Origin of the sequence: Flavobacterium limnosediminis JC2902, from assembly GCF_000498535.1 — a bacterium.
Taxonomy (GTDB): Bacteria; Bacteroidota; Bacteroidia; order Flavobacteriales; family Flavobacteriaceae; genus Flavobacterium; species Flavobacterium limnosediminis.
This window is the reverse complement of sequence record NZ_AVGG01000005.1, coordinates 173,015-230,685: the sequence shown is the minus strand read 5'-3', so window position 1 is coordinate 230,685 and position 57,671 is coordinate 173,015. Positions and strand designations below refer to the sequence as shown.

The following is a 57,671-nucleotide window of genomic DNA, read 5'->3' as shown; positions in this document are numbered from 1 at the left end:
TCAGTGCCGGTGCAAACGAAACAAGTGGTACAATACACGGATCACACAGTGCAACCAAAAGAAACATTGTACAGTTTAACAAAAGCATCCGGTTTAAGTCAGGAACAGTTGTTGGCTGCTAATCCGGAATTGGCGAATGGTGTTAAAACAGGAATGACGATTAAGGTGCCTTCGGATGCGAAATTCAATCAGATTGTACTGAATAAAGAACAGGTAGATATTACTAAAACGATCAATAAACAAGAGGGTAAGGAATTGGTGCTGATGTTGCCGTTCCATATCGATAAGATCGAATCGGATTCCCTGAATTCGGTTACGGAAAGACTTAAAAAAGACAAATTCCTGAACATGACGCTTGATTTTTATGCCGGAGCCTTAATTGCTATCGATTCGGCTAAAACGTTGGGATTGCCTTTGACGGTTAAGATTTTCGATTCTGAAGAGTCTAAAAATTCCTCGGCTGTGGCTTCGTTAATCAGTAAAAATGATTTTTCTAAAAGCGACGCCGTTATTGGTCCGTTCTTCCAAAATCATGTGGAAACAACTGCTGCTTTGCTTGAAAAATACAATACTCCGGTTATTTCACCATTGTCAAACGAAAGAGGAAAACCGTATTCTAATTTGTTTCAGGCCATGCCGAATACATTGGATGTGAAACGCAAGATGTTTGATTATATGACGGAGAAAAACGGTAATATTATTGCGGTCATAGATCCTAAAAAAGGAAGTGCGAAGCAGTATATTGCGGAAAATTATCCTTCCGTTAAAATTGCGGAAATCAATGAGAAAGGTCTTCCGACATTGGATAATATTAAGAGCCTGATGGTTAAAGATAAGGTCAATTTTGTTATTCTGGAATCGGAAAAAACGGGAATGGTGTTGAGTACATGTAATATCCTTGTGAGTGCATCTTCAGAATATCAGGTACAGTTGGTGACTTTGGAGAAAAATGAAACACTTGATTTTGAGGAAATTCCGCTAAATAAATTAACGAAATTGAAATTATTGTATCCGTCGGTTTCCAGAGATAATGAAGCGCCGCAGGCTGCTATTTTTGCAAAAGTTTTCAAAAAGAAAAATAATATTTTCCCGAACCGTTTCGCGACACGCGGATTTGATGTGACGTTTGACGTAATTCTGAGATTGTTCCAGGACGGCGGTTATAAGGAATCGGTAAACGAGAAAGCATCTGAGCAGATTGAAAGTAAATTTAACTACGTTAACCTTGACGGCGGTTACTACAATAAAGGGGTTTATCTGTTGTATTACGACGAAGATTTAACGTTAAAAGAAGCAAAATAATGGCAACTTCAAAAGTGACTTATTTGGGCGATTTGAGAACATCGTCCGTACATTTACAATCGGGAAATACTATTATTACCGATGCACCAACGGATAATCATGGTAAAGGAGAGGCTTTTTCTCCAACGGATTCTGTAGCAAATGCATTGGCAACCTGCATGCTTACCGTAATGGGAATTAAAGCTCGCGATTTGGAAGTAGATTTTTCCGGTTCGACTGCTGAAGTAACCAAAATGATGGGTACGGAGCCGAGAAGAATCACAGAAATTCATGTAACATTTGAAATGTCGATTTCCGTAGATGAGAAAACCAGAACCATTTTAGAAAAAACAGCCATGACCTGTCCGGTTTTGTACAGTTTGCATCCGGATATCAAAAAGGAAGTTGTTTTTAACTGGAAGTAAGCAAGAGAATAGAAACAAGAAAATAGAAACAAGAGGGGAAAGTGAAAAGGATTAAGATATCTTTTTGTCTTGACTCTTGGTTCTATTTTCTTTACTCTTTTTTAAAAATGAACAAACAACAGGAACTTTTAATAAAACTCGCACATACTAAAATGCCCTTCGGAAAATACGAAGGGTATTTTCTTATTGACCTGCCCGAATATTATGTGGTTTGGTATCATAATAAAGGCTTTCCGAAAGGACAACTGGGCGAACAATTGCAATTGGTTTATGAACTCAAGCTCAATGGACTCGAAGAACTCGTGAGAAACATCCGCAGAAACTTCCCAAAGCCTTAATTCTTTAACGAATAATTGTCAATTGTCAATTGCTAATTATCAATTTATAATCGTATTTTTGCCAAGTTTTTTAAACAACTACAACACAACAACACACAATAAACACAACACAATGAATCAAACGAAGTATATTTTTGTTACCGGAGGTGTGACTTCTTCTTTAGGAAAAGGAATTATTGCAGCTTCTTTAGCGAAATTATTGCAGGCAAGAGGGTACAGAACAACCATTCAGAAATTCGATCCGTATATTAATGTGGATCCGGGAACGTTGAACCCATATGAACACGGAGAGTGTTATGTAACAGATGATGGTGCCGAAACCGATTTGGATTTAGGTCACTACGAACGATTTTTGAATGTTCCGACATCGCAGGCGAATAACGTAACTACAGGAAGAGTGTATCTTTCGGTAATTGAAAAAGAACGTCGCGGCGAGTTTTTAGGGAAAACAGTTCAGGTTGTTCCTCACATCACCAACGAAATCAAGGAGCGTATGCAGTTGCTTGGAAGATCAGGTGATTATGATATTGTGATTACAGAAATTGGTGGAACAGTAGGTGATATCGAATCACTTCCTTATATCGAATCCGTGCGTCAATTGGTTTGGGAATTGGGCGAAAACAACGGAATCGTAATTCACTTAACCTTGGTGCCTTATTTGGCTGCAGCCGGTGAATTAAAAACAAAACCGACACAACACTCGGTAAAAACCCTGATGGAAAGCGGAATCAAAGCTGATATCCTGGTTTGCCGTACAGAACATGAATTGTCGCAGGATTTGCGTCAGAAATTAGCATTGTTCTGTAATGTGAAAAAAGAAGCGGTAATCCAGTCCATCGATGCATCGACGATTTATGATGTTCCGAATTTAATGTTGGAAGAAGGGTTGGATAAAGTAGCTTTGAAGAAATTGGATTTACCGGAAAAAAATACACCGGATTTATCGCAATGGAATGAGTTCTTGCACAAACTGAAAAACCCGAAACACGAAGTTAATATCGGTTTGGTTGGGAAATATGTGGAATTACAGGATTCATACAAATCCATTTTGGAAGCATTCATCCACGCAGGTGCAGCGAATGAAACCAAAGTGAACGTAATCAGTATTCATTCGGAATATTTAGATGCTAAATCGGCAGAAAGTCAACTGAAAGGATTAGACGGTATATTGGTTGCTCCGGGATTTGGAGGTCGCGGAATCGAAGGTAAAATCGAAACCGTTCGTTATGCAAGAGAAAATAAAATTCCGTTTTTCGGAATCTGTTTGGGAATGCAAATGGCGGTAATTGAATATTCAAGAAATGTTTTAGGGTACGCCGATGCGAATTCAACAGAGATGAACGAAAGTACAGCTCATCCTGTAATCAGCATCATGGAAGAACAGAAAAATATCACCGATAAAGGCGGAACCATGCGTTTAGGTGCCTGGAAATGTCATTTAAAAGCGGATTCACTGGCGTTTGAAATTTATGGTAAAACCGATATTTTAGAGCGTCACCGTCACCGTTATGAATTCAATGGTGAATATTTGGAAGCACTTGAAAATGCAGGTCTTAAAGCAACTGGTGTCAATCCGGATACCGGTTTAGTGGAAATTGTTGAGTTGGAAAACCATCCGTTTTTCATCGGAGTACAATACCATCCGGAATATAAAAGTACGGTAGCCAATCCGCATCCGTTGTTTGTCAGCTTTGTGGCTGCTGCGGTTAAAAATAAAGTTTGTTGCTAAAAACAAAGAATCAAGCCTTTGTTTGAAAGTTTTCAGTAACAAATTGTGAGAATTATAGACTAACGAATCGCTTATTGCTTAAAGCCTAACGCTTAAAGCTAAATTTAAAATGGAAGAAAGAAAATTAGATGCTAAAACCATCTTAGGATTTGTATTAATTGCCGGGATAATGATTTGGATGATGTACAACAACATCTCCGAAGAAAAAAAATCGATCGCAGAAGATGCTAAAAAAGCAACCACTGAAAAAGTGGAAAAAGCAAAAGAGCAAACTGTAGCTGCCGTAATCAGTGATTCGACACAAACCGATTCGCTTAAAGTAAAAGCATTACAGGGAACTTTAGGTGCTTTCGCTTATTCGGCTTCATTGCCATCTGCGACTGAAAATGTTACCGAAATTAAAAACGAAGTATTGACTTTGAAAATCGCCAATAAAGGTGGTTATATCGTGGATGCTAAGGTGAATGGTTTTGAACAGTTTGAAAAAGGTTCCAATAAACCGGTTGAGATTATCAAAAACAATAATGCTAATCTGAACATTCAACTTCAAACGAAAGACAATCGTGTTTTAAATACAAAAGATTTATATTTCGAACCTACTCTTACAAAAGAAGGTGAGAATCAGGTGGTAACCATGCGTTTAAAAGCGGGTGCTAACCAGTTTTTAGAGTATCGTTATGTGTTGAAGCCAAAGGAATACATGATGGATTTTTCCATTCGAACACAAGGCTTAAGCAATGTGATCAATACTTCAAAACCGCTTGATTTAGACTGGCAGTTGAAAGCGTTTCGTAACGAGAAAAGTGTAACGTATGAAAACCGATATACAGAAATCGTTTATGAATACGAAGGCGGAAAAGATAATTATTTAAGTGCTGCCAGCAAATTAGATGAAACTACTGCTGAGGATTTAACGTATGTGGCGTTCAAACAGGATTTGTTCACTTCCATTTTATTGACGGAAACGCCAATTAAAGCAGCGCAATTAAAATCGGAAAACCTTGTTGATGATGAAGAAAAGGATACGGTTTACACTAAAAATTTCTCGGCAAAATTACCGTTGGCATTCAAAAACGGAGAGTTGAATTATGCTATGAACTGGTACTACGGTCCGGCCGATTATAAAATTCTAAACGGTTACGAAAAGAATCTTGACGAAGTGATGCCGTTGGGTTGGGGAATCTTCGGATGGATTAACCGTTATGTTTTCATTCCGGCTTATGATGTACTAAGTGATTTCTTCCCTCACGGAATTGCAATTATTGTATTCACCATGTTAGTGCGTTTGGTAATGTCTCCGGTAACGTATAAGTCATACCTGTCTCAGGCCAAAATGAAAGTATTGCGTCCTGAAATAGCGGAACTGAATGAAAAGTTTGCTAAAGACCCGATGAAGAAACAACAGGAAACCATGAAATTGTATGGTAAAGCAGGTGTGAATCCGATGGCAGGTTGTTTGCCGGCTGTCATGCAGATTCCGGTGTTCTATGCCTTGTTCCAATTCTTCCCGTCAATGTTTGATTTACGTCAGAAGAGTTTCCTTTGGGCAGATGATTTATCGTCTTACGATTCTATTTTGGAATTGCCGTTCCATATTCCGTTCTACGGAAGTCACGTGAGCTTGTTCCCGATTTTAGCTTCAGTAGCTATTTTCTTCTACATGAAAATGACAACGGGAGATCAACAAATGTCGGCTCCACAACAGGAAGGTATGCCGGATATGGGTAAAATCATGAAAATAATGATTTATGTGTCCCCGATCATGATGTTGTTCTTCTTTAATAACTATGCATCCGGATTGAGTTTGTATTACTTCATTTCCAATACCATTACTATCGGAATCATGTTAGTGATTAAAAACTACATTGTGGACGAGAAGAAAATTCACGCTCAGATTCAGGAGAATAAGACAAAGGATAAACCCCAAAGCAAGTTCCAAAAGAAAATGCAGGAAATGATGGAGCAGGCTGAAGCACAGAAGAAAGCCAAAAAATAATTTCATTTATTTATAAGTCAAAGCCCTGTTTTTAGAAAGTTAACACTCATAAAAGCAGGGCTTTTTTTATTTGTCAGAATTATGAAAATAGCAATTATCGGTTACGGAAACATGGGGAAAACCTATGCCGGAAGTTTTATTAATTCAAGGTTTATCAAAGCCGAAGATATTATTGTGGTGGACCGATTCACACCAACGGAAAAAGAAATGTTGGGCATACCGGCTGCTAATTTTATTTCGGAAGTTAACGATTCCTTTTCTGAAACGGATATCGTCATTTTAGCTGTGAAGCCTCAGGATTTTGAAGCTGTTTCTGAAAAATTGAAATCAAAACTAACCGATGGGCAGATTGTGCTTTCCATTATGGCCGGGGTGACAATCAGAACCATTCAGAAAATGACCAATTCGTTAAAAGTGGTTCGCTCCATGCCGAATATTGTTTCGCAAATCGGAATGGGGATGACCGTTTTTTCAGCCTCACCGGATATCGACCGAAAGGATTTGTTCATCATTCAAAACCTGTTGAACACAACCGGAAAATCAATTTATGTGGATAATGAAAAACTTATAGACGCGGCAACGGCAGTTTCGGGAAGCGGACCGGCCTATGTGTTTTATTTTATGAAATCGATGATTAAGGCTGCGGAGCAATTGGGTTTTTCTGCTTCAGAAGCGGAATTGCTGGTGAATCAAACTTTCATCGGCTCCATAAATCTGAAGAATGCCAATTCTTTTTCAAATGAGGAGTGGATTGCCAAAGTGGCTTCCAAAGGAGGCACTACAGAACGGGCTTTGGAAGTTTTTGATGCCCTGTCAACTGAAGATATTATTGCAAAAGCGGTTATGGCCGCCAATGAAAGGGCACTTGAGTTAGGGGTGTAAAAGCAAAGCACCCTTGTGAGGTGCTTTACAGATTTAATTTGTTCTTTGAGAAATTTAGTTAAAAAGCCGGTAGTATCACTTTGTCAAGAACGTGTATTACTCCGTTTGAGGCCTGGACATCCACTGCAATTATAGTGCTCACTCGGTTGTTGGCATCTGTGATTTTTGCTCCGTCCATTGTGGTGATGGTAAAACTCTGTCCTTGGAAAGTGGTTACCATCTGGTTGTTTGTCAGGGTGGATGACAGTACATTTGCACCGGCAACTACGTGGTATTTAAGCGTGTTTTCCAATGTACTTTGGCTGATATCATTCAGGCTGGTGGCTCCCAATTCGGTTAACAGGCTTCCAAATGCGTCATTTGTAGGGGCAAAAACAGTGAAAGGTGAATTTGCGTTTCCGGAAAGAATGCCGGCAAAATCAGGTTGGTCTGCTCTTGTAAGGGCACTAACCAAGGTGGTGAAGTTAGGGTTTGCCAACGCATGGGTTACAATGGTTGGCAGTCCGATGACAGCATCAACAATGTGAATGACACCATTTGAAGCGGTTATGTTTGGGGTAGTGACATTTGAAATACCGTTTAATCTGACACCACTGGAAGTGTTCACGAACAAGCTGAGTGTGTTGGATGCAGAAGCGCTTCCTTTACCCAGTGTTTTAAGATAGCCGGTTGATAATGATGATGAATTTAAAGTTCCCGATACAACGTGATTTAAAAGGATTTCTTTTAAAGCAGTAACCGGAACTTCCTCTAATGAAGCATAGCCATTATCTCTTAAAAAAGTTGTGAAAGCGGCATTTGTAGGGGCAAATACGGTGTAAGCGCCACTTTGGTCCAATGTTTGTGTTAAATTCGCGCGGGTAAGCGCATCAACCAAAATTGACAGATCAGCGGTTCTGGAAGCAATACCGGTAATTGAATTGTTTACTGGTGCCGGATTTGACATATCGTCATCATCAGAACAGCTAAAGCTGATGCTCGCAACTATTGCCAGCAAGCTTAATTTGATTACTTTTGAAATATTTTTCATAGTTGTGAGTTTTTAGTACAGCTAAGTTAAGAAATACTAATTTAAATTGTTTAACAAAAAATGAAAAAGATTAAACAAAACATAAGTTTTATACTTTTGTTAACATTATGGTGTTCAGTTATTTATGGTCAGAATATCAATAAATTTGATGAAAGCGGAAAGCGTCACGGCTTATGGAAAGGAGTTTATGAGGATACCAAAAATCCGCGTTATGAAGGTACTTTTGAGCACGGAAAAGAAACCGGCGTTTTCAAGTATTTCGATAATACCGTAAAATTAGTGGTAATTGCTACCCGCGATTTTTCGGCTAATGACGGTTCGCATTATACGACTTTTTACAATCAGAAGGGGTTTAAAGTCAGTGAAGGTAAAGTAGTGGGTAAAGACACTTATGTAGGCGAATGGAAGTATTACCATTTGGATTCCAAAAAAATCATGACACTTGAAAATTATGTCGATGGTAAATTGAACGGTGTTCGAAAAGTGTATTTCCCTAATGATAAGATTGCGGAAGAAACTACCTATGTAAATGGGAAGAAAGAAGGGAAGTATAAAAAATATGCTGATAACGGAGTTGTTCTGGAGGAGTCGAATTATAAAAACGACCAATACGACGGGATGGCTACGTTTAGAATTTCCGAAAAACAAATCAGCGGACAGGGAATGTTCAAAAATGGTAAGAAAGTGGGGAAGTGGAAGGTTCTTGAAAATGGGAAACTGAAAACCGTTAACATGGATTTACAGGGTAAGAAATTCGAAAAAAGAACCAAGCCCGTAGAAGATTACCAAGGAAAATAAATTAAACAAAAGAAGAAGAGAATGAAACGTGTAGTTGTTGGACTTTCCGGTGGTGTGGATTCGAGTGTTGCTGCTTATCTTTTAAAAGAACAGGGATACGAAGTTATTGGCCTTTTCATGAAGAACTGGCACGATGATTCCGTAACAATTTCAAACGAATGTCCTTGGTTAGAAGATAGTAACGATGCGTTGTTGGTGGCAGAAAAGTTAGGAATTCCGTTTCAGACGGTCGATCTGAGCGAACAATACAAAGAGAAAATCGTTGATTATATGTTCAGCGAATACGAAAACGGTAGAACTCCAAATCCCGATGTCTTGTGCAACCGGGAAATTAAGTTTGATGTTTTTATGAAAATAGCGCTGAGCCTTGGTGCCGATTATGTGGCAACCGGACATTATTGCCGAAAAGGAACGCTTGAAAAAGACGGAAAAGAAATCTATCAGTTGTTAGCAGGTGTTGACGGTAATAAAGACCAATCGTATTTTCTTTGCCAATTATCGCAGGAACAATTATCGAAGGCGTTATTCCCGATTGGCGAGCTGACTAAACCTCAGGTTCGTGAAATAGCGGCTCAGATGGATCTGGTAACGGCAGAAAAGAAAGATTCGCAAGGGTTGTGTTTCATCGGGAAAGTACGTTTGCCTGAGTTTTTACAGCAACAATTACAGCCTAAAGAAGGTTTGATTTACGAAGTGAATGCTGATAATCCGGTTTATTCAATCCCAAAACCCGAATTCAATTCGTTGGAAGAAGAACTGGCTTACGAATCTAAAAATATAGAATACAAACCCGAACTTGGAAAAGTGGTGGGTAAACACCAGGGTGCTCATTATTTTACCATCGGACAACGAAAAGGACTGAATGTAGGGGGAACCAAAGAACCTTTATTCATTATCGCCACCGATGTGAAAACCAACAGTATTTATACGGGACAGGGAGGAAATCATCCTGGACTGTTCAAAAAAGCATTGTTGGTTAAAACCCCTGAAATTCATTGGATCCGAGAAGATTTGGCATTGAAGGATGGTGGAGCTATGGAGGTTATGGCCCGAATCCGATACCGTCAGCCGCTTCAGAAAGCAAAATTATACAAATATGAAACCGGAATGTATGTGGTTTTCGACGAACCGCAATCGGCAATTACCGAAGGACAATTCGTTTCGTGGCATATTGACGATGAATTAGTTGGTTCGGGAGTAATTTCATAAATTAGCGCTTTCCAAAAGCAGAGGGCTATGAAAAAAGCATTCCTAATTTTTGCATTCTTGTTTACTTTGTTGTCGTTTTCTCAGGAAGATGCGTGGATTTATTTTACGAATAAGCCCAATGCCCAATTTTATATTGACAACCCGCTTGCTATGTTAACGCAGCGATCCTTAAACAGGAGAACGACTCAGGGAATTGCCTTGAATACTCAGGATGCGCCTATACATCAGTCTTATATCAATCAGATAAAAACTGCACCCGGAATCACGGTAAAAGCAAAGTCAAAATGGCTAAATGCTTTGCATGTGAGAGGGACTCAGGCGAATATCGCGGCGCTTTCCGCTTTACCTTTTGTCAGTAGTATTAAGTATGCCAATCATTCGCTGAATCCCGGTGGACGGGTAAATCCGGTAACAGTTCAGAACACACAAAGAATTAATAAGTTTTTGGATACTCAGGTAATCTATAATTATGGATCTTCCGCAATTCAGTCGCAAATGCTGAATACACATTGGTTACACCAGCAAAACAAAACCGGAGCAGGAAAAATTGTTGCGATAATGGATGCCGGTTTTCCCGGTGTAGATACACAAGCTCCTTTTCAGCGTTTAAGAGATAATAATCTGATTTTAGGAGGATACGATTTTGTAAACCGAACCAATAACCCTTATACGGGTTTCCAACACGGAACCCAGGTGTTGTCGAATATGGGAGGTTTTACTGATAATCAGTTGGTGGGAACTTCTCCGGACGCACACTATTATTTGTTTGTTACCGAGGATATAAGCAGCGAAAATCCCGTGGAAGAAAGTTATTGGACGGAAGCACTTGAAATGGCCGATAGTCTGGGAGTTGATGTTGTGAACACCTCTTTGGGCTATTTCGGATACGATAATCCGGCTTACAGTTATTCCTATAATGATTTGAACGGCCAAACGGCATTTGCCTCGCGAGCTGCAGACATTGCCTTCAGTAAAGGAATGATTTGCATTACTTCAGCAGGAAATTCGGGTAGCACAGCAGATCCTTATGTAGGTGTGCCAGGTGATGCTGTTACGAGTTTGACTGTTGGTGCGGTTAACAGTGCGGAAGTAAAAGCCGGTTTCAGTTCCATCGGACCCACATTTGACGGAAGGATTAAACCCGATCTGATGGCCTTGGGAGTCGGAGCCACGGTAGCAACACAAACAGGAACAATCTCAATAAATAACGGAACTTCGTTTGCCGGTCCGATTTTAGCCGGTGCAGTAACCTCGTTTTGGAGTGCTTTTCCGAATAAAACCAATGCCGAAATCGTTCAGTTGGTAAAGGCATCAGCCGATCGTTTTACAAATCCAGATAATAATTATGGTTATGGTATTCCCGATTTTCAATTAGCCTATAATAATGCTGTACTGTCGACTTCGGAATTCGGTAAAAAAGGATTCGTTGTTTATCCGAATCCGGCAAAAAATCAAATCAGTGTTGCCTTAACAGAAACAATTTCCAATGCTGAAATTACAATTTATAACAGCTTGGGACAATCGGTTTTGCATGAGAAAATCGAAATTAATAAACCGACTGTTTTAGAAGATTTAAACTCAGGAATTTATACGTATAAAATTACTTTTGATAACCAATCGCAAACCGGCAGGCTAATCAAAAAGTAATGTCATCAAAAATATGAACAGAATAACACAACTTTTTAATATTAAGTACCCTATTATTCAGGGTGGAATGATTTGGAACAGCGGTTATAAATTAGCCAGTGCCGTGAGTAATGCCGGAGGATTAGGCTTATTGGGAGCCGGGTCGATGTATCCGGAAGTGCTTCGGGAACATATTCAGAAATGTCAGAAAGCAACGGACAAGCCTTTCGGTGTAAACGTACCCATGTTGTATCCGAATATCGAAGACATTATGAATATCATTGTGGAAGAAGGCGTGAAAATCGTATTCACTTCCGCAGGAAACCCGAAGACGTGGACTTCTTTTCTAAAGGAAAGGGGTATTACCGTTGTTCACGTAGTAAGTAGTTCCAAATTCGCACTAAAAGCTCAGGAAGCAGGAGTGGATGCGGTTGTAGCGGAAGGTTTTGAAGCCGGAGGACATAACGGGAGAGAAGAAACTACAACGCTAACGTTAATTCCGATGGTCAAAGAAAATGTAAGCATTCCGTTAATTGCTGCCGGGGGGATTGCTACCGGAAGAGGTATGTTGGCTGCTATGGTATTGGGTGCCGATGGTGTTCAGGTAGGGAGTCGTTTCGCGGCTTCGTTTGAAAGTTCTTCTCATGATAATTTCAAGGAGACAATCATCAATGTAAAAGAAGGCGATACGCATTTAACTTTGAAAGAATTAGCGCCGGTTCGATTGGTTAAGAATAAGTTCTATAATGATGTTCAGGAATTGTACGCAAAATGTCCGACAACAGAAGAACTGAAAGCGTTATTAGGCCGTGCAAGAGCCAAACGCGGTATGTTTGAAGGTGATCTGGTGGAAGGTGAATTGGAAATCGGGCAAATTGCCGGATTGATTCACGATATCAAACCCGTAAAACAAATTGTGGACGATATGATGTCCGAATTTGAATCTGCAAGAAACCAGGTGGCATCATTATTGTAAAATCAGAAAGAAAAATATATGAAGTTTTTAAAAAATATCAGTTTAGTATTCCTTTTGTTTATCGGATTAAATGCAACTGCGCAATCGTATCGATTTGAAACATCAGGTGTTAGTATGAGTATCAAAAACTCAAAAGGAAATTGGAGTCCGTATTCCGACTTTAAAGAAGCGAAAATAGTAGTGACTTTAGATACCAATAAGGACCGAATCGTAGTGTATTCTGAAGTGGTTCAGTTATATACTATTTTAGGGTATAATGATCCGAAAACCAATGAGGAAGGAAGTGTCGATACGTTCCAGTGCGTGAATGGTGATGGCGATAAATGTGTGTTGGCGATTCGCTCGATGAAAGGAACCGACGTGAAACAGTTGTATATCTACGAAGACAGCAGGGTCCTGATATATAACATGAAATATGTGAAATAAATAAAGTCCCGGTTTTCGGGATTTTTTATGTAAAAGAAACAGATATGAAAAGATTACTTCAGGTTGCCGTTTTAGGATTAGTTTCGACTGTGTCTGCACAACAAAAACCAAAATTGGTTATCGGAATTGTGGTTGATCAGATGAAAATGGAATACCTGTATCGGTTTTCAGACGATTTTTCCAATGACGGATTCAAACGGTTGATGAATGACGGCTATACGTTCCATAACATGCATTACAATTATATGCCAACTTACACCGCGCCGGGACATGCCTCCGTTTTTACCGGTACAACACCTGATATACACGGAATTGTCGGGAATGAGTGGTTTAATAAGGCAACCGGAAAAGAGGTGTATTGTACAGATGATGCTTCAGTGAAAACTATTGGCGACGGAGCGGAAAGCGAGGGGAAAATGTCTCCGAAAAACCTTCAGGCGACCACAATTACAGATGAACTGAAACTGGCAACAAACTTCAAAGGAAAAGTAATCGGAATCAGTCTGAAAGACCGTGGTGCGATTTTACCTGCCGGACATTTTGCCAACGGTGCGTTTTGGTATAGTAGGACAGGAGCCTTTATTTCCAGTACGTTTTACGGCGAACAATTGCCAGGTTGGGTGACGCAATTCAACAACGAAAAAAACTTTCAAAAATATATTGATAAAGGTTGGGATTTATTGAAACCCAAAGAAACTTACAATGAAAGTTTAACCGATAACAATCCCTATGAAGGAAAATTGTTTAAGAAAACGCCTTTTTTTCCATTCAGTCTGAAAGAAATGTATGCTGATAATGATGCCGGTGTTTTACGTTCAACGCCTTTCGGAAACAATTTGATAGTTGAATTCGCTGAAAGGGCCATTGCCGCAGAAGCCTTAGGAAAAGACAATGTTACAGACTTTCTTACCGTGAGTTTTTCATCGACGGATTATATCGGACACACACTCGGACCACGTTCCATAGAATTGCAGGACGCGTATTTGCGTTTGGATGAAAGTATAGCTGAATTTTTGAAGTACCTCGATAAGACGGTCGGAAAAGACAATTACCTGTTGTTCTTAACTGCCGATCACGCCGGGGCAGAAAACGTGAAATACCTGAAAGATAACAAGTATGATGTGGATAATATTCCGTGGAAGAATATCGAAACGGAATTGACTGATTTCTCTACGAAAACATTCGGCGTTAATTTACTTCTGAATTATTCCAACTACAATGTATTTCTAAACAAGGAGTTGATAAACTCAAAAGGGTTGGATTTGTCAAAAGTAAAGGAGACTTTTAAGGAATATCTTTACACGCAGAAGTACGTAAAACGGGTTTATACTGAAGATGAGATTCTTGCCGCTTCCGGAAGTGATTATTTTCTGAAAGCTATTGCCAAAGGGTATGACCCGGTGCAGAACGGTGAGCTTGTAGTGTTGTTTAAACCGGCTTATGTGGAATATTCCGGAACGGGAACCACACACGGAAGTCCGTACAGTTATGACACCCACGTTCCGATGTTGTTTTACGGCTGGAATATTAAAAAGGGCGAATCACACGATAAAAAAGTGATTACCCAAATTGCCCCGACCATTGCTCAAAAACTTAGGATCCCTTTCCCGAACGGAACAGAAGCGGAAGTGCTGACAGAGGTTTTTAATAAGTAATCTTCTTTTAGAAGATATTATAAAAACCCCAATAGATAAACCATCCGATTAGTGTGATGTAACCTATAAAATTTAAAGTGAGAATAAATTTTGAGGTTTTGCTGAAGGCACTATTTCTATAGGTTTTTATGATTAAGCCACCAATCGGAATTATAAGTAGCAACAGTAAAAAAGGAATGTAGGAGGTTGATGAAACAAATGCTGAACTGTAATGCTTATAAGGTGCCTTAAAATAAAAAATATTGATGTCGGTGCATAAAACAAACATGTAATAAAATAAAACAAGGCCAAACGGCAGGAAGAACAGTATGTATTTTGCATACTGTTTTTTGTTTCGGAAATATTGAATGGTGAAATACAAAGACGTTAAAATTGGAATAAGTCCAATGCCGATTAAGAACAATCGTATTTTACCGTTGTTTTGCGGTGTTTGATAGGTAGCCAGTTTTTCGAATTCTTCATTTTTCGGGAATAATTTTGAAATTTCGATACTGTGATTGCCTTTAGTCAATTCTTCATTAATATTGAATTCTACGCTTTTCTGGTAATTGTGATAAAAGTAAAGATTTACAGTTCCGTCTTTTGGATTCCAAATAGAAGTGAGCAGCGTTCCGTCCCCAATTTTTTCACGGCAAACACTCATCGTATCGGATAAAGCCGTGCAAAATGCTAATGAGGTATCCATTTTGTCTTTTAAGAACGCAACGCCGTTGCGGTAGCGAGTTAATTGCATTGCTTTTTCGGTACTGGTTTCAGAAGGACAGAAGTTTGACAAAACATACTTTGAATCATAGCCGACAGTCATCAGGTAAGGTTCTACCACCAAGTATTTTCCTGAAGACTCCACATAAATAAAAACATCTTCAAGAAAAAAACTGTGATCATAGCGGCTGATGAATTTCTGTACATCGTCAACAGTTTTACAGTTGTGCAAGATATCTTTAAGATAAGCAGTCGGATTGGTTATTTTTAAACGATTTTCAAAACCGGAATGATCCTTTTTTTTGATGTTGCTGGCCAGTCTTGAATAACAAAGTCCGTGCTCGTTCATACCGGATTGCGGTGCAAAACCATTTGAGCCGTCAAAACGGGAGCCTGAAAAAGCAGCGCCATATTGGTATGAATGGTTGCGGGTTTCAAACCAGATTCGGGATGTGGTACGCCAGGCATCTTCATTACAACCAACGATGGTTTTTCCGTTCAAAGTAATTTTATACATACTGCAGGAAATAGCCTCTTGCACGGAAAACAGTAAAACAAGTAGGAGCAAGCCTGAAAATTTTTTGAATGTAGCCATGGTGTTTTTTGGTTAGGTTGTATGATTAAAACGACTTTAATACAAAAATGTTACAGGGGAACCTTCAATCTCTGTCACAAATAAATTGAAAACCAGATTTTAGGGGTTTTCAATGCAAAAAAAAAGCTGATCAGTATTTGATCAGCCTCTATTGTTTTAATGGAGAATAGTATTATAATTCAACTTCCACCTGATTTCTCAAGATATCATCAAACGTTTCACGCTGACGGATTAAATGTGCTTTACCCTCGTGCCAAAGTACTTCGGCCGGTTTAAAACGTGAATTGTAGTTGGACGCCATTGTAAAGCAGTATGCTCCAGCATTTCGGAAACTTAAAATATCACCTTCTTTAATTTCTGTGATTCTCCTGTTGGTTGCAAACGTATCGGTCTCACAGATATAACCCACTACCGAATAAAAACGTTCTTTTCCTTTTGGATGTGAAATGTTCTCAATATGGTGTTCCGAACCGTACAACATCGGGCGGATTAAGTGGTTGAAACCGGAATCAACTCCTGCAAAAACAGTGGAAGTGGTTTGTTTTACCACGTTAACTTTCGCTAAGAAATAACCGGATTCACTCACTAAAAATTTACCCGGTTCGAAAGCTAAAGTTAATTCACGACCGTATTCTTTTTCGAAGGCTAAAAAGCGTTTCGTTAATTTTTTACCCATTTCTTCCACATTGGTTTCAATGTCGCCTTTTTTGTAAGGTACTTTGAATCCGCTTCCGAAATCAAGGAAATCCAAATCTTTAAAATGTTTAGCCGTATCAAATAAAATTTCTGCGGCGTATAAAAACACTTCGATATCTAAAATGTCAGAACCCGTGTGCATGTGGATTCCGTTGATATGCATTTTCGTATTCTCCACAATTCTCAGAATATGAGGTAATTGGTGGATTGAAATTCCGAATTTACTGTCGATGTGTCCAACGGAAATATTCGAGTTTCCACCCGCCATAACGTGCGGATTGATTCGGATACAAACCGGAATGTTCGGATGTTTTGCTCCGAATTGTTCTAAAATAGAAAGGTTGTCAATATTAATCTGAACGCCTAAAGTGGCTGCTTCTTCGATTTCATCCAGGGAAACTCCGTTGGGCGTATAGATTATCATGTCCGGGGAAAAACCGGCATGCAAACCCAACTGCACTTCCTGAATGGAAACTGTATCAAGTCCGGAACCCATCTTCTTCAGTAGCTTGAGAACAGATAGGTTAGACAATGCTTTACAGGCATAATTGATGCGTAGTTTTTCCACCTTGGAAAAAGCATTGGTTAAACGATTGTACTGTGATTGAATTTTGGCGGCGTCGTACACATAAAGCGGACACCCAAATTCTTCTGCTACTGAAAGTAATTGATTAGATTCCATTTTTAATTAAATTTTTCGTAAAAATAATAAACAAATTTCATATACAAATGCAGATTATTTAATTTTAACAAAATGTTACAAATCAGTCTATGATGTTACAATTTTTGTGAGTGTTGATGTGTTATAAAACAAAAAAACATTAGGCACATTCAATATACTTTGCTATTTTTGTGGCACTTTTATTTTTATAAGAAACACATCTATTATGAACTTACACGAATATCAAGGAAAACAAATATTAGCAAGCTACGGCGTGCGAGTACAACGCGGTTATGTGGCTCATAACGCTGAAGAAGCAGTGGTTAAAGCAAAACAGCTTACAGCGGAAACAGGAACAGGCTGGCACGTAATTAAAGCTCAGATTCACGCAGGTGGTCGTGGAAAAGGCGGTGGAGTTAAATTGGCTAAAAATCTGGAGCAGGTACAGGAAATTGCCGGGCAGATTATTGGTATGGATTTGATTACGCCTCAAACTCCTCCACAAGGTAAAAGAGTTCACAAAGTATTGGTTGCTGAAGATGTTTACTATCCTGGTGAGAGTGAGACTAAAGAATTTTACATGTCGGTTTTATTGAACCGTGGTAATGGCCGTAACATGATCATGTATTCTACTGAAGGTGGAATGGATATCGAAGAAGTGGCAGAACACACTCCGCATTTAATCTTTACTGAAGAAATCGATCCTTCTGTTGGATTACAAGGTTTCCAGGCAAGAAGAATCGCTTTCAACTTAGGTTTATCCGGTGAGGCATTCAAAGAAATGATCAAATTCGTTGACGCATTATACAAAGCATACATTGGTTCCGATTCATCTATGTTTGAAATCAACCCGGTTTTAAAAACATCAGACAACAAAATCATGGCTGTGGATGCTAAAGTTACTTTAGATGACAATGCATTATACCGTCATGCTGATTTAGCGGAAATGCGCGATATTACAGAAGAGCGTCCGATTGAAGTAGAAGCTAAAGAAGCTGGATTAAACTATGTGGATCTTGACGGTACAGTAGGATGTATGGTTAACGGTGCAGGTTTGGCTATGGCAACTATGGACTTAATCAAATATGCAGGTTTCGAACCGGCAAACTTCCTTGACGTAGGAGGAACAGCTGACGCTAAACGTGTGGAAACGGCTTTCCGTATCATCTTAAAAGACCCGAATGTAAAAGCTATCTTAATTAACATCTTTGGTGGTATCGTTCGTTGTGACCGTGTTGCTCAGGGTGTAGTTGATGCTTACAAAAACATGGGTGACGATATTAAAGTGCCGATCATCGTTCGTTTACAAGGAACTAATGCTGAAATCGCTAAAGAATTAATCGATAATTCTGGTATGCCGATTTTATCTGCTGTTCAGTTCCAGGAAGCTGCAGATCAAGTAAAAGCCGCTTTAAGCTAATATCAGAAAGTTTCAGACTTATATACTAAGAGCCTCAGCATTTGCTGAGGCTTTTTTTGTTACTTCAATGTAAACTTTCGGTAATGTAACTTTTGAAGTTTAAATTAATGTATCCGGGACAAACCGATTTTCTTTATGTTTTAACAGGATTATGGCTATTCATCGAAATTAAATGGCATTTCACGGAACATTCTTTATCGAAAGAAAATCGGTATGGAATCCAATTTTAAATATCGGTTAAGTTATTGAAAACTAGTTCGTTTGGTTATGGTGTTTGCGTAATTTTGACCTGTAATCAAATAAAAAAAATCAAAAAATGAAAAAATCAATTGTATTGTTTGTTGTTGCTCTTGTGATGAACACAACATTTGTTTCGGCAAACAATTCTAATGCAACAGAAGATTTACCAAAAGCGGTAAAAAAAGTGGTTAGGTTGTTAGAGACAACCAAATTTGACGTGGAACTTGAAAAAGAGGTGGTGGTAAAAGTACAGGTTAAAATTAATGTTGATAATGAAATTGTTGTGTTACAGGTTGGTACTGATGATAATCAAATCAAAAGATTCATTTCAGATAAACTGAACTATAAGAAAATAGACGCCGGTCAGTTAAAGCAAGGAAGCGAATATTCCTTTTATGTGACTTTCAAACCGGAATAAACTTTTCCTGCCAATAAAAAATCCCGTGCCGTTTTAAGAACGATACGGGATTTCTGCCTTTATAAAACGAAACGGATTACTTGTTGTCTTTCTTTTTTCCGTTATTGAATTTCACTTTTTCAACAATCGGTTCTTTTTTTGGTGCTGGTTTCCCTTTACCTTTTGACATTGGCTTTTTAAAATCGGTTTTCGATTTGGGTCTGTCGTTTGAGAATTTAGGTTTATCAGTTATCTCTTTTCTCTTTTCCCTTTCTGTCCCTTTTTCCTTTTCGCTCTCTACTTTCGGCGCATCGCTTTTGTGGCTTTTTAAGACCTCCATTGGATTTTTTGGGTTTTCCTTGGTTCCGCGAAGGTGAATGACTAATGCGTTAAGGAAATTGCGTAAAACCTGATCGCCGCATTCCATATACTTCGGGTGGTCTTCGGCACGGAAAAAGTTTCCCACTTCGCCCTTTGAAATCCGGAAATCCACCAGTTCCAAAATAGCAACAATTTGATCGTCACGCAATTGTAGCGCAACTCTTAATTTTTTGAATATATCGTTGTTAGTCATAAATCGTAATTATATTTAGGCAAAGATACAGTTTTAAGAATTGGGATTTTATTATAACTTCGCAAAAAAAATAATGCGATGAATACCTACGAAGAAAAATTAAGCCTTCTTTCCGAAATGATTGCTTTTGCCGTTGTGGATGGTGAATTACACGACCGCGAATACGATTTTTTGTGGATCATTGCACAGGAACTCGAAATAGACAAAACTGTCTTTCTGGAATTGTTCGCAAAACGTAACCAGGTTAAGGTAATAAAAGACGAACATCACCGCATCATGCAGTTCTATCGTCTGGCTTTACTGATGCATTGTGATGGCGTGTTGCACGAACGTGAAATCAAAGCCATTAACGAGATTGGGATCAATATGGGGTTAAACCCGATGGGAATCAAAAAAACGTTAAAAGCAATGGCCCAATCACCAAACCAAATGATCGAGCCGGAAACATTGCTTTATTCTTTTGTGCTGCAGCACAATTAATATTTCTCTAATTTTTTTGAAGGTTGGAATTTAGGATGTCCGGTATGCTGATAGGCAAAACTGAACGTATCGGCAAAAGATTCGAATGTTTTTGTTTTCGAATCACCCATACCGTGTCCCGCTTCAAAATCCGTTAAAAACAACACCGGTTTTTCGGAAGAAGTAGAAGTTTGCAGTCTGGCTGCGAATTTTGCCGGCTCCCAGGCAATTACCCTAGGGTCATTGATTCCCGCTGTAAGTAATGTGGCGGGATAGGCCACGCCTTTTTTAAGATGATGGTAGGAGTCCATTTCCAACAGCGCTTTAAATTCGGCTTCATTTTTAACGGTTCCGAATTCCGGTACATTTCCGGGTCCGTTCGGCGTGTTTTCCATACGAACCGTATTCATAGCACCTACTTCTGATATCACTGCGGCAAACAAGTCGGGTCTTTCCGTCATGGAGCGTCCCACCAGTATTCCGCCCGCGCTTCCTCCCATAATGGCAATTTTTTGCGGAGAGGTGTATTTCTGATTCACCAGATATTCGGCGGAAGCTATCAGGTCTTTCCAGGTGTTGGGTTTGGTGCTTTTATGACCTGCTTTGTGCCAGGCATCACCCAATTCTCCGCCACCGCGAACATGAGGAATTACAAACACGCCTCCATACGAACAGTAGGTAAGGAGAATGGTGCTGAAAAACGGCGTTATCGACATCCCGTAGGAGCCATAGCCCATTATTAAAACCGGGTTGTTGCTGTTCAGCTTTACATTTTTATCATGAATGATTGAAACCGGTACCATCACTCCGTCGTGAGAAGGTACCATAACTTCCCGTGCCACAATATTTTTTAATTCCGGATAGTCTACCAGTTTTGATAAGGGTTGCAGGGTAAACGAATTGTCGGTTGGGTTATACATAAAACGTTTTGACGGTGAGGTCCAACCAGATAAGGTAATCCAAACATCGCTTAATGTTTCGTCTTTGGTGCTTAAACTTGCAGATCCTGCGGTAAAAGGTAATTTTAATTCCGATGCCACCGTTTTGCCTTTCGGAAGGAAATAGACTCTTGTTTGAACCCCGTTTTCGAGGACAGTATAATAAAGTCCATCCTTGGTAACGGCAAATTCACTGATGATACCCGATTCAGGTTCCTCAACAACCGTCACGGCTTTTGAAATATCAGGACTTTTTACAGGTACTTTGATGATCTTAAAGTGAGGAGCGTTTTTAAATGTCTGATAGTACAGAAAGTCTTTATCGATGCCGAAATTTGTCACTTCATCTTCTTTCTCAACTAACTTTTTCCATGTTGTGGGTCTTACTTCTTCTTTGTATTCGGTAGTGTATAGTTTTAATCGTTTGTCTACGGTCACAACTAGTCCGTAATGGGTTTTGGAATTCTGATGGAAGTAATTAATCGGAAATTCTTCCTTGCTTATCTTTAGTTCGGGATTTGTGCTGCTGCAGAAAAATTCCCTGTCGTTTTTGGGATCATCACCCACTTTATGATAATAGACTTTCGAATTGAGCAGGCGATTCGTATCGGTAACATCAGCAGAACTTAAACGGTTGTAGGTGAACGATTTTCCGTCGGGCATCCAGGAAGCCGAAGCGAACCAGCAGCGATCAATGATTTCCGGAGAAATTTTTCCGTTTAGGTCTAAAATCAATACTTCGGCGCTTTCGGAACCGTTCGGTGCAATTTCAATGGCTACTTTGTTACCTGCTTCGTTAGGGCTTATGGAGCTTATGGAGTAGTTGACTTTGGTGTTCTTTTTATAGGTATCCGGATCAAAAAGTAATTTTTCGGTTCCTTTATATCCCAAACGATGATACAGTTTTCCGTTTTCTTCGTTGGCTTTGCGTTTCAGATAGAAATAGTTGTCGTTTTTAGTGATCTGAAGGTTGAAGACCGTACTCTCTTTTCTCTTATCAAATTCCTCGAGTTTCTTAATAATGTTTTTGCGTTCGGCCACTTCGTCGATTTTGGCTCTTGCGTATCCGGCATTGGATTTCATCCATTCGATTACTTTAGGGTCGTCAAGGTTTTCAAGGTTTCGGTAAGGGTCTTCAAGCCGAATACCGTAATATTCGTCAGTTGCTGATTTTTCGGGTGCCGGTTGTGGTTTTACTTGTCCGGTTAAAGTAAGGATTGTGCTGAATGTCAATCCGATGGTGAGAAGAGAACTAGTTTTCATAAATAAATTGTTTTAAATTGAAATACTAGGTAGAAGTGAGTCCGTAAATTTACAACTAAAAGTTTAAATACTTGATTGTGAATAAGTTGTCTTTTGTTCCTTTTTTGTGATAAAAATCTGTTTTTTTATGGAAGTATTTGGTTTTGATATCCTTTTGATTGGTATGTATCTTCATTTAAATAAAAAACGAAGCTGTTTTGGCAGCTTCGTTAGTATATGTTTCCGTTAAGAATTTAAAATCTTAATTGTGTGTGATGCTAAAACTTCCGTTTGAAATCGTAACCGTTTCTGTTCCGTTTGATGCAGTGAAACTGAAAGTACCTGCAAGGTGGTTACCGTGATGAGAAGTTACCGTTACACTACCACTGGTTACGTTAAATTCGGCCTGATTATCAGAGTTGCCGATACCGGCACTGAAACCTTCATCCGCAGTTAAATCATAAGTCCCTTCCGTAGCAGTTTCAGGTAAATTTAAATTGTAAACACCAAAATCAGATGTTAACGTTGAGTTGTAACCCATAAGCGATACCATTTGCGTCATTGAGTTTTGGGAAATCATCAGATATTTAGCATCCGACTGATCATTATCCATTGTAAATGAAGTTCCTCCATTTCTTGTAAGACTCATTGTTCCGTTACTGTACAAGCCTGTATTCATGTAGGAAACGGAATTGAAGGCACCATTTGTAAGCGTTATGCTGCTGGTGTTATCAAAATCAACTAAAGTCCCCGAAAAAGTTCCTGAAATTGTTCTGGCAGTTGTGTTTACTTGCGTTATACTAACAGTTAAACTGCCTGTTTCTTCAAAAGATGTATAAGCAGTACCGTTTCCAGCTGTAGCGTATGTCAAAAGACCTATCTCATCATTGTTAAAAGTATAAGTGCCTACCGATAAATTGTCGATTGGGAATTGAAGGGTTATTGATGACATGTCCATTTTCGTACCAATAATCTGAAGTACGGTGCGGCTTTCACCCATATTATCAATTTGTGTTACATTGGCAATTGCACCGCCTGTCATGGAAGCCCATGATTGTCCGTCTACAGTTGCTGTAACCGAGGAGGTTGGTGTTTGATTGTTGTCTGAATCACTGTCACTTGAACAGGATAATGTTGTTGAGATAACGACTAAACTTAGTAGTCCCAAAATTTTCTTAATCATAGTTATGGTTTTTTAATAGAGGCTAAAAATATAAAATTTACCCTGATAAATCGATTTAAAAGAAGAAATATGTAAATAAAATCACATTTTTCACTGTAATGGCTTTATTTTCTAATGGGATTTGGCAGTCCGTAGGGAAGTCTGGTTTTTTGTTTGCTTTTTCTGTGTTTTTACGAAGTTTATTTTCGGTTTTAATAAGCACAGGCTTTTCGATTTTGATTGCTTATGAAAGTTTAAAGCATTGTCCGGCTGTGTAGAGTAGGCTGAAACCCCTTTTACCACGTTCAGAACGTCGTTTACCCCGTCGTCTAACGTGTTTTACCACGTTCTGAACGCCATTCACCACGTTGTATGACGTGTTTTAATACGTCCCTAACGTCATTTACCACGTCTTATAACGTATTTTAATACGTTTGGGATCGCCTTTTATTACGTCGTATAACGTATTTTAATACGTTTGTAACCCTATTTAACACGTTAGATAACGTATTTAAATATGTTCGGAACGTCTTTTATTACGCTGTATAACGTATTTTAATAGGTTCGGAACGCCATTTGTCACGTTGGATGGCGTGTCTGACCACGTTCGTAGTAGTTACGTTTATAAACAGTTAATCAGTTTGGAGTGGGAAGCTACCGTCTGATCCATCACTAAAAAATAGTATTCAGTTGATGCGGATTTAAAAGATTTGCTCTGATTTCATGGTCTTATTAAAAAACTTAGCCACGAATTCACTAATTTATACAAATTAATTAGTGAATTCGTGGCTAAAATTCTATTTGAGTATTTGTGTCCTGGCGATAGGGGTGAGAAGAAGTTTTACTGTGGATAAAACCCTTAAAGCTTTTCCTGAAGCGCCTTAATTTCATCACGCAATTTAGCTGCCTGCATGAAGTCCAGTTCCTTGGCTGCTTTTTCCATGTTTTTGCGAAGTTCACGGATTTTCTTTTCGATTTCTGGTTTTGATAAGTACAAACTTTCCGGTTCTGCGGCTTTCAAGGCTTTGTCCTCGAAGTATTGAGTGGAAACCGAATTACGGTTTAAAACATTGCCCAGACTTTTGTTCAGTCCTTTCGGAACCAGTCCGTGTTTGGTGTTGTAGGCGATTTGCTTGGTTCTGCGGTAATTGGTTTCGTCTATGGTTTTCTGCATACTCGCCGTGATTTTATCGGCATACATAATCGCCTTTCCGTTTACGTTACGGGCTGCACGACCTACGGTTTGTGTCAGCGAACGATGACTTCTAAGGAAGCCTTCTTTATCGGCATCCAAAATCGCAACCAACGACACTTCGGGTAAATCCAGACCTTCACGAAGTAAGTTCACCCCAATCAGCACATCAAACAATCCCTTACGCAAATCCTGCATGATTTCCACACGCTCCAAAGTATCAACATCAGAGTGAATATAACGGCAACGGATGGAAACTTTGGTTAAATATTTGGTCAGTTCTTCCGCCATACGTTTGGTTAAGGTGGTGACCAAAACGCGCTCGTCGGCTTCACAACGCAATTGTATTTCTTCAATCAAATCGTCAATCTGATTTAAACTCGGACGAATTTCAATAATCGGGTCGAGCAGCCCCGTCGGACGAATCACCTGTTCCACATAAATGCCTTCCGATTTCTGCAATTCATAATCTGCCGGTGTTGCCGAAACATAAATTACCTGATTCTGCAGACCTTCGAATTCTTCAAACTTGAGTGGGCGGTTGTCCATCGCGGCTGGCAATCTAAAACCGTATTCCACCAGATTTTCTTTTCGGCTTCGGTCGCCGCCATACATCGCGTGTACCTGTGAAATGGTCACGTGACTTTCATCCACCACCATCAGATAATCGTCCGGAAAATAGTCGATCAGACAGAAAGGTCTTGTTCCGGGTTCACGACCGTCTAAATATCTTGAGTAGTTTTCGATTCCGGAGCAATAGCCCAATTCGCGTATCATTTCCAAATCGAAATTGGTACGTTCTTCCAGTCGTTTTGCTTCCAGATGTTTGCCGATTTCCTTGAAATAATCGACTTGTTTTACCAGATCCTGCTGAATTTCCCAAATGGCATTCTGCAACACATCGGGCGAAGTCACGAACATGTTCGCGGGGTAAATCGTCAGTTTTTCATATTTCTCTAAAACCTGTGATGTTTTGGAATCGAAAGACTCAATTTCTTCAATTTCATCGCCGAAAAAGTGAATTCGGAACGGTTCTTCGCCGTAACTCGGATAAATATCTACCGTATCGCCTTTGATTCGGAACGTACCCGGAGTGAATTCGGCTTCGGTTCTGGCGTATAAACTCTGCACCAGTCGATGCAATAATTTGGTACGCGAAATCATTTGGTTTTTCTCTAAGGAAACCACGTTTTTCTGAAACTCCACCGGGTTTCCGATACCGTACAAACAGGAAACCGAAGCCACTACCAACACGTCACGTCGTCCCGAAAGCAGGGCGGAAGTGGTGCTTAAACGCAGTTTTTCCAGTTCGTCGTTAATGGACAGGTCTTTCTCGATATAGGTTCCCGTTACCGGAATAAAGGCCTCGGGCTGATAGTAGTCGTAATAGGAAACGAAATACTGTACGGAGTTGTTCGGAAAAAACTGTTTGAACTCCGAATACAACTGTGCCGCCAGTGTTTTGTTATGCGCCAGAACCAATGTAGGACGCTGAACTTCCTGAACGACATTCGCCACCGTAAAGGTTTTTCCGGAGCCGGTTACCCCTAATAAAGTCTGAAAGCGTTCGCCATTGACAATACCTTTGGCTAATTTTTCAATTGCCTGAGGCTGGTCACCTGTGGGTTGGTATTCGGATACGACTTGGAATTTCATTTTAAGGGACTAAGTTGCAAAGGTACGGATTTCGAACGCAAATTTAATGGAAGTCGGTAATGCGAATTTAACCGCAAAGTGCACAAAGGGTTTTCGCAAGGTTCACAAAGTTTTTTATTGGTCTGAAAAAATAGTTAAAACTTTATTCTTTTAGTGTATGAATCTATCAGTTTTTAAAAAAAAATAGCCACGAATTACACAAATTCTCGCAAATTAATTCGTGCGGATTTGTGTAATTTGTGGCAAATAAATTAAGATCTACACTTAACAGATTTTAGTCTGCAAACTAAACTTACGTACTTTCAGATTAATCTGTGAAATCTGTGTTTTAAGTATGCTGTCTGCAATTTATGATCAGACGATAAGGATTTAGCTACTTTATTTAAACTTCATCGCTAAAGTTATGATGTGCGAATCCAAACCGTTGTTTCGGGTGTAGTAGCCGTAGCGAAGTTCCAGACTGTTGAAGCGTTTCAAATGGAAAATTCCCTTATCCGCATCAGTAACTTTATAACCCAATCCGATCATGTTGCTGCTGAATTTCGATAAGTCGTAATCACTGGTGTAGAATTCTTCTGCCAATCCGTGTAAATAGATGGGTTTGAAGTAATCTGCAGCCGTTTGTGTATAAAAACGATACGGTACCGAAATCGATGAAAACGCCGATAACTTAAATGTCGGTTCAAGGCTGATGGTGTGCGAATTGATACCCCAATCGTCCCAATAATAACGGTAAAAGGCTCTTAAAACGATGTTGTCGCCCAGGAAGTAACTGCCTCGTACTCCCAAAGGAAGTTTGAATCTCGAATCGGGCAATTTTTCCGATTTTACGGTAGCAGGAATATCATCAAAATAGACTCTGTTGAATTTGGTAGCCAGTAATCCCTGCTGATAACCGATATCCGTGAGGAAAGCCACCTGGAAGTTTCTGTTAACCACCTGAGAAAGTGTAAGTCCTAAGTTATAGGAAGTTCGCGGTTTCATATCGCCTTGAGCTGCTTCATCGTCTGAGGGGTTGTCGCGGAGTTCTATCGGCAGAATTACTTTCCAGGTATCGAAAAAGGCCATAGCTTTAGCCGAAAATTCACGGTTTCTGTCCTTGGATATTTTCGTAAATCCGGCATTGGCGCCAATGGACGTATAATCGAATTCAGCAGAAAAAGAAAGACCTCCGCTTAAGATATAGTTCTTTTCCAGATTCTCATAACTGTAATTGGCAGACGGGTACACTCTGACATCCTGATAGGAAGCAGAGGAAACGGTATTTGGGTCTATTTTATCAGAGGAAGCCGAAGTATAGGAATCGATTCCGATTTCAAAACCAAAATTGTGTTTGTTGTTGTCTTTGTCTCTTTTGGAAACTCTTATGTCGAAAGTGGTTGCGATGTCGGTCAGTTTTTCTGTTCCGACACCTCCGGTTACGGCCGAGTTGTTTCCGTCCTGAGAATAATAACTGGAAATGAAATTCACTTCCTCAATTTTTAATTTTTGCTTTTTATAGGCCGAACTGTCTGTCGTTTCGGTATTTTGCGCTCTCATATTGTGACCGAACAAAAAGGCCAATACGGATGCGGTCAGGATTCTCTTTTTCATGTTTTCCTTTTCTGTTTTGATTAATTACAACCGCAACCACCACCGGTTTTTCCTCCGTTGGCACCGGAACTGGCTTCTCTGTACAATTGAAATGTATTTTCGAATTTCTCCGATTTTTTAGCGGCTAATTCCATATCTGAATCGTTAATTTTTGATTTCTGATATTCTTTTACCGGTGAGCACCCAACCATCAGGCCAAGCAACAAACAAAAAGCTGTTATTTTCATACTTACTGCGGTTTAATTTTTAAGTCAGTCTAATGTTATTTGAAAAATATTTTCGGTCGTAATCGTCAATGATAATGCAGCCGATATGTTTTAACTGATTGATGAAATCCAGTCCGACTTCAATGCCCATTACGGTTACCGGAGTGGCCAGGGCATCCGCTATTTCGGCATTTTCGGCAATGATGGTCACACTTTTTATGCCGCGTACAGGAAATCCGGTTTTCGGGTCAATCGTGTGTGAATATTTCTTATTGTCGATCATCACGAACTTCTCATAATTCCCCGAAGTGGCTACGGAAGTGTTCGTTATTTTGAATGTTGAAAAAGTCGATGTCCTTAAATTCGGATCGGCAATCCCGATAGTCCAGGGTTGTCCGTTTTCCTGATAGCCCCAGGTGGTTAAATCGCCTGCAGCGTTTACGATTCCGCTTTCCACGCCGTTTTCAATTAGTTTTTTCTTGGCCATTTCGGCAGCATAGCCTTTTCCTATACCTCCAAAACCGATGCGCATTCCTTTCTTTTTCAGAAAAACGGTTTTTTCGGTTTCGTCTAAGATGATGTTCTCATAATTGATCAGTTCCACCGATTTTTTGGCGGATTCGGCATCGGGGAGTTCCTTCATTTCCAAATCGAAATTCCAGAATTTTTTATCGATACCGCCGTAACTGATGTCAAAGGCGCCTTGTGTAATTCTGGAGATCATCTGGCAACGCTGAATCAGGCTGAAAACTTCGTCAGGCACTTTAACCGGGAGGATTCCAGCGTTCTCATTGATTTCAAAAGTTATACTGTCGTTGGAAAAAGTGGTGAGCAGTTTTTCGATGCGTCTGATTTCTTCGATGGCCAAATTAATCTTATCGGTACACCAATGTTGATCGGGTCCGACAACTGAAATCTCAAAGCGATTTCCCATTAATTTTTCAACCTTTTTTTCGAGCATTATCCTTTCAGTTTGGCGATGAAATCCTCTAATGTTTCGGACGGGTAATGTTCCCACTTTTTGAGTACTTCCCCTTTGTTGTTCATCAAAAGAATTAGCGGAAATAGGCCATCGTTATTGTATTTTTCGGCTAATTTTTCGTTTTCCTGGGTAATTTCGGTGGGTAATTGGTTCTTTTTCAGTCTTGGAAAATCTGCATTGTAAACAATCAGGTTTTCGGTGCTGAAGGTTTTGAACTGATCGGTTTCCACGAAATGTTTTTTGAATTTTACGCAGGGTGCACACCAGTCGGAGCCAGAGAAAAAGAGCAGCACGTTTTTGTTTTCCGTTTTGGCTTTTTCAAGTGATTGCTGGAAATTTAACTTTGCAGTTTCCTGTGCGCCTGCAAACATTGAAAACAGCAACAACAGGTAAATAAACTTTGATTTCATAACCCAATTTTCTTAATGACTTAATACTGTATCAGTTTTGCTTCTGACACAAAGTAAAAGTAGTATTAAAAAATATGCGTGCTGCTTTACTAATCTAAAGATTCGATTAAGATTTAACCGCAAAGTACGCGAAGGTTTTTCGCAAGGTTCGCAAAGTTTTTTATTGATCTCAAAAAATAGTTTGAACTATATTTTTTAGTTTATTTATCTATCGGTTTCTAAAAACTTAGCCTCGAATTATACAAATTCTCACAAATTAATTCGTGTTGATTCGTGTAATTTGTGGCAAATAAAGTAAGATCGACATCTGTCAGATTTTTGGCCTGCAAACTAAACGTATGTACTTTCAGATTAATCTGAGGAAATCTATGGAATCTGTGTTTGAGAACAGGCTATTTTGCAGACTAATCCAAAGATTCAATTAAGAGTAAGTCGCCGTTTTCATGGTTGATTGTTACCAGTCCGTCTTCTCGGGCGTGATTGCTGCTTCCGGTGCGGAAACCGATGGTTAAGGTGTCGTTTTCAAGCGGATAGTATAAGTTGTCGGAATGGATTCCGGTTACTTCACCGATTGGGATTAAAGAGATGATACTGTCTTTGGTGTACCATTTCTGGAAGTGTTTGGGCAGTAAGAATATCTTGGAATGATCGTCCAGGATTACGATTTTAAGAAAATCACGATAACGCACTATATTGGTGATGTTGGTGATGGTGTGGTCGGCACGTTTACCTGTGGCCCAAACCACATTTACGGCTTTATGGCCTTTTTCGATCAGGTAGTCGAAGGCTTTTTCCAGATCGGTTTTGTCTTGGGTCGGAGTGTGTACGATTTCCAATGGGTATTGCTTTTCCAGATAGTATTGTGGATCGAAACCTCTGTCGAAATCGCCCAATAAAACATCGACTTTGATATCTAACTCGAAAACACGTTCTATGGCACTATCCAAAACGACTACAAAAGGCGACCATTCCAAAAGCTGGCCTAATAATTCTTCACTGCAGGCGGCGCCGTTGGCGATAATTAATGCCGGTTCCTGGTCGTCGCGTACTATATGATGTGAAGACATGAGTTAGTTGTTAGATGTTAGTCGTTAGATGTTAGTCGTTAGTAGTTAGTTGCTAGTTTTGATGTCTGAAATTTTAAATTCTAAATTCCAATATCTTAATTCGATTTCCTGCCTTCTGCCTTCTGCCTTCTAACTTAAGAGTGTAAATATAATAATATCATCCGGAATTTTAGCCCGGATAGTAATGGAAAGCAAATTGTTGTACAACCCAATTTTTCTTATAGCAAAAGAGCGCCCAACGGAAGCTCTTTTGTTATTTTAGAAAAATGGGTTTTTACGGCAATTTCTTGTAATGGATAGCCGGATCAGCTCCTATTGAACCGTATAATTCAGTGTGTCGATTTCGCTTAAACTGAAATACCCGAACGGAAAATCGTCCTGATTCGTTTGATTTACGATGTTGCCTCTTAATGTTGCCGGTGGTGTTGCGAACGGGTTTCCGCCCTGTGCTCCTGAAATGGTGATTAATTTTTCCATGTAATTGGCGTAGCGTTCGGAGATGCCCTGCAGACTGAAATCAAGATGGTCTCCGGCTTTTAAATTTTCGTGCGTGTAGAAACCGAACATCTGGTTGCCCTGAAAAAATTCATCGTCTATTACGCCGTATTCGGGAAAGATTATATTGCTGTTTTTAGCGCCAACAAGATAAAAATTATCTTCGGCACCATTATCCTGATAGAAGAATTTTACCTGAATGATATCGCCTTCAAAGCCGGGAACGGTGGTTTGTTCCACGCTGTCGATGTCTGGCGTTGCAAAGAGTGTATCGGTCGCTTTGTAGGTCTGGCCGTCATGAATTACAGTTAAGATATAAGTTTCATTAATCACTGGGATGAAATCGGTACAAATGTATTCACCCGTGGTTGGTATTTCTGTGAAAGTGAAAATTACATTGGTGCTATTGGTAATAAATACCGTTGCGCCGGAAACCGTTGGGATTACATTGCTGTAATAATTTGTGGTTGTGGTCAGTTTTATTCTTTGTTCGTTTCCGGGTGTTCCTTTTTGCCATTTAATGGAAGCATCGATTACCAGTTTTGGTTCTGCGGTATCCAAAGGAACGTCAATGGTATCTTCACAACTGATAAATGAAAATACAAACAGTAGTAGTGTGGTATATTTTAGTAAGGTTTTCATAGTCAGTGTTTTTAAAATTTAAAGTTGTAAGATACGGAGGGCACTATTCCGAAAATTGACAGACGGATGGCTTCGTTATTTCCGGAGTCAGGATTTTCCCTGAAACTGATGGAAGCGGCATTTTTTCTTCCGTACAGATTGTAAACGCTGAAGACCCACTCGCTTTTCCAACGCTTGGTTGAATCGGGTTTCGGAATCCAGGTAGCCGAAATGTCCAAGTGATGGTATAAAGGTAAGGAGTTTGCGTTTCTTGCACCATAACTCGGAACAGTAATCCCTTGATACACATATTGTCCGTTAGGGTAGGTGACCGGTTGTCCTGTTTGTAGAGAGAAATTGGCTCCGAAGATCCATTTTTTAGTATGATTGTAGGAAGCGGTAACGGCCAGATTGTGTAATTTATCGTAAGCCGAACGGTACCATTCACCGTTGTTGATACCGATTTCGGTTTCGGTTCTTCCCGGAGTTCTTTGCTGGGATTTCGAAATCGTATAGGCCACCCAACCGTTTAGTTTTCCGGTGTTTTTTCGAATCAGGAATTCCAGACCGTACGTACGCATTTCACCGTTGAGGATTACCTGTTCTATGGCTTCGTTGGCTATTAAATCGGCACCATCGATATAATCCATGCGGTTTTTGATCTTTTTGTAATAAGTTTCTATTTCAACCGTATAAGCATCCTCCTTGAAATTGTTGAAATACCCGAAGGCTACCTGATCGGCGATTTGTGGTTTTATGTACTGGTCGCTTGGTGTCCAGACATCTAAAGGCGTTGGGGAAGCGGTGTTGGAAACCAATTGCAGGTATTGCACCATGCGGTTGTAACTGGCTTTTATGGATTGGTTGGAATTTAATTCGTATGCCAAAGCTACGCGGGGTTCCAGATTGTCAAAACTGGCAATGACTTCATTTTTACCGTAGTGAACCTCTCCGATAGGCTTAGCTTTTTCGTAGATTTTCAACTCTTCATCATAAGTAACCGGTTGGTTGTTTTCATATAGGTTTACGGTTGAAGCACCCAATCGGTAAAATAAACTGTAGCGCAAACCGTAGGAAGCGCTGAATTTATCCGTAATCTTTTGTTCTGCATCCAGATAGAAGGCAGGTTCTAAGGCGTATTTTTTATCCAGTTGTTCGTAATTGATTCCCGAATCTTCTCCCGTAGGTGCGATGGTACCCGGGTTGAAATCATAATAAACTGCGTTGGCACCATAGTTTAGTTTTATATCATTGGAAAGATAATGTTTGAAGTCGTATTTGAGGTTGTAGTTTTTAATACCGGATTTCCAGTTGAAGCCTACGAAATCCAAAGTTAGTCCGTAATAGTAATCGCTGTATATCATGGACAGGTTGGAGAAAATCTTATCGGAAAAAAGATGGTTCCAACGCAGGTTTACAGTGGCGTTTCCGTAGGTATTGGTGAAACTTTCGCTTAAAGTAAATACGTCCCTTCCGAAATATCCGGATAAATACAAATTGTTGTTTTTGTTGAATTTATAGTTCAGTTTAGTGTTTAAATCGTAGAAGTAAGCTTCGTTTTTGTTATCGCTTAATTTCAGGAAAAGATGTCCGTATGAAGCCCTTCCGCCAATTAAAAAGGAACCTTTTTCTTTTACGATGGGGCCTTCCGCCAGTAAGCGGCTGGTAATTAATCCGATTCCGCCGTTCATGCTGAATTTATTGCTGTTTCCGTCTTTCTGATAGATGTCTAAAACGGAGGAAGCACGGCCTCCGAAACGCGAAGGAATTCCGCCCTTGTACAATTTTAAATCCTTAATGGCATCCGGATTGAAAACCGAGAAAAATCCAAAAACATGGGACGAGTTGAAAATAGTGGCTTCATCCAAAAGGATTAAATTCTGATCGGCGCCGCCTCCGCGAACGTTAAAACCTGATTGGCCTTCGCCGGCATTGGTTACACCGGGTAAAAACAGCAGGGATTTGATTACGTCGACTTCACCCAGAACCACCGGCATTTGCTTTATGGTGGCGATGGTAAGTTTGTTGACGCTCATTTCCGGTTTTCGGATGTTGGCTTTGTTTTTTTGAGTGATGATGACTTCCTCCAGTTGTTTTCCGGTTTCCTTCAGACTGAAATTCTTTTCAGTGTCTTCGTTTAAGTTAATTGATTCAGAAACTGTTTCATAACCCAGATAACTGATTACAATCTCATACTCGCCTTTTGGAAGTGTCAGGGAATAAAAACCGTATTCGTTTGTGGCTGCAAAAGCTTTTTTGTTTTTTACGGAAACACTCACGCCAATCAGGGTTTCATTAGTGTTGGCATCGGAAACGGTTCCGCTTATCGTGAATTTTTCTTGGGCAAATAGCGAAAAACTGCAAAGAATGGCAAAAAAAATTGTGAAGTAATATTTTCTAAGATTCATTAATTTGTTTTTAGTACGAATAAGACGTGAATTTCGCGTTTTTGTTACTGTAAAATTGTTATTAGGAGGTTAATAAAAAAATGATTTCGTTATTTCTTTAAAACAATTACAAAAAAATAATTTTATGTTATAAAAAAAAATCGGAGTATAATTGTTAAAATGCCATTGTATTTTTATATTTGGGAAACTGTGAGTGCTTATACGTTAAAATTATCGGAAATACAAAAGAAACATTTTAAAAATTCGGTAATTTCGATATAATAACTTACTTTTATTTAAGTGTTGATTCTGTTGTGATTAATGGTAAATTTGCATTGTTCATAAAGGATAAAAAGCCCTAAACAAGAACCCAAAGCTAATGATGTATTTCCGTTTTTTGTTTAATTTTTTCTTTGCATTCGTTTTTGCGGCTGTGTTGTTTTCAACCGAAGCAGTGGCGCAGAATGATTCAGAAGAACGGTTGTTATTTAAGGAATCGGAAGGATTGGTTTATAATAATCCGGATGAGGCACTGAAAGTAGCGTTGCATCTGTTGTCAAAAAGCACTTCCGGAAGCGAAAATAGTGAAATTAATCTTCTCATTGCCGAGATTTACAAGGTTAAGGGGGATTACAGTAATGCACTTACCCATTTGTTTGAAGCGGGAAAAGAAGATGCTGATCAGGAGCCTTTTTCGGCTTTGAAAACAGCTGTCGCAAAATCAGAAGTTCTTCGGACGCTGTATCTTGACCGTCAGGCGGGAAAATATTATCAGGAAGCGGTTGGTATGTTGTCTTCCGTGACCGATGAGAAAGAAAAAAAGTTTTGCCAAACTCTGCTGCTTCTTGAAGAAACGGGGTTGTTACTGGAAAGACAGAGTTACAGCAAGGCTCTGGATCTGATAGAAAAAAACAGTAAAGAAATTGATGAAACTTCGAAAGCGTTTCCTTATTTTGATTTATGGTTTACCATTTTTAAAGGACGGATTTTTTCAGGTCTGAATGACTTTGATAAAGGAGCTGTAAGTTTTAACCGCGCCTTGGAATTGATAGTCGGGGACGGAAACAAAAATAATTATGCCGAAGCATTCGTTTTAGTAGGGTTGGCCAATGTGAACTTTCACAATAAACAACATCAGTTGGCCGTGCCCCAACTTCTCAAAGCGTTAAAAACGGCAAAGACTTTCAATAATATTTATTTGTCCAGGGAGATCAGCAAATTGCTTGTTGATAATTATATCGCCTTAAATGACAAGGTGAATTATAAATTATACAATGCGGAATTCTTTAAACTCAATGCTGAAGTGGAAAATGGGGAGCAGGAATCGGTTAACACGGCTTACAACCTGATTGCGAAAGAATATGAAAGCGGTTATGAAGGTAAACGCCAGGGGTATTTCCGTAAATTGTATGTTGTGTTGGGGATTTTTGCCATTGTGGCTATCCTGTCGGCTGCGTTTTGGTTCCGCCTGCAGTGGGATCAGAAACGTTTAAAGGAGATTATCAGTTATTTGGAAATTACCCGAAGCAACTTTGTTATTCTTACTGCTGAAAAGAAAGAGAAGAAAAACGGAAGCAAAAAAACGCATATTCCTGAGGAAACCGAGCAGTTGATACTGAAAAAACTGAAGCGTTTCGAGAGTTCGACGCGTTTTACCAATAACGATATGTCGATTGCTGTTCTTGCCGGACAGTTTGATACCAATACAAAATACCTGTCTGAAATTATCAATACGCATTATGGGGTCAATTTTAATACGTACATCAATAAGTTGCGAATCAACCATATAGTAGAGAAATTAAAATCGGATCCGAATTTTATGAATTATAAGATCAGTTATCTGGCGGAATCCTGTGGTTTTTCCTCCCACAGCAGTTTTGCCACTGTTTTTAAATCGATTACTGGAATAGCGCCGGTAACTTTCATAGAGCTTTTGAAGAACGAGAAGGAAATTAGTAATCCTTAAAACTGTGTCCATGAAAAATGTCGTTAATTTATTTTTATCGGTTTTTCTGTTGTTGGTTCTGTGCATGTCCGGAGAAGATTTGCATGCGCAGGATTTAAAGCGATTGGACAGTATTATTAAGAGCAATACCTCGGAGATGTATAAAAATCCGGACAAGGTAATTGCTGCCGGAAAACAGGTTCTGAAAGAATCCGGTAATGACATCGATATCAAAATAAGGGCTTATAAGATGATATCCGACGGGTATTCCTCAAAACGGGATTATCAGAAATCATTGGAGTATGTTATCAAAGCCAATGAGCTGCTACCTAAGTCGAAAAATAAGCGGTTAAAAATTTCCATTGTAACCAAAACAGGCATTCAGTATCATCAGTTAAAAATATACGATAAAGCCATTCAGTACCTTGATCAGGCGGAGAAGTTGTGTCTGGAATACCCTAAACCGGATTCCGTTCACGTAAGTCTCGGTATTAATTATGTGGTAAGGGGTTTTATTTATAAGGAGAAATTGAATTGCGCCATAGCAATCACTTTTTTCGATAGAGGGATTGGTGAAATATTGAAATCGGATGAGCTGGTTGTAAATTCTAATATTCTCAGTATTGCCAAATATAATAAAGGGAATTGTTTTTTACTGATGTCAGACAATGCATCGGCCACAAAAAGTTTTCTGGAGGCAATAACGTATGCTAAGAATATTAAAGCCTTAAGTTTGCAGGCATTCGCTCAAAAGGGTTTAGCTCAGGTGTATACGATAGAAGGGAATTATGGGAAAGCGATATTGTTATTACGGGAAGCACTTGTAATTTCAGAAGGTGTTGATGATTTGATTCTGAATCAGGAAATATACAAAGGTCTCTCGGAAAATTATCTGGCTGTAAACGAGTGGAATGAATACAGAAAATACCACCAAAGATACCTTGATATTCAAAACGAGGTGAAAGAACGTGAACGGAAATCGGCAAGCGACTCACTTGATGCAATAGAAAAGGAAGAGGCGGGTAGATTTAAAAGTGAAATTCCCGGTTTTCTTTTTCGTATGCTTATTGTTATTTTCATTTTAATACTGCTTGTTGTTTTCTTTGTCATTTCATCCCGAAAATCCAAAAACAGTATTGCGGCCCTAAAAGAGGTGATTAAGAACCTTCAGGGAGAGAAGATGCTGAATGAAAATAAATAGTTTGTACACTTACTTTACGGGATTCTCCTCAATTTATTCCCGTGTTTTATCTTTAAAATTTCAGTAATTAGTAAAGATTTGCCATAGGGTAACAGGTGAAAATCGGTTACCTTCATTGGTGTGAATTGAAATTTAAGAAATATCACTGAATTTCAGGTCGGCAACATTTTGTTATAAATCACAATCTTTTGAGTTGCTTTATATTCTGTTTTATCAAGAAATCAAAGCTAAAAGGACTACAAGAATGTCATAAAACCCAAAAAATGTATAACTCGTCGATTTTTTGTATAATGCATTGTTTTTCAATGATGTGAGTCGTATTTTAGACTTTCAAAATGCCTGAATTTTGAAAGAAATGACAATATAAATATGTATATATATATATAATTTCACGTCCATTAACATAATAAACCAAAAATGTATGATTATGCAAAAAAAATTACAACCAGACAAAGTGTTTGACCGCTTTGGCTTTAAAAAACAAACCAGACTGCTTCACGGAGCGTTCATGGCTTTGTCGCTTTTTTGTTTCTCAGATGGTTTTTCCCAAAGTACATTAATCAATCCGGCGACTGACGGAGGGTTTAATATGGGTAACACATTTGCAGCAAACGGATGGACTGTTGCCAATGAAGGAACTGGTCCCATCAAATGGGGCTTAGGGACTGCAGCTTCAGGTACATCTTCTGTGGGTGCAATTACAAGTGGTTCGGCAACGGTTACTTTGTCAGCTCCCAATGCAAACATTTCCGTAGGGCAAATAGTTTACGGATCCTACATCCCGGCAAATACTTTCGTGCAAAGTATTGCGGGTACTACGTTGACGTTATCGCAAAATGCTACCGGTTCAGCACCCAGTGCTACCTTAGGTTTCGGTATGTTCTCGGGAGGTATCAGTGTTGGCGCTGTTGAGTTAACAACAGCAGCTGTAGCAGCAAATACTTATACGTTAACCTTAGCTGCTGCTAGTCCGAATGTGTCTGTAGGTATGGCTATCGCTCCTATTGCAGGAGTTATTGATGTTGATACTTATGTAGCCAGTGTTAGTGGAACTACAATAGGGTTGTCTAAGGCGACTATTAACGGTAGTGCCTTGGCAGTTGCCCAAACATTGACGTTTTCGGCAACTTCGGCCGCAATCGCTGGAAATGCCGCTTATATTACAAACGATAATGGTGCTACTAACTCATTTGCAGGTTATAGTGGTGCCAGAACAGTTTACTTTTATAAAGACGTAACTGTTCCTTTGGCTGAAAAGGCGATGACGCTGACTTTCGACGTGAAATCAGCTCCGTCTTCCGGTGCAGGATGGCAGGTTTGGGTTGCTCCGATAACGCAAACAGTTACCGGTACAAATACTCAGGTAACGTCTCCTTTTGCGCACGGTGTTTCCTGGCCAGGTGCTACGTTGATTTCTTTCAACTCCAGCCCGCAGGTAGCTACCACTAAAACTACGGCGTTCATCCCTAAATCTTTCGCGGGAACTCCTTTCCGATTGATTTTCGTATGGACTCACGGTTCAGCAGGTACGGTTCCTCCGGCTGCTATTGATAATATTTCACTTACTTCAAGAATACCTGAAGATATTACATGTGCTCATTCAGGACTTTGGTCTTTACCGGCTACTTGGGATGGGGGTAAAGTTCCGACTCATGCCGATAACGTGATTATTGACGGTACATCAGAAACGGTTATGATCGATTCAAGATATTCCGGATGTGAGAATCTGATAATGGAAGGGACGAATTCATTAGTGCAGTATGCCATAAGTACGACTGTTGATGAATTTACAATTGCCAATGACTTAGGAATACTTGCCAGTGGTGCAAGATTTAATAACTTCGATGGTGCCACTAGCCCTAGTGGTAAATATTTAAAACTGGGTCATAACCTTGATGTAGGTGCTGGAGCCAGATTTGACAGTAGTGTTGGTTCGAGCAGTGGTTTAGCTGGTAGATTAACACTTAATGGTTCTTTACTTCAGACAGTAACTGTAGATCCACTTGGTTTTATGGGTGGCTCTGCCCCAGGTACAAATGCGTTTGGTAACCGTGCGGGTGTTTTAAATCAGTTAGAAGTTACCAACACCGCTGTAGTAACGCCAAATGTTATATGGAATGTAAATGGTGCTAGAATTAACGGCAGTTTATTATTAACCGGCGGTAGGGTAAATGTTACTTCAGGAAACAGATTAATTCTTGGTAACTTTGGTAGCTTAAGTACTATTACTATTGCTCCGGGATCCGGTTTTACAAACGGTACGGTATCGAGATGGGTAAATTCAAGTAATACTAAAAATGTTCAGCCGGGTACGGAATACCCTGGAACGGATAATAATTATAAACCATATTGGTATCCCTTTATCAGTAGTGCCGGTTTAGACAGATCATTATATTTCCTGCCAGATGCTACCCCTGCTACTGCAGGTGAGCTTGCGGTAACGTATGCTAATGCAAATACAGTAACGGGAAGTCTTTCCATTGCTGATGGCGCTTATACTGTCAATAAAAGATATGACGGAAATTGGGCTTTCTCAACTCCTGATGCTACTTCTAATGCTACGCCTGTTATTTACGCTCCTAATGCGACAACACCAACGAATAGAGTTGGGGTGTATGCAAACGGTGCTTACGAAGCAATCGACGGTACTTCAAGATTAATGAATGCATCAGCTGCTTTGGCGGGTACACATCAGGACGGTACAGCGCAACCATTCGTTTTCAGAAAAGATTTGTCTTTGGCTAATTTAACAGCAGCTCCTGTTTATGTTGGAGTTAATGATGCTTCGGCTTTAAATACGGCTACAGGAATTACGTCTGCTGCTTCCGGAGATTGGAATGCAACTTCAACTTGGGTTGGAGGAGTTGTTCCTACTTGTAGCAACGTCGTTACTATTGCTTTCGGACATAACGTTGCGGTAACAACTACGGCTAATGCTGCCGGTGTAATTATAGCTAAAGGTGCTACATTAACAAACAATGCAGGTGCCACTACAATGACAGTTGGCAACTGTACTACGGGTAACAATGCTGCTTTCTATAACTACGGTATACATACGATGATAGCCGGTAACTTAAAAGTGAACGGTTTCGTTGCTCATAAAACGGGAAGTTTCTTCAACCAGACAGGTGGAGATATCATCATTGACAGTAACGATAACGGAAATGCTGGAACTTCTGTTGCCTTTGGAGGTACTTCATGTAAAATTGAAACGTCTAATTTAAATTTAACGGGCGGTAAAATTACTATCGTTGACCCTCTTGTAAACATTGGAACTTCGATTTCTGCCACGTCAATTGGAGATTATACATCGAATACAGAAGGAGCGACAGGTACTTTTACCAGAAATGGTAGTATTACCGGAAGTACTGCAAGTATGGGAAATATCGCTAATATTTTTGCGATTGGTCAGGTGATATCAGGACATCCCGATATTCCTGCAGGTACAACTATTACAAATATCACTGTTGGATTCTTCGGATTTCCTTACCCTCCTGTTACATTAACATTGTCGGCACCGGTTACAGCTGCGGTTCCTGCCGGTACTCCTTTGAATTTTTCTTCTATGCTGAACAATTGTTCTTCGGTAGTGCTTGGAGGTAATGCAGCGAATGCTAATTTGTCTTTAGGTACTGGCGTTTCAGGATCAGGTATACAGGCTGGATCGGTCATTACAGGTATAGTATTTGCCGGAAATAACCTAGCAACTGATATAGTTAAAATAACTTTATCATTACCTGTTACCGGTTTATCTACATCGCCAATTACCTCGCCGCAAACATTGAATTTTGCTGCAGTGAATCCGGGTTCTTATGCTGTAACTTTATCGGCTGTGAATCCAAATATAGTTATTGGTATGACAGTTTCTGGAACTGGTATAAAACCGGGTACATTTGTAGCTGATATTTCAGGTGCTAAATTGACTTTATCTGAACCAATCCAGGCTGGGGCTCCTTCTCCCTTGGTGATGAATTTCCAAGCATTTAATACACAGTCAAGTGGTTCATTTATTTATGCTTCAACAAATCATTATGCAGCAGGATTGAATCATACCCTGCAAATAGGTGATGGTGTTTCCACACAGAACTCGTCGTTGATATCTAACGGATTTAACTGTCAGTTCCAGGCTGCGGGAGGATTATTCTCTTTAGGGAATTTAACAGTTAATGCTCCTAGCGGAAATGACAGATTTATGAACGTGAGTAGTAACAACGTAAATAATGGTTACAATATGAACGTTCAGGGTAATTTAACGGTTACTGCCGGCAGTGTTTTCAAAAAAACCTTTGCCAATGCAACAGTTTATGTTGGAGGTAATATCGTGAATAACGGTACCATTAATTTTCCACAAAGCAGTACGTCATTGTATCTTGGAAATTATATCAATGGTGTTGCTGTACCAACCGCATTGCCTCAGACTATTTCTGGAACAGGTACATTTGCAACTAACCAATACTCACTTACTTCTACAGGTTTTGAAACTGCTTCATTCCCGAGTATGACGGTAAACAACACTAGTCCGGCTGGGGTGACATTGAATGTGCCAATCAGACTTGCAACTAGTTTGACTATGACAAATGGTATAGTTAATACTTCTACGGTTAACCTCCTTTCTATTGGTAATCCTGACGTAACTTCAACATCCGGCGGATCTGTTTCGGGTGGTAGTGCAACAGCTTATGTTAACGGACCGCTTGCGTTTGCTAACAATACGGCATCGACTATTACTCAATTCAGAATATTACCATTAGGTAAAAACGGTAAGTATCTTCCTTTAGGATTTGCTGCGACAGGTGGAGTTGAGTTAATGGGAGAAGCTTTTGATACGAATTCAGGTTCTGTAAATACAACCAATGTATCTAATTTAAGTGCTGACAGATGGAAACTTACAAGAGTGGGTACAGCGGGTGCTTTTACACAATATAATGTGAGATTGGGATCGAATGGGATTGCTAATTCCAGACTGATCGTTCATTCAGCTGCAGAGAACGGAACTTATGATCTAGTTTCAACTCCTGCTTCTGCAACAACTTTTGATGCTGCGCATTTCTCTATGCCGACTGTTCCTTCGATTGTTCTGACTACTGCTCAGACAGGAGGTTTCTTAGGGAATTTCTCTTATGCTGAAGGTCCAGGATGTACAGGTACTCCGGCTCCGGGAGCGACTATCGCATCTTCTGCTTCTGTTTGTTCAGGACAGTCAATCACGTTAAGTTTAACAACTCCTACAACAGGAGCTGGTGTAACTTACCAATGGCAAAGTTCTGAAAACGGCGGTACTACGTGGACTAACATTGCTGGTGCTACAGCTGCAACTTATGTAGCTACACCAACGACAAATACGTCATACCAATGTAATGTTACTTGTTCTGCAAGTACAGTAGCTTCAACTCCGGTTGCCGTTACTACTACAACATCATCTGCTGTTGTAACTGGTGATTCAAACTGTACTAGTGGTGTAGCTGATTTAACAGCTTCAGGAAGTTCTATCCTTAACTGGTATGATGCGGCTACAGGTGGAAATTTAGTGGCAACGGGTACTGCTTACAGTCCTAACGTAGCTACAACAACTACCTATTATGTGGCTTCTGCTTCTCAGTCTACAGGTTCTGTGAATACTGGTGCATATGAGGGTACTGGTACTTCGTCAGCTATATTCAGAGGTATTGCTTTTGATGTTACAAATAAATTGAAACTGAACACGGTTACGGTTTATCCTAAAAACACATCAGCACTTACTCCAATAACAATTACTTTGTTTGATAATGCTGGTAATATTGTTCCGGGAACAGCTCCGGTAAGTTTCACTCCGACTTTAGTAACAGGAGCTGTAGGTACAGTATCACAGGTTGTGCCACTTAACTATAGCATCCCGGTTGGTACAGGTTACCGATTAATGGCTACTTACGGTTTAGCAGCAACTACCAATACATTAGGTAACAGTACAGCTGCAATTACTTACCCGACAGGTTCGGCACTTAAATTGACAGGTAACGTTACTGATCTTACAAGTGCGATCAGTACTGCAATTAACACGACAAACTGTTTCCATAATTTAACTTTTGATGAATATTGTGAGGCCACTCCAAGAGTACCGGTTACAGCTACAGTTGTAAATACTCCGGCTCCAACCGGTGCGGCTACGCAGGATTCTTGTGGAACAGGAACGATTGCTGATTTCGTAGTTGCTGGTACTGGTTTGATTTGGTATAACGCTTCAAATGTGGTTATCCCAACTTCAACACCTGCAGTTTTAAATACCACTTACTATGTATCACAAACGGTAAGCGGTTGTGAAGGTCCGAAATTGGCAATTTTAGCTTCAGGTCCTTGTTTAGGTACTGATACTTTTGAAATCGCAGATTTGAAATATTTCCCGAATCCGACGAAAGATCAATTGACAATCACTGCCAGAGAGACAATAACCAAAGTTGAACTATACAATTTATTAGGTCAGCAACTAAGGGTTTTAGATAACAATACTGATACGGTTCAACTGAATTTAGGAGCGTTAACATCGTCTACTTATTTAGTTAAAGTGTATTCAGAAAACAAAGTGCAGTTCTTTAAAGTAATAAAGAATTAATACTTAAAAGCCAAAGTAAGGCAATCATTTTGATTGTCTTACTTTTTTTCATTTTTATGAATAAAAATGAAAAGAACTTAACCATAAAAAATTACTACCATGCAAAAAGAATCAGCCATATCAAAATGGGCGCTCATTTCAAAGTTTTTCCTGAAAACGGGAAAACGATTTGAGATTAGCCTCCTAATGATATTTACGTTTGGATTATTTTCAAATTCTGCTTTTGCGCAATTACCATTAGAAGAATTTACTAATGGAATACCTTCCACTTGGGGAATAACCAGCAATCAGACGGTTAGCAATAACTGGGTCCCGACAACACCAACAGGAGGTTATCTGAGCACTCCCGGTGCAATGGTAAATCCATCGCTTAATAATACGGTAGGTACTACCGCAGAATACTATTTGATAACTCCTCAATTTACGACTCCTGCCAATACTGAAATCAGATTTTTTACAAAACAGGGTAGTTCCATAAATAGAGGGACCATTTATCAGTTAAGACTTTCAACGGCTTCACAGCCGGATATTAGCAGTTTTACTGTTGTTTTACAATCCTGGACGGAGGCGCAATTGAATTCGCCTGCCACCACATACCAAGAAAAGATAGTTACTGTTCCTTCCATTCCGGCGGGAATACCTGTATATATTGCTTTTGTTGCTATTACGCAACAGGATGCGGCAAACCCTAACTCAGTTGGAGACACCTGGTTTGTTGATAATGCGAGAGTAATTTCAAGCTGTGGACCGGTAACAGGAGTCACTTCAACAATGTCAGCAAATGGCGGTCTGATTGGATGGTCTCATCCTACAGCCGATGATTTTGAAATTCAGATTGTTCCTCAGGGAGCCGGTATTGCACCAACAGGAACTCTTGTTCAGAATGGATTTTCATATAATGCAACAGGTCTAACTGACGGTACCAATTACGATGTATATATTAAAGCCCTTTGTGATCCTACAACAGCAAGTATATGGGCAGGGCCTTTCCCTGTAACCACTGCAAGATTGGGTATGCAGTGTGCTACTCCGGTAGTTATTCCAACGAACATATCAACAACACCATATGTTTTAAGCACAAATCTGGATACGTTTCATGATACCCAAACGTATACTCCTTTAAATTCACAAGGTTTAAGTTGCCAGCCGACATCTTCAAATATGAACTGGTTAAGTGGTGATCACGCCTTTTTATCGTATACACCTACAACCAGCGGGTTGGTAAATGTTGGGTTGTCTGTTAACGTTAATTCATCAACAGGATGTTATAACGCCTTATCAAGTGTTTTTATTTTCGACAGTTGTACCGGTATTGGTACAACAGCAAACTGCTTAGGCTCACTTGTTACAGGTTCTCCTTCAAGCGTTACTTCAGCACAACTTCCTAATGTATATTTGCAGGCAGGACAGACTTACTACTTTGTAATTTCGTCGCCTTTCCAATATAGTGCGACTCAGCCTGGTGCCAGTATTTGTTTCACGTTTACGTTATCGCAGCCTTCTTGCCCTGTTCCTGCAGGAATGTCTTATGAAGACTTAACCCATAACAGCGCAAGATTCGGATGGGCTAACCCTCAAAACTTAGTAAGCAATTGGGAATATATCGCAAAACCTGCTGCTTCCGGACCACCTATTGCTTCGGACGCTTTAACACCAACAACAAGCAACTTAGCTAGTAATGCCAGCAATATGGCTACAGGACTTACGCCTGATACGAATTATAATTTATACGTAAGATCAGTTTGTAGTGGCGTACCGGGACCATGGAGTAGTCCGTTTGCTTTCAGAACACAGTGTACTACATTTACGCCACCGTATTCCACCCAGTTTACAAACTCTACAAATGCTGAACCTCAGTGTTGGTCTGCTCTGGATTTGAATAGAGACGGCACTTCATTTGTTTATGCTGGAGCTCCTGATAACCCAAATGTGCAGGGACAAATAGTTAGGCTACGAACAATGGATTCCGGCAACCAGACAAATGATATGTTGATTTCGCCGAGAATTAATTTCAATGGCGTTACCCAAAAACAAATACGTTTTAAATTCAAAGGTTTTGGTGGATATACCAATAGTACCGGGTATGTTTTAGGGGAGTCTTCCTTTATGATGAAAGTATCAACTACCGGGATAGGGCCAAATAATTTTACGAGAGAAATATTACCGGTTGCAACCTATCAGACAGGAAACAACTATATTGAAAAAATTGTTGTTGTACCGACAGACGTTGTAGGCGACGTTAATATTGCCTGGTACTTGCCTCCGGGTTATGTGAATACAGCAACAAACTTCTATGTTGACGATGTTTATATTGAAGATTTGCCGGCATGTTCGCCACCAAGTTACCCTGGCGTAACAGCGGGTTCAATTACACAAACGTCGGCACAGTTTTACTGGACAAACGGATACAACAACACTCAATGGGAGGTTGCTGTTCAACCATTAAACTCAGGTGTTCCGACAGGAAGCGGAGAATTGGTTGGTACTAATCCGTTCACTAAGACTGGACTAACGCCTTCAACACGTTATGAATATTATGTAAGAGCATATTGTAGCGCAACACTACAGAGTGTTTGGGTTGGGCCTGTAAGATTCAATACATTATGTGATGCGCAGCCAGTGCCATATTATGAAAGCTTAAATGATGTTGACGTAACCACTAAAAAATTCTGTTGGAAGGTTGATAACAGAAATGGAGATAACAATTCCGTATGGACTATTGATGCTACTCAGGCAACAATCCAAGGTAGAGATCTTCCTTTTAATCCTTTTGTGAATTATGACGATTACCTGATATCTGCTCAAGTGAACGTAGTGGGGTCAAAAATGTTGAAGTTTAAGTATAAAGTGAGTGCTGATATTTTTAACCCTGAACAAAGACATACTTTTGAGGTTTTAATGTCGACTGCACCGGATATGAGCAATCCTACGGTATTGATTCCTTCACATGAGGTCACGAATGGTGATTACCAAGAGGATTTTGTGATTTTTACCGGAACAGGACCTGCTTACTTTGCATTCCACGTTCCGTCAACTATAAATCAGCCTTCTAATACCGGAGTGCTTTTTATTGATGATTTCAGTATAGATGACGCTCCGGCTTGTCCGGCTCCTTCTGTATTAACGGCTTCAAATATTTTACAAACGACAGCTACTTTAAGCTGGGTACCGGGATATAATGAAACACAATGGCAGGTTGCCATTCAGGCTCCAGGTTCAGGTGTACCAACAGGTTCAGGAACAGTTGTGAACACGAACCCTACCTATAATGCGACGGGGCTAACTCAGGATACTGTATATGAATATTATGTAAGAGCCGTTTGTGGTGCTGATTTCAGTGCCTGGATCGGACCATTCAGCTTCGAAACGGCCTGTGATGTGTTAACGACACCATTCCTTGAAACGTTTGAAACAAATTCAGCATCAGAATCTTGTTGGACAATTGTAAACTCTAATTTAGATGGAAATCAATGGGATATGAATTTCCCGGTGCTCCCTATTTTTGGAGAACAAACGGCAGATTTGAATTGTTATACAAACGGTAACAGTAATGATTGGTTGATTTCTCCTACAATAGCAGCGCAACCAAATCAAAGATTACGTTTTTATTACAAAAGTCATTATGAGCCTGTAATCGGAAATGATTTAAAAGTTAAACTTTCAACAAACGGAGCGGATATCTCTCAGTTTACGACCACTCTTTATGATACGGACGTTACCGGAACCATAAATAATGTGGATGTAAGGGAAATGGTAATCAATCTTACCAGTATTACAGCTCCTACCAATATTAATATAGCATTTCAAGTACCGCCGGGGACACCAGGTCCTGAAGGTTATAGAGGATCGTTTGTAGTAATTGATAATGTAAGTGTTGAAAGTATTCCGGCATGTCCGTCTGTATACAACGTGGTTACAAATGTTAACAGTCTTACCGACACGACAGCGGAAATCAATTGGCAGACAGCAGGTTCTGAGACTTCTTGGGAAATTTCCCTTCAGCCATACGGAACGCCTGCTCCGGTTGGAAATACGCAACCGCAATATTTACGTACAGCTAATGCGCATCCGTATACATTAACAGGGCTTACACCTTCAACACGTTATCAATATTATGTGAGGGCAATTTGTAGCAGTAGTTCACAAAGTGCGTGGGTTGGACCAATCGAATTCCTTACTAAGTGTGATTTGTCAAATGTATGTCAATACACTGTTACAGTAACAAACGGTAGTACAGGTCAGGTGCAAGCAGGTTTGGATGTTGTCCAAAATGGGGTGGTTCAACAAACACTTACTTTCCCGATAGTGGCACCTAACCAGCCTACTTCTCTATCGTATGACGTATACTTGTGTAGAGGAATTGAATGGAACTTGTATTGGAGAGGTCAGGGTAGCGGACTTCAATACTCGCAAGCACAGTTTACCGTAAGCGATCAGTCTGGAACTGTTATTTATACTAGTCCGCTAGGTTTAGGAACAATCAATACAAATGTTTATACGACAGTTTCCAACTGTACAACAGTTACTTGTCCGCAGCCTACCAACGTTGCAGTTAACAATTTAGGAGTACTTTCATGGACTCCGGGTGGTTCAGAAACGCAATGGGAGGTTTTTGTACAGCCATTAGGTTTGGGAGCTATTCCTCAAACAGGTGTTACTGTAAATGGTACGCCAAGTTATACTCCGACAGCTTCAGATTTCCTTAATCCTACTGCAGGAACTAACGAATTCTTTGTAAGAGCTGTTTGTGGTTCAACAGATAAAAGTTATTGGACAGGTCCTTATGTATTCATTAAAAATGATGAACCTCAGACTGCAATCGTACTTCCTGTGAATGCAAACGGAACTTGTAACTCTAAAGGTACTAAAGCTACCTTTACCGGAGCAAACGCTTCCAATGTGCCGACATCTTGCGGAGGTGTAAACGGAGGAGACATCTGGTATGAATTCGTGGCAACTTCGAAAATTCACACAGTGGAATTAAGCAATTGGACTCCGGGTAACTGGTGGACGAACGCAACTCAGGGAGTTTGGCCTAAGATTATGTTATCTTTATATGAAGTACAAACGGGTGGCGCACTTGTAGAGAAAGCTTGTAGCGAAAACAACTCGTTAACTGCAATATATTCATCTGAACTGACTGTGGGTACTACTTATAAAATAAGAGTTAAGCTTAATGAGACTAGTTCCCCTAAGATGTTTGATATTTGTGTAAGCACTCCTGAAAATACCTGTGATGTTAGTAATTTCAATTACAGTTTTGAAAAATTACCAATGCAGTATATAACAGGTGTTGCCACGATTGTAGAATCGGAGGTGGTTCCTGGATGGAGAACGAATACTGATTTTGGTACAATATTCTTCCATGAAGCATCAAATTCTCCTTCGGTAGTTCCTTATCACGGGTCCCAGTGTATTCAGTTAACGAGCGATTCTCCAAGTACATGGAATCCAAACGATCCCAATATCAAAGGAACATATACAGAGATTGAAACGCCGGCTGAGATCCAAAAAGTGAAGTATAGTTTTGCTTCGGCAACTAGATCTACCGGATCTGGAACAACTGTAGAATTGTGGGCAGGGCCGCCAACTGGTCCGTTTACGATGGTAACTGAGCATTTTACAAATTCATTGATTTGGAGTTTAAGAACAGGTGATTATGTTGTGCCTGCAGGACAAACCACAACGAGATTTATTTTCAGGGTTAAAAATTATGCTGGCGGACACTTGTTGGATGCGGCTAGTTTTAAAGCCAATACAGAAATTGTTACTGAAGATGCTACGGCGTCATGTAACTCAACGGTTACTGTTGTAAGTGAAGGAACAGGACAGTGGGTAGCTTCGGATACCAATCCGGTTGCTACGATTATTACTAACCCTGACAGCAATAACGCTACTATCACCGGATTCAATACACCGGGTGTTTACACTTATTTCTGGAAAACGCGTTATTGTGAAAAACCATTTACGGTAACTTACAATGGTTTCACTGAAGTGGCTACAGTAATTACACCGGTTGAATATTGTATCGGTCAGGCTGCTGTTCCATTAACGGCTACTGCGCCTGCAGGTTATACGTTACAGTGGTTTACCGACGCTGTTGGTGGTACGGGCGCTGCGAATGCTCCAACCCCGTCTACTGCAACTTTGGGTACAACCACTTACTATGTGGCTTTAGCGGATGCTAACGGTTGTACCGGTTCAAGAATTGCGGTTAACGTGATTGTTAATGACCTGGTTCCTTCTGTTGTTAATTTTACATATGATGATGTTTTATATTGTACAACTGGAGAAAACCCTGTTATAACTACCGCTGAAGGATTTACAACGGGTGGTACTTTCACTGCTGTTCCTGCCGGATTGAGTATAGACCAGGCTACTGGTGCTATTGATATCAGTGCAAGTGCCGGAGGAGATTATGTTATCACGTATTCAATAGGATCGATGGTTAACGGATGTAATCTTGAAGGAACGTCAGAAGGAATAGCTATGAAGGTAAATGCTTCCTGCGTAATCCCAAGAGGTATTTCTCCAAACGGAGACGGTTTGAATGATACATTCGACCTTACCGGAGTAGATGTGAAAGAGTTAATCATCTTTAACCGTTACGGAATGAAAGTGTATACTCACGGTGAAGGATATGAGAAAGAATGGGGCGGATTGTCGGATAACGGCGATAAACTACCGGACGGAACTTATTTCTATAACATCGTAAAAGGAGATAGCTCTACCGTTACAGGTTGGGTATACATCAACAGACAATACTAAAAACAAATAAAAACAGTCTGCCTATAATTTGTAGGCAGACTGTAATTATTAAAGCAATACAAGCTGAAATGAAAAAAATTTATTTTGCAATACTACTGTTGGGAGCAATTACCACAGACATGCATGCACAGCAAGACCCACATTATACACAGTATATGTATAACATGAATGTGGTGAACCCTGCTTATGCCGGTTCTAAAGAAAATTTAGCTGTTGGACTCTTATACAGAGAACAATGGGTGAATGTTGACGGGGCTCCTAAAACAGCAACGCTTTCGGCACACAGTCCGGTAGGGAAAAATGTTGGTTTGGGACTTTCTGTAATTTCCGATAAAATCGGACCTGTTGAAGAAACTAATGTTTATGGAGATTTCGCATATACCTTAAATTTAGGTGGCGAACATCGCTTGGCATTAGGATTAAAAACGGGTGTTACTTTTCATAATGCAGGACTTTGGTCGGATATCGGAAACGGATTTGTTCCGCAACCCGAGGACCCTGCCTTCAGTGAAAATATCAATAATACTTATTTTAATATCGGGAGTGGACTTTTTTACTACACCCAAAAATACTATTTGTCATTTTCCGTGCCGAATATGTTAGACGCAAAACATCTGGATTTGCAGGTTGACGGCGACGAATATCAGTTCGGAAGCGAAACCCAGCATTACTTCTTGTCAGGGGGGTACGTGTTTCAGTTGTCTGATAACACAAAATTCAAGCCTTCGTTTATGATGAAGTCGGCTTTCAATGCACCTACATCGTTTGACTTATCTGCGAACTTCCTGTTCTTTGAAAAGTTTGAAGCAGGGGCTACTTACCGAATTGAAGATTCATTCGGTGCCATGGTGAATTATCGCATAACTCCGGGAATCCGTCTTGGCTATGCCTATGATCATGTTATTTCCGAGTTGGATGCCACAACAAAAGCATCACACGAGTTCATGTTGTTGTTCGATTTGAATTTCCCTAAGAAGACATCAATATCACCAAGGTATTTCTAATCAAAAGAAGCTAAACAATGAAAAGAACATATATAAAAATAAGCTTGTTATTATTGATGACAACGGCCTACGCTCAGGACAATCAGACCAAAAAAGCCGATCAGTTTTTTGAAAGTTATCAATATGTGAATGCCATAGGAGAATACCTTAAATTAACGGAAAAAGATGCCGTTACGCCTTACGTTGCAAAACAATTGGCAGATAGTTATTACAACATCAATAACGTTACCGAGGCTTCAAAATGGTATGCAAAAGCGGTTGAAGGAAAAGCAGATGCTGAAACTTATTTCCGTTATGCACAAACGTTGAAGGTCTTGGGGAAATATGAGGAAGCGAACAAACAAATGGATGCTTTTTCTGCATTAGTGCCTTCGGATTCAAGAGCGAAAGAGCATAAGGCGAATCCGAATTACATTCCGAGTCTCACGAACAAAAGTAAAATGTTCGATGTTTCCGAAATTGCCATCAGTGTTAAAGGGAGCAGTGATTTTGGAGCGGTACTAACAAACGATAACACGTTGTATTTTGCAAGTACAAGAAACGCATCCGGAAAAAAAGACAAATGGGCCAATCAGCCGTATTTGGATATTTTTCAGACAACCCGAAATACAGATGGTACTTTTTCAGAACCGGTTGCTATAAAAGAATTAAATTCAGCTTTCCATGATGGTCCTGTTACTGTAAGCAAAGACGGAAATACTATGTTTTTTGCAAGAGACGGACACTCTGCCAAGCAATACGAAAAAGATAAAAAAAGCAATATTAAAGTTGGACAGCAAGGTTTATACAAGGCTGTAAAAGTAAATGGGAAATGGTCAAATATAGAAGCTTTGCCATTTAACAGTGCGAGTTATTCCGTTACCAATCCAAGTTTGAGCAATGACGGGAAAACACTTTATTTTGCTTCTAATATGCCTGGTGGTTTAGGTGAGTCAGATATCTGGAAAGTGTCTGTTGACGGAAACAGCTATGGTACGCCTCAAAATTTAGGAGCAGGTGTTAATACTGCAGGTAAAGAGAATTTTCCGTTCGTTACTGAAAACGACATATTGTATTTTGCCTCATCCGGAAAACAAGGGTTTGGTGGTTTCGATGTGTTCCGAATGGATCTAAATGGTTCGGGTCAACCTCAAAATGTAGGTAAGCCTGTAAATACTGAAAAGGATGATTTCGCATTCAGTTACAATGCAACATCTAAAGTCGGTTATTTTTCTTCCGACAGAAACGGTTCTGATGCTATCTTTGCAGCTAAAGAGGTTTGTGAAGCAGAAGCAATAGCTTTAGTTACGAATAAGAAAACGGGCGTTGCTTTGGCAAATGCTTCCGTATCCATTTCGGATGAAAAAGGTAATGTAATTGCAACCAAACAAACCGATGCAAGGGGAAGGGTAGCTTACGGAGTGGAATGTGAAACCGGTTATGTTTTCCAGGTTAAGGCTGAAAATTTTGAAACAGCTACTTTCCCGGTTAGCGGAATTAAATCGGGACAGGCGATAACAGAAGCTAAATTATCTCCGGTTGAAGTGATTGTTACGGATACCGAGGTGATTCTGAAGAATGTTTATTTTGATTTTAATAAGAGCAACATAACACCTCAGAGTGCAGAGGAATTGGACAAATTGGTTAGAGTGATGAATGACAATCCGTCGATGGTGATTTTTGTAAAATCGCATACCGATTCAAAAGGAAAAGCTTCATACAATCTTAAATTGTCCGGACAAAGAGCCCAATCAACAGTGGAATATCTGATTTCGAAAGGAATTGCCAGAGATCGGGTTAGCGGTAAAGGTTACGGAAGTACAGTTCCGAAAGTAGCATGTGGTTCGAATTGTACTGAAGAGCAGCATGCTCAAAACAGACGTTCAGAATTCATGATCGTTAAAAAATAAGCCTTTCGCTGAAGCTTTCACAATAAATATGCCCTGATGCAGTTATTGCGTTAAGTGGAAAATAATAAACAATGGCTAATCTCTGTTCAATACAGGGATTAGCTATTGCTCTTAAATAAAAACGGTTTAAATGAAAAAGATTTTAACATTATTAGTAGTATTAATTTTTGGCTATTCGGTGCAGGCGCAGAATTCGCCGAATGACTGTGTTAATGCTATCACGGTATGTGGGAACGGGACTTTCTCCTCTAATGCAAGCGGTATTGGAAACATACAGGAAATTTCGGGATCATGTTCGAGTTTTGAGCATAATTCACTTTGGCTAAGAATTAATATAGTACAATCGGGTACCCTGGGGTTTGATTTGATTCCTAATGATCCCGCTATAACTGTCGATTACGATTTTTGGGTTTTCGGGCCAAACCGCAATTGTGGTGCAGGTTTAGGGGCTCCCATCCGTTGCTGTACGACCAATCCTGCAGCAGCCGGTTTACCTAATAACCATACCGGTTTGAACAATACTACTGCCACGACTGCCGGTCCCGGAGCAAATGGTAACGGATATGTTCGTTATTTGGATGTTGTTGCCGGACAATTTTATTATATCGTAATAGACAGACCGCATGGAGACGGTGGATTTGAAATTCGCTGGAACGGAACCGCTATGAACGGTTCGGGAGCCTTTCCCATTCCGCCGACAGCAAATGCTATCCCTGATTTCATTACTTGCAGCATTACACCTAATGTTGGTATTTTTAATCTTAATACGGTAAGAAGTCAGATAAATTCTGATTTGACAAATAACACTATTAGTTTTTACACCACTTTTGCTAATGCCGTTGACGGTGTTTCCCCATTACCGGATATCTACGGAAACGTAACAAATCCTCAGCGTATTTATGCAAAAGTGGTAAACAACACTTCAGGTTGTTTTACGATTACCGATTTTCTTCTGAGGGTTGTCCAGGTACCTACGGCTACTATGTCTTTATCGAGAACGCAAATATGTTCAGGTGAAAGCGTCACGGTGACTTTTACAGGTTCACCGGGAGCAACTGTGGATTACAGGATTGACGGCGGGCCATTGCAATCGGCTTTATTGGATGCGGCCGGAACATTTTCTTTCACGGAATCACTTACAGCCAATAGAACCTATACTTTGGCTACCGTTAAAGTTTTAAACAGCAGTAATGTTGTGATTTGTTCGCAAAATATCAACAATTCTCAGACCGTGACGGTTAATCCGTTGCCAACTATCAGCGGATCATTAGGGGTTTGTCTTAGCGGGACTTCACAATTAACGGGTTCGGGAACACCGGCTGCCGTTTCTCCGTGGACATCCTCCGATACGGCTGTTGCAACAGTAAGCGCAACAGGATTGGTTACCGGTATTGCTCTGGGAACCGCTGTTATTACATATACTGACAGCAACGGTTGTTTCAATACAGCTACCGTTACAGTTAATGCGTTGCCAACGGTAAGCGGTGTGGCAACGGTTTGCGTTAACGCGACAACCCAGTTAACAGGATCGGGTACGCCTGCTGCTTCAAATGCCTGGGTTTCTTCCAATACTGTGATAGCAACTGTTTCTTCTGCCGGATTGGTAACCGGAGTTTCAGCAGGATCAGCGACCATTACTTATACCGACAATAACGGTTGTTCAGCATCAATGACGGTAACAATTGATGCGGCGCCAACAATTGGAGGAACATTATCAGCCTGTCAGAATGCGACAACCCAATTAACCGGATCGGGTACACCGGCAGCTGTCAATCCTTGGACCTCTTCGAATACAGCGGTTGCAACGGTAAATGCTACAGGTTTGGTTACCGGAGTTTCTGCAGGTACGGTAACAATTACGTATACCATCAATGGCGGATGTTCTGCTACGGCAGTCGTAACGATTAACGCTTTACCGACTATATCGGGTACGCCTTCAGGATGTCTTGCATCTACAACACAATTAACTGGATCGGGTACACCAGCGGCGGTAAACCCATGGACTTCTTCAAATCCTGCCGTGGCTACCGTAAACGCGAGCGGACTCGTTTCTGCAGTTTCAACAGGAACAACTACAATAACATACACTGATGCCAACGGATGTTCCAATACGTTTGTTTTTACAGTAAATGTAACGCCAACGGTAAGCGGTAATAACGCGGTTTGCGTTAATGCGACAACTCAATTGACAGGTTCAGGGACTCCGGCTTCTTCAAATGCATGGGCTTCTTCCAATACGGCTGTGGCAACAGTGAATGCTACTGGTTTGGTAACAGGAGTTTCAGTGGGTACAGCAACAATTACCTATACCGATGTTAACGGTTGTTCAAGCACAAGTAACATTACAGTGAATGCTTTGCCAACCATAAGCGGAACATTATTAATTTGTCAGGGTGGAACAACTCAACTGACAGGTTCAGGAACACCAGCAGTGGTAAATCCATGGATTTCCTCAAATACCGCTGTTGCTACCGTTGATGCTGCAGGTTTGGTGACAAGTGTATCAGCAGGTACAGCAGTAATTACATACACAAATGATAACGGATGTTTCGTTTCCACTTCGGTATTTGTTAATGCATTGCCGACAATTTCAGGTGCATTAACAGCCTGTATCGGTTCAACATCACAGTTAACGGGTTCCGGAACGCCAGCTGCTTCAAATGCATGGGTTTCTTCCAATACGGCTGTGGCAACGATAAGTGCAACGGGATTAATCACGGGTGTTTCGGTTGGAACTTCAACAATTACCTATATGGATGCCAACGGATGTTCAACAACAGCTGTTGTAAATATTTTGACGAACCCGACTGCTACTATAGCCATTTCGGGAGCCACTACAATCTGTACAGGATCAACAACTACAATTACAATTTCCGGATCACCTAATGCAACGGTGAACTATACGGTAAATGGGACACCTGCCAATATTTTTATACCTGCGGCAGGGACAGTGACTTTTACCACTGCAAATTTGTCGGTTCAAACCACTTATCAATTGGTTGATATTTCTGCGGGTTCAGGATGTACATCTCCATTATCGCAATCGGTTGTTGTGGATATTGCTCCTCAACCTACTGCCTCGATTTCGGGAACTACGTCGGTTTGTTTTAATTCATCGACTACAATAACGTTCACAGGGACAGCTGGAGCAACTGTACAATATACTGTTAATGCAGGGCCAAATCAATCTGTGATCCTTGGAGCAGGAGGAACGGCTACTGTAAATACAGGGAATTTATCTGCAGATGCGACATATACATTGGTAGATGTGACTGCCGGAACTGTACCTAATTGTATCGAAACCTTGTCGGGTTCGGCAATCGTTACGGTGGTACAGACTCCAACAGTTGCGGCTAACCCTGCTTCTCAATTGTTATGTTCCGGACAGTTGACCGGCATTCAGTTGCAGGGAACGGTTCCGAATACGACTTTCTCCTGGACGTATACCCAAACGGGAGGCGTAACCGGAGCATCCAATGGAACAGGAGCTGTAATTTCTCAGATGCTTACTACAGGAACTGCGGTAGGTACGGTAACATATACAATTACACCAAGTGTTGGAAGCTGTGTTGGTAATCCGATTACAGTTGATATAACCGTAACTCCGGTTCCGAATATTGTTGTTAATGTAACGGAACAATCTATTTGTACCGGAGGTACAACGAACATTACCATGTCAAGCGCAATTCCAACAACTACTTTCAACTGGAATGTTGTTCAAAACAGTGGGGTGACCGGTGCTACAGGTGGAACAGGAGCATCAATCAATCAAGTGCTTACGGCTTCCGGTACGACTATCGGTCAGGCTACTTATACCATCACACCGATAAACAACGGTTGTCCGGGTGTACCAGAAACGGTTACCGTGACGGTTTATCCGAATCCGAATGTTACCGCCAGTCCGCAAACATCAAGTTTGTGTTCGGGTGAGACCACCAATATCGTGTTGACCAGCAATGTACCAGGTACAACTTTCTCATGGTTGGTTGCACAGTCACCTGGCGTTTCCGGAGCTTTTTCGGATACAGGAGATACTATCAGTCAGACGCTGACAACTCTTGGAATGGCACAGGGTACAGTTACTTATACTGTTACTCCGGTGGTTAACGGTTGTACAGGACAAAGCATTGATGTTACAGTAACGGTTAATCCGATACCGGAATTGTTCACCTCTGGAAACCCACAGCCTATTTGTAGCGGTGAGCCTTCCGG

Annotated in this window: 36 protein-coding genes (2 of these 36 running past the window's edge); 22 read left to right on the top strand and 14 right to left on the bottom strand. The window is 40.2% G+C overall.

Going from position 1 to position 57,671, the window contains the following annotated elements; all coding sequences use genetic code 11:
* The 6 genes from FLJC2902T_RS06885 to proC form a co-directional block, all read left to right on the top strand.
* A protein-coding gene (locus tag FLJC2902T_RS06885; RefSeq protein WP_023579073.1) for an amino acid ABC transporter substrate-binding protein crosses the window boundary here: on the top strand, positions 1-1,302 show its 3' portion. It extends 636 nt beyond the left edge of the window; only the last 1,302 of its 1,938 coding nucleotides appear in the window; its start codon lies off the left edge, out of view; the stop codon is at positions 1,300-1,302.
* A complete protein-coding gene (locus FLJC2902T_RS06880; RefSeq protein ID WP_035677655.1) occupies positions 1,302-1,706 on the top strand; it encodes an OsmC family protein in 405 nt (134 codons plus the stop codon). Before FLJC2902T_RS06885 ends, FLJC2902T_RS06880 begins: the two co-directional genes overlap by 1 nt.
* Positions 1,707-1,813: 107 nt before the next feature.
* Entirely contained in the window at positions 1,814-2,044 is a 231-nt protein-coding gene (locus tag FLJC2902T_RS06875; protein ID WP_023579071.1) for a DUF3820 family protein, read from the top strand.
* A 112-nt stretch (positions 2,045-2,156) separates the two neighbouring features.
* A complete protein-coding gene (locus tag FLJC2902T_RS06870; RefSeq protein WP_023579070.1) occupies positions 2,157-3,773 on the top strand; it encodes a CTP synthase in 1,617 nt (538 codons plus the stop codon).
* Between the two features lie 109 nt (positions 3,774-3,882).
* On the top strand, positions 3,883-5,769 hold the full coding sequence (gene yidC / locus FLJC2902T_RS06865) for a membrane protein insertase YidC (RefSeq protein WP_023579069.1): 1,887 nt from the start codon (positions 3,883-3,885) through the stop codon (positions 5,767-5,769).
* A gap of 81 nt (positions 5,770-5,850) precedes the next feature.
* The gene (gene proC / locus FLJC2902T_RS06860; protein WP_023579068.1) at positions 5,851-6,651 is read left to right on the top strand and encodes a pyrroline-5-carboxylate reductase; all 801 of its coding nucleotides are present in this window, start codon (positions 5,851-5,853) and stop codon (positions 6,649-6,651) included.
* 58 nt (positions 6,652-6,709) lie between these two features.
* Here proC and FLJC2902T_RS06855 read toward each other — a convergent pair whose 3' ends face one another.
* Positions 6,710-7,681: a fasciclin domain-containing protein gene (locus FLJC2902T_RS06855; protein WP_023579067.1), complete on the bottom strand. Its 972-nt coding sequence runs from the start codon at positions 7,679-7,681 to the stop codon at positions 6,710-6,712.
* 60 nt (positions 7,682-7,741) lie between these two features.
* On the opposite strand from FLJC2902T_RS06855, the gene FLJC2902T_RS06850 reads away from it, so the two are divergent.
* From FLJC2902T_RS06850 to pafA, 6 genes are read left to right on the top strand one after another with little or no spacing between them, the layout of a single operon-like run.
* Positions 7,742-8,479 (top strand): toxin-antitoxin system YwqK family antitoxin, encoded by a 738-nt coding sequence (locus FLJC2902T_RS06850; RefSeq protein WP_023579066.1) that lies wholly within the window; start codon positions 7,742-7,744, stop codon positions 8,477-8,479.
* 21 nt (positions 8,480-8,500) lie between these two features.
* A complete protein-coding gene (gene mnmA / locus FLJC2902T_RS06845) occupies positions 8,501-9,688 on the top strand; it encodes a tRNA 2-thiouridine(34) synthase MnmA (protein ID WP_023579065.1) in 1,188 nt (395 codons plus the stop codon).
* 27 nt (positions 9,689-9,715) lie between these two features.
* A complete protein-coding gene (locus FLJC2902T_RS06840) occupies positions 9,716-11,335 on the top strand; it encodes a S8 family serine peptidase (RefSeq protein ID WP_023579064.1) in 1,620 nt (539 codons plus the stop codon).
* A 13-nt stretch (positions 11,336-11,348) separates the two neighbouring features.
* Positions 11,349-12,290, top strand: a complete 942-nt coding sequence (locus FLJC2902T_RS06835; protein WP_023579063.1) for an NAD(P)H-dependent flavin oxidoreductase — start codon at positions 11,349-11,351, stop codon at positions 12,288-12,290.
* An 18-nt stretch (positions 12,291-12,308) separates the two neighbouring features.
* The gene (locus FLJC2902T_RS06830; protein WP_023579062.1) at positions 12,309-12,716 is read left to right on the top strand and encodes a hypothetical protein; all 408 of its coding nucleotides are present in this window, start codon (positions 12,309-12,311) and stop codon (positions 12,714-12,716) included.
* Positions 12,717-12,760: 44 nt separating this feature from the next.
* Positions 12,761-14,371, top strand: coding sequence for an alkaline phosphatase PafA (gene pafA, locus FLJC2902T_RS06825; RefSeq protein WP_023579061.1), 1,611 nt, complete (start codon positions 12,761-12,763; stop codon positions 14,369-14,371).
* Positions 14,372-14,378: 7 nt separating this feature from the next.
* Here pafA and FLJC2902T_RS06820 read toward each other — a convergent pair whose 3' ends face one another.
* On the bottom strand, positions 14,379-15,668 hold the full coding sequence (locus FLJC2902T_RS06820; RefSeq protein ID WP_023579060.1) for a C45 family peptidase: 1,290 nt from the start codon (positions 15,666-15,668) through the stop codon (positions 14,379-14,381).
* 172 nt (positions 15,669-15,840) lie between these two features.
* A complete protein-coding gene (gene lysA / locus FLJC2902T_RS06815) occupies positions 15,841-17,046 on the bottom strand; it encodes a diaminopimelate decarboxylase (protein WP_023579059.1) in 1,206 nt (401 codons plus the stop codon).
* A gap of 205 nt (positions 17,047-17,251) precedes the next feature.
* Here lysA and sucC point away from each other — a divergent pair, with 205 nt between their 5' ends.
* Both sucC and FLJC2902T_RS06805 read left to right on the top strand, forming a co-directional pair.
* Entirely contained in the window at positions 17,252-18,445 is a 1,194-nt protein-coding gene (gene sucC, locus FLJC2902T_RS06810; protein WP_023579058.1) for an ADP-forming succinate--CoA ligase subunit beta, read from the top strand.
* 316 nt (positions 18,446-18,761) lie between these two features.
* Entirely contained in the window at positions 18,762-19,103 is a 342-nt protein-coding gene (locus FLJC2902T_RS06805) for a hypothetical protein (protein WP_023579056.1), read from the top strand.
* A gap of 76 nt (positions 19,104-19,179) precedes the next feature.
* On the opposite strand, the gene FLJC2902T_RS06800 is transcribed toward FLJC2902T_RS06805, so the two are convergent.
* Complete coding sequence (locus tag FLJC2902T_RS06800) at positions 19,180-19,656, bottom strand: DUF1456 family protein (protein WP_023579055.1); 477 nt, start codon at positions 19,654-19,656, stop codon at positions 19,180-19,182.
* Positions 19,657-19,734: 78 nt separating this feature from the next.
* Here FLJC2902T_RS06800 and FLJC2902T_RS06795 point away from each other — a divergent pair, with 78 nt between their 5' ends.
* Positions 19,735-20,136 carry a TerB family tellurite resistance protein gene (locus FLJC2902T_RS06795; protein ID WP_023579054.1) on the top strand — a complete coding sequence of 134 codons (402 nt, stop codon included), beginning with the start codon at positions 19,735-19,737 and terminating at the stop codon, positions 20,134-20,136.
* On the opposite strand, the gene FLJC2902T_RS06790 is transcribed toward FLJC2902T_RS06795, so the two are convergent.
* The 10 genes from FLJC2902T_RS06790 to FLJC2902T_RS06745 form a co-directional block, all read right to left on the bottom strand.
* The gene (locus FLJC2902T_RS06790) at positions 20,133-22,316 is read right to left on the bottom strand and encodes a prolyl oligopeptidase family serine peptidase (protein WP_023579053.1); all 2,184 of its coding nucleotides are present in this window, start codon (positions 22,314-22,316) and stop codon (positions 20,133-20,135) included. The two genes, FLJC2902T_RS06795 and FLJC2902T_RS06790, sit on opposite strands and share 4 nt — an antisense overlap.
* A gap of 241 nt (positions 22,317-22,557) precedes the next feature.
* Positions 22,558-23,478: a DUF6252 family protein gene (locus tag FLJC2902T_RS06785; RefSeq protein WP_023579051.1), complete on the bottom strand. Its 921-nt coding sequence runs from the start codon at positions 23,476-23,478 to the stop codon at positions 22,558-22,560.
* An 838-nt stretch (positions 23,479-24,316) separates the two neighbouring features.
* Complete coding sequence (gene uvrB, locus FLJC2902T_RS06780; RefSeq protein WP_023579049.1) at positions 24,317-26,305, bottom strand: excinuclease ABC subunit UvrB; 1,989 nt, start codon at positions 26,303-26,305, stop codon at positions 24,317-24,319.
* Between the two features lie 378 nt (positions 26,306-26,683).
* On the bottom strand, positions 26,684-27,898 hold the full coding sequence (locus FLJC2902T_RS06775) for a DUF3570 domain-containing protein (protein WP_023579048.1): 1,215 nt from the start codon (positions 27,896-27,898) through the stop codon (positions 26,684-26,686).
* Positions 27,899-27,918: 20 nt separating this feature from the next.
* Positions 27,919-28,125, bottom strand: coding sequence for a DUF4266 domain-containing protein (locus FLJC2902T_RS06770; protein ID WP_023579047.1), 207 nt, complete (start codon positions 28,123-28,125; stop codon positions 27,919-27,921).
* A 19-nt stretch (positions 28,126-28,144) separates the two neighbouring features.
* Positions 28,145-29,065 (bottom strand): FAD:protein FMN transferase, encoded by a 921-nt coding sequence (locus FLJC2902T_RS06765; protein ID WP_035677648.1) that lies wholly within the window; start codon positions 29,063-29,065, stop codon positions 28,145-28,147.
* A complete protein-coding gene (locus FLJC2902T_RS06760) occupies positions 29,065-29,496 on the bottom strand; it encodes a thioredoxin family protein (protein ID WP_023579045.1) in 432 nt (143 codons plus the stop codon). The genes FLJC2902T_RS06765 and FLJC2902T_RS06760 overlap by 1 nt, the downstream gene beginning before the upstream one ends.
* Positions 29,497-29,900: 404 nt before the next feature.
* Positions 29,901-30,563, bottom strand: coding sequence for a thiamine diphosphokinase (locus FLJC2902T_RS06755; RefSeq protein ID WP_023579044.1), 663 nt, complete (start codon positions 30,561-30,563; stop codon positions 29,901-29,903).
* A 312-nt stretch (positions 30,564-30,875) separates the two neighbouring features.
* Positions 30,876-31,700 carry a DUF4249 domain-containing protein gene (locus tag FLJC2902T_RS06750; protein WP_023579043.1) on the bottom strand — a complete coding sequence of 275 codons (825 nt, stop codon included), beginning with the start codon at positions 31,698-31,700 and terminating at the stop codon, positions 30,876-30,878.
* An 11-nt stretch (positions 31,701-31,711) separates the two neighbouring features.
* Complete coding sequence (locus FLJC2902T_RS06745; RefSeq protein WP_023579042.1) at positions 31,712-34,087, bottom strand: TonB-dependent receptor; 2,376 nt, start codon at positions 34,085-34,087, stop codon at positions 31,712-31,714.
* A 358-nt stretch (positions 34,088-34,445) separates the two neighbouring features.
* Here FLJC2902T_RS06745 and FLJC2902T_RS15770 point away from each other — a divergent pair, with 358 nt between their 5' ends.
* The 7 genes from FLJC2902T_RS15770 to FLJC2902T_RS15765 form a co-directional block, all read left to right on the top strand.
* Positions 34,446-36,032, top strand: coding sequence for a helix-turn-helix domain-containing protein (locus FLJC2902T_RS15770; protein WP_023579041.1), 1,587 nt, complete (start codon positions 34,446-34,448; stop codon positions 36,030-36,032).
* Between the two features lie 10 nt (positions 36,033-36,042).
* Positions 36,043-37,212 (top strand): tetratricopeptide repeat protein, encoded by a 1,170-nt coding sequence (locus FLJC2902T_RS06735; protein ID WP_023579040.1) that lies wholly within the window; start codon positions 36,043-36,045, stop codon positions 37,210-37,212.
* 427 nt (positions 37,213-37,639) lie between these two features.
* Positions 37,640-43,798: a T9SS type A sorting domain-containing protein gene (locus tag FLJC2902T_RS06730; protein ID WP_023579039.1), complete on the top strand. Its 6,159-nt coding sequence runs from the start codon at positions 37,640-37,642 to the stop codon at positions 43,796-43,798.
* A 99-nt stretch (positions 43,799-43,897) separates the two neighbouring features.
* Complete coding sequence (locus FLJC2902T_RS06725) at positions 43,898-50,566, top strand: choice-of-anchor J domain-containing protein (RefSeq protein ID WP_081712538.1); 6,669 nt, start codon at positions 43,898-43,900, stop codon at positions 50,564-50,566.
* 68 nt (positions 50,567-50,634) lie between these two features.
* Positions 50,635-51,570, top strand: coding sequence for a PorP/SprF family type IX secretion system membrane protein (locus tag FLJC2902T_RS06720; protein WP_023579036.1), 936 nt, complete (start codon positions 50,635-50,637; stop codon positions 51,568-51,570).
* A gap of 17 nt (positions 51,571-51,587) precedes the next feature.
* On the top strand, positions 51,588-53,459 hold the full coding sequence (locus tag FLJC2902T_RS06715; protein ID WP_023579035.1) for an OmpA family protein: 1,872 nt from the start codon (positions 51,588-51,590) through the stop codon (positions 53,457-53,459).
* 130 nt (positions 53,460-53,589) lie between these two features.
* On the top strand, positions 53,590-57,671 hold the 5' portion of the coding sequence (locus FLJC2902T_RS15765; RefSeq protein WP_023579034.1) for an Ig-like domain-containing protein. It continues 979 nt past the right edge of the window; only the first 4,082 of its 5,061 coding nucleotides appear in the window; it begins with the start codon at positions 53,590-53,592; the stop codon falls past the right edge of the window.

Coding starts and splice junctions, on each gene's coding strand:
- FLJC2902T_RS06880 (WP_035677655.1), top strand. CDS start 1,302: ATGGCAACTTCAAAAGTGACTTATTTGGGCGATTTGAGAACATCGTCC.
- FLJC2902T_RS06875 (WP_023579071.1), top strand. CDS start 1,814: ATGAACAAACAACAGGAACTTTTAATAAAACTCGCACATACTAAAATG.
- FLJC2902T_RS06870 (WP_023579070.1), top strand. CDS start 2,157: ATGAATCAAACGAAGTATATTTTTGTTACCGGAGGTGTGACTTCTTCT.
- yidC (WP_023579069.1), top strand. CDS start 3,883: ATGGAAGAAAGAAAATTAGATGCTAAAACCATCTTAGGATTTGTATTA.
- proC (WP_023579068.1), top strand. CDS start 5,851: ATGAAAATAGCAATTATCGGTTACGGAAACATGGGGAAAACCTATGCC.
- FLJC2902T_RS06855 (WP_023579067.1), bottom strand. CDS start 7,681: ATGAAAAATATTTCAAAAGTAATCAAATTAAGCTTGCTGGCAATAGTT.
- FLJC2902T_RS06850 (WP_023579066.1), top strand. CDS start 7,742: ATGAAAAAGATTAAACAAAACATAAGTTTTATACTTTTGTTAACATTA.
- mnmA (WP_023579065.1), top strand. CDS start 8,501: ATGAAACGTGTAGTTGTTGGACTTTCCGGTGGTGTGGATTCGAGTGTT.
- FLJC2902T_RS06840 (WP_023579064.1), top strand. CDS start 9,716: ATGAAAAAAGCATTCCTAATTTTTGCATTCTTGTTTACTTTGTTGTCG.
- FLJC2902T_RS06835 (WP_023579063.1), top strand. CDS start 11,349: ATGAACAGAATAACACAACTTTTTAATATTAAGTACCCTATTATTCAG.
- FLJC2902T_RS06830 (WP_023579062.1), top strand. CDS start 12,309: ATGAAGTTTTTAAAAAATATCAGTTTAGTATTCCTTTTGTTTATCGGA.
- pafA (WP_023579061.1), top strand. CDS start 12,761: ATGAAAAGATTACTTCAGGTTGCCGTTTTAGGATTAGTTTCGACTGTG.
- FLJC2902T_RS06820 (WP_023579060.1), bottom strand. CDS start 15,668: ATGGCTACATTCAAAAAATTTTCAGGCTTGCTCCTACTTGTTTTACTG.
- lysA (WP_023579059.1), bottom strand. CDS start 17,046: ATGGAATCTAATCAATTACTTTCAGTAGCAGAAGAATTTGGGTGTCCG.
- sucC (WP_023579058.1), top strand. CDS start 17,252: ATGAACTTACACGAATATCAAGGAAAACAAATATTAGCAAGCTACGGC.
- FLJC2902T_RS06805 (WP_023579056.1), top strand. CDS start 18,762: ATGAAAAAATCAATTGTATTGTTTGTTGTTGCTCTTGTGATGAACACA.
- FLJC2902T_RS06800 (WP_023579055.1), bottom strand. CDS start 19,656: ATGACTAACAACGATATATTCAAAAAATTAAGAGTTGCGCTACAATTG.
- FLJC2902T_RS06795 (WP_023579054.1), top strand. CDS start 19,735: ATGAATACCTACGAAGAAAAATTAAGCCTTCTTTCCGAAATGATTGCT.
- FLJC2902T_RS06790 (WP_023579053.1), bottom strand. CDS start 22,316: ATGAAAACTAGTTCTCTTCTCACCATCGGATTGACATTCAGCACAATC.
- FLJC2902T_RS06785 (WP_023579051.1), bottom strand. CDS start 23,478: ATGATTAAGAAAATTTTGGGACTACTAAGTTTAGTCGTTATCTCAACA.
- uvrB (WP_023579049.1), bottom strand. CDS start 26,305: ATGAAATTCCAAGTCGTATCCGAATACCAACCCACAGGTGACCAGCCT.
- FLJC2902T_RS06775 (WP_023579048.1), bottom strand. CDS start 27,898: ATGAAAAAGAGAATCCTGACCGCATCCGTATTGGCCTTTTTGTTCGGT.
- FLJC2902T_RS06770 (WP_023579047.1), bottom strand. CDS start 28,125: ATGAAAATAACAGCTTTTTGTTTGTTGCTTGGCCTGATGGTTGGGTGC.
- FLJC2902T_RS06765 (WP_035677648.1), bottom strand. CDS start 29,065: ATGCTCGAAAAAAAGGTTGAAAAATTAATGGGAAATCGCTTTGAGATT.
- FLJC2902T_RS06760 (WP_023579045.1), bottom strand. CDS start 29,496: ATGAAATCAAAGTTTATTTACCTGTTGTTGCTGTTTTCAATGTTTGCA.
- FLJC2902T_RS06755 (WP_023579044.1), bottom strand. CDS start 30,563: ATGTCTTCACATCATATAGTACGCGACGACCAGGAACCGGCATTAATT.
- FLJC2902T_RS06750 (WP_023579043.1), bottom strand. CDS start 31,700: ATGAAAACCTTACTAAAATATACCACACTACTACTGTTTGTATTTTCA.
- FLJC2902T_RS06745 (WP_023579042.1), bottom strand. CDS start 34,087: ATGAATCTTAGAAAATATTACTTCACAATTTTTTTTGCCATTCTTTGC.
- FLJC2902T_RS15770 (WP_023579041.1), top strand. CDS start 34,446: ATGATGTATTTCCGTTTTTTGTTTAATTTTTTCTTTGCATTCGTTTTT.
- FLJC2902T_RS06735 (WP_023579040.1), top strand. CDS start 36,043: ATGAAAAATGTCGTTAATTTATTTTTATCGGTTTTTCTGTTGTTGGTT.
- FLJC2902T_RS06730 (WP_023579039.1), top strand. CDS start 37,640: ATGCAAAAAAAATTACAACCAGACAAAGTGTTTGACCGCTTTGGCTTT.
- FLJC2902T_RS06725 (WP_081712538.1), top strand. CDS start 43,898: ATGCAAAAAGAATCAGCCATATCAAAATGGGCGCTCATTTCAAAGTTT.
- FLJC2902T_RS06720 (WP_023579036.1), top strand. CDS start 50,635: ATGAAAAAAATTTATTTTGCAATACTACTGTTGGGAGCAATTACCACA.
- FLJC2902T_RS06715 (WP_023579035.1), top strand. CDS start 51,588: ATGAAAAGAACATATATAAAAATAAGCTTGTTATTATTGATGACAACG.